At 62.6% G+C, this 55264-nt stretch carries 57 protein-coding genes (2 of these 57 cut by a window edge); 26 read left to right on the forward strand and 31 right to left on the reverse strand.

Features of this window, described 5'->3' with window-relative positions; translation table 11 throughout:
* The 3 genes in view from EOA16_RS12295 to EOA16_RS12305 are tightly spaced (at most 39 nt apart) and all read right to left on the reverse strand, a layout consistent with a single transcriptional unit that may run on beyond the window.
* A protein-coding gene (locus EOA16_RS12295; RefSeq protein WP_127258249.1) for a sugar ABC transporter substrate-binding protein crosses the window boundary here: on the reverse strand, positions 1-936 show its 5' portion. Its footprint begins 105 nt before the window's first position; the window shows 936 of its 1041 coding nt (coding positions 1-936); it begins with the start codon at positions 934-936; its stop codon lies off the left edge, out of view.
* 39 nt (positions 937-975) lie between these two features.
* On the reverse strand, positions 976-1740 hold the full coding sequence (locus EOA16_RS12300) for an ATP-binding cassette domain-containing protein (protein WP_013532175.1): 765 nt from the start codon (positions 1738-1740) through the stop codon (positions 976-978).
* Positions 1737-2903 carry an ROK family transcriptional regulator gene (locus tag EOA16_RS12305; protein ID WP_127258250.1) on the reverse strand — a complete coding sequence of 389 codons (1167 nt, stop codon included), beginning with the start codon at positions 2901-2903 and terminating at the stop codon, positions 1737-1739. Before EOA16_RS12305 ends, EOA16_RS12300 begins: the two co-directional genes overlap by 4 nt.
* Before the next feature lie 224 nt (positions 2904-3127).
* On the opposite strand from EOA16_RS12305, the gene EOA16_RS12310 reads away from it, so the two are divergent.
* Positions 3128-4306, forward strand: a complete 1179-nt coding sequence (locus tag EOA16_RS12310; RefSeq protein ID WP_127258252.1) for a M24 family metallopeptidase — start codon at positions 3128-3130, stop codon at positions 4304-4306.
* Positions 4293-5522, forward strand: coding sequence for an amidohydrolase (locus EOA16_RS12315; protein ID WP_127258254.1), 1230 nt, complete (start codon positions 4293-4295; stop codon positions 5520-5522). Before EOA16_RS12310 ends, EOA16_RS12315 begins: the two co-directional genes overlap by 14 nt.
* Positions 5523-5571: 49 nt before the next feature.
* Here EOA16_RS12315 and EOA16_RS12320 read toward each other — a convergent pair whose 3' ends face one another.
* Both EOA16_RS12320 and EOA16_RS12325 read right to left on the reverse strand, forming a co-directional pair.
* A complete protein-coding gene (locus tag EOA16_RS12320; protein WP_127258255.1) occupies positions 5572-6876 on the reverse strand; it encodes a M23 family metallopeptidase in 1305 nt (434 codons plus the stop codon).
* A 151-nt stretch (positions 6877-7027) separates the two neighbouring features.
* Positions 7028-7495, reverse strand: coding sequence for a peroxiredoxin (locus EOA16_RS12325; RefSeq protein ID WP_127258257.1), 468 nt, complete (start codon positions 7493-7495; stop codon positions 7028-7030).
* Positions 7496-7590: 95 nt separating this feature from the next.
* Here EOA16_RS12325 and EOA16_RS12330 point away from each other — a divergent pair, with 95 nt between their 5' ends.
* Entirely contained in the window at positions 7591-10971 is a 3381-nt protein-coding gene (locus EOA16_RS12330; RefSeq protein WP_127258259.1) for a DUF3971 domain-containing protein, read from the forward strand.
* A gap of 6 nt (positions 10972-10977) precedes the next feature.
* Here the strand turns inward: EOA16_RS12330 and tyrS are convergent, their stop codons facing one another.
* Positions 10978-12231, reverse strand: a complete 1254-nt coding sequence (gene tyrS / locus EOA16_RS12335) for a tyrosine--tRNA ligase (protein WP_127258260.1) — start codon at positions 12229-12231, stop codon at positions 10978-10980.
* Between the two features lie 285 nt (positions 12232-12516).
* Between tyrS and EOA16_RS12340 the strand changes: the two genes are divergently transcribed.
* Complete coding sequence (locus tag EOA16_RS12340; RefSeq protein WP_127258262.1) at positions 12517-14160, forward strand: glycosyltransferase family 39 protein; 1644 nt, start codon at positions 12517-12519, stop codon at positions 14158-14160.
* Between the two features lie 126 nt (positions 14161-14286).
* The gene (locus EOA16_RS12345; protein ID WP_245455913.1) at positions 14287-15036 is read left to right on the forward strand and encodes a phosphatase PAP2 family protein; all 750 of its coding nucleotides are present in this window, start codon (positions 14287-14289) and stop codon (positions 15034-15036) included.
* 11 nt (positions 15037-15047) lie between these two features.
* Here EOA16_RS12345 and EOA16_RS12350 read toward each other — a convergent pair whose 3' ends face one another.
* Entirely contained in the window at positions 15048-15698 is a 651-nt protein-coding gene (locus EOA16_RS12350; RefSeq protein WP_127258266.1) for an FMN-binding negative transcriptional regulator, read from the reverse strand.
* Positions 15699-15719: 21 nt separating this feature from the next.
* Positions 15720-16394, reverse strand: coding sequence for an alpha/beta hydrolase (locus tag EOA16_RS12355; RefSeq protein ID WP_013532163.1), 675 nt, complete (start codon positions 16392-16394; stop codon positions 15720-15722).
* Between the two features lie 236 nt (positions 16395-16630).
* On the opposite strand from EOA16_RS12355, the gene EOA16_RS12360 reads away from it, so the two are divergent.
* The 7 genes from EOA16_RS12360 to sufA all read left to right on the forward strand — a co-directional run bounded on the left by EOA16_RS12360 (position 16631) and on the right by sufA (position 23775).
* Positions 16631-17794: a cysteine desulfurase family protein gene (locus tag EOA16_RS12360; protein ID WP_127258268.1), complete on the forward strand. Its 1164-nt coding sequence runs from the start codon at positions 16631-16633 to the stop codon at positions 17792-17794.
* Positions 17795-18036: 242 nt separating this feature from the next.
* On the forward strand, positions 18037-19554 hold the full coding sequence (gene sufB, locus EOA16_RS12365; RefSeq protein ID WP_127258270.1) for a Fe-S cluster assembly protein SufB: 1518 nt from the start codon (positions 18037-18039) through the stop codon (positions 19552-19554).
* A gap of 27 nt (positions 19555-19581) precedes the next feature.
* Positions 19582-20337 (forward strand): Fe-S cluster assembly ATPase SufC, encoded by a 756-nt coding sequence (gene sufC / locus EOA16_RS12370; protein ID WP_127258271.1) that lies wholly within the window; start codon positions 19582-19584, stop codon positions 20335-20337.
* A gap of 25 nt (positions 20338-20362) precedes the next feature.
* Positions 20363-21631 (forward strand): Fe-S cluster assembly protein SufD, encoded by a 1269-nt coding sequence (gene sufD, locus EOA16_RS12375; RefSeq protein WP_127258273.1) that lies wholly within the window; start codon positions 20363-20365, stop codon positions 21629-21631.
* Between the two features lie 4 nt (positions 21632-21635).
* Positions 21636-22880, forward strand: coding sequence for a cysteine desulfurase (locus EOA16_RS12380; RefSeq protein ID WP_127258363.1), 1245 nt, complete (start codon positions 21636-21638; stop codon positions 22878-22880).
* 21 nt (positions 22881-22901) lie between these two features.
* Complete coding sequence (locus EOA16_RS12385; protein ID WP_013532157.1) at positions 22902-23294, forward strand: SUF system Fe-S cluster assembly protein; 393 nt, start codon at positions 22902-22904, stop codon at positions 23292-23294.
* 100 nt (positions 23295-23394) lie between these two features.
* Positions 23395-23775, forward strand: a complete 381-nt coding sequence (gene sufA, locus EOA16_RS12390) for a Fe-S cluster assembly scaffold SufA (RefSeq protein ID WP_013532156.1) — start codon at positions 23395-23397, stop codon at positions 23773-23775.
* A 95-nt stretch (positions 23776-23870) separates the two neighbouring features.
* Here sufA and EOA16_RS12395 read toward each other — a convergent pair whose 3' ends face one another.
* Positions 23871-24368: a GFA family protein gene (locus EOA16_RS12395; RefSeq protein ID WP_127258274.1), complete on the reverse strand. Its 498-nt coding sequence runs from the start codon at positions 24366-24368 to the stop codon at positions 23871-23873.
* Between the two features lie 90 nt (positions 24369-24458).
* Here EOA16_RS12395 and EOA16_RS12400 point away from each other — a divergent pair, with 90 nt between their 5' ends.
* Positions 24459-24782 carry a TfoX/Sxy family protein gene (locus EOA16_RS12400; protein ID WP_127258276.1) on the forward strand — a complete coding sequence of 108 codons (324 nt, stop codon included), beginning with the start codon at positions 24459-24461 and terminating at the stop codon, positions 24780-24782.
* 241 nt (positions 24783-25023) lie between these two features.
* Here the strand turns inward: EOA16_RS12400 and EOA16_RS12410 are convergent, their stop codons facing one another.
* Together EOA16_RS12410 and EOA16_RS12415 are read right to left on the reverse strand one after the other, a co-directional pair.
* Positions 25024-25941 (reverse strand): pseudouridine-5'-phosphate glycosidase, encoded by a 918-nt coding sequence (locus tag EOA16_RS12410; protein ID WP_127258278.1) that lies wholly within the window; start codon positions 25939-25941, stop codon positions 25024-25026.
* A 75-nt stretch (positions 25942-26016) separates the two neighbouring features.
* On the reverse strand, positions 26017-26961 hold the full coding sequence (locus EOA16_RS12415) for a carbohydrate kinase family protein (RefSeq protein ID WP_127258280.1): 945 nt from the start codon (positions 26959-26961) through the stop codon (positions 26017-26019).
* 279 nt (positions 26962-27240) lie between these two features.
* Between EOA16_RS12415 and recA the strand changes: the two genes are divergently transcribed.
* Together recA and alaS are read left to right on the forward strand one after the other, a co-directional pair.
* Positions 27241-28344, forward strand: a complete 1104-nt coding sequence (gene recA, locus EOA16_RS12420) for a recombinase RecA (protein WP_127258281.1) — start codon at positions 27241-27243, stop codon at positions 28342-28344.
* Between the two features lie 292 nt (positions 28345-28636).
* Positions 28637-31303 carry an alanine--tRNA ligase gene (gene alaS, locus EOA16_RS12425; protein ID WP_127258283.1) on the forward strand — a complete coding sequence of 889 codons (2667 nt, stop codon included), beginning with the start codon at positions 28637-28639 and terminating at the stop codon, positions 31301-31303.
* A 69-nt stretch (positions 31304-31372) separates the two neighbouring features.
* Here alaS and EOA16_RS12430 read toward each other — a convergent pair whose 3' ends face one another.
* Entirely contained in the window at positions 31373-31999 is a 627-nt protein-coding gene (locus EOA16_RS12430) for a glutathione S-transferase family protein (protein WP_127258284.1), read from the reverse strand.
* A gap of 12 nt (positions 32000-32011) precedes the next feature.
* Positions 32012-33223, reverse strand: coding sequence for an NADP-dependent isocitrate dehydrogenase (locus EOA16_RS12435; RefSeq protein WP_127258286.1), 1212 nt, complete (start codon positions 33221-33223; stop codon positions 32012-32014).
* A gap of 215 nt (positions 33224-33438) precedes the next feature.
* Here EOA16_RS12435 and EOA16_RS12440 point away from each other — a divergent pair, with 215 nt between their 5' ends.
* The 3 genes from EOA16_RS12440 (at position 33439) to EOA16_RS12450 (ending at position 35398) form a co-directional block, all read left to right on the forward strand.
* Positions 33439-34353, forward strand: a complete 915-nt coding sequence (locus tag EOA16_RS12440) for an RNA methyltransferase (RefSeq protein ID WP_127258287.1) — start codon at positions 33439-33441, stop codon at positions 34351-34353.
* Positions 34346-35146, forward strand: coding sequence for a glutamate racemase (gene murI / locus EOA16_RS12445; protein ID WP_127258289.1), 801 nt, complete (start codon positions 34346-34348; stop codon positions 35144-35146). Before EOA16_RS12440 ends, murI begins: the two co-directional genes overlap by 8 nt.
* A 63-nt stretch (positions 35147-35209) precedes the next feature.
* A complete protein-coding gene (locus EOA16_RS12450) occupies positions 35210-35398 on the forward strand; it encodes a DUF3008 family protein (RefSeq protein WP_127258291.1) in 189 nt (62 codons plus the stop codon).
* A 113-nt stretch (positions 35399-35511) separates the two neighbouring features.
* Here the strand turns inward: EOA16_RS12450 and EOA16_RS12455 are convergent, their stop codons facing one another.
* Positions 35512-35721: a hypothetical protein gene (locus EOA16_RS12455; protein ID WP_127258292.1), complete on the reverse strand. Its 210-nt coding sequence runs from the start codon at positions 35719-35721 to the stop codon at positions 35512-35514.
* Positions 35722-36095: 374 nt separating this feature from the next.
* Between EOA16_RS12455 and rpsD the strand changes: the two genes are divergently transcribed.
* The 4 genes from rpsD (at position 36096) to EOA16_RS12475 (ending at position 39001) form a co-directional block, all read left to right on the forward strand.
* Complete coding sequence (gene rpsD / locus EOA16_RS12460) at positions 36096-36713, forward strand: 30S ribosomal protein S4 (protein ID WP_023759539.1); 618 nt, start codon at positions 36096-36098, stop codon at positions 36711-36713.
* 125 nt (positions 36714-36838) lie between these two features.
* Positions 36839-37714, forward strand: coding sequence for a tRNA 2-thiocytidine(32) synthetase TtcA (gene ttcA, locus EOA16_RS12465; RefSeq protein WP_206517334.1), 876 nt, complete (start codon positions 36839-36841; stop codon positions 37712-37714).
* A complete protein-coding gene (locus EOA16_RS12470) occupies positions 37704-38531 on the forward strand; it encodes an inositol monophosphatase family protein (protein WP_127258295.1) in 828 nt (275 codons plus the stop codon). The genes ttcA and EOA16_RS12470 overlap by 11 nt, the downstream gene beginning before the upstream one ends.
* Before the next feature lie 62 nt (positions 38532-38593).
* Complete coding sequence (locus tag EOA16_RS12475) at positions 38594-39001, forward strand: hypothetical protein (RefSeq protein ID WP_127258297.1); 408 nt, start codon at positions 38594-38596, stop codon at positions 38999-39001.
* Here EOA16_RS12475 and EOA16_RS12480 read toward each other — a convergent pair.
* The 6 genes from EOA16_RS12480 to EOA16_RS12505 form a co-directional block, all read right to left on the reverse strand.
* Entirely contained in the window at positions 38998-40221 is a 1224-nt protein-coding gene (locus tag EOA16_RS12480) for a multidrug effflux MFS transporter (RefSeq protein WP_164754238.1), read from the reverse strand. The two genes, EOA16_RS12475 and EOA16_RS12480, sit on opposite strands and share 4 nt — an antisense overlap.
* A gap of 211 nt (positions 40222-40432) precedes the next feature.
* Complete coding sequence (gene grxD / locus EOA16_RS12485; protein ID WP_006332883.1) at positions 40433-40768, reverse strand: Grx4 family monothiol glutaredoxin; 336 nt, start codon at positions 40766-40768, stop codon at positions 40433-40435.
* A 141-nt stretch (positions 40769-40909) separates the two neighbouring features.
* Positions 40910-41143, reverse strand: coding sequence for a BolA family transcriptional regulator (locus EOA16_RS12490; protein WP_010909092.1), 234 nt, complete (start codon positions 41141-41143; stop codon positions 40910-40912).
* Between the two features lie 126 nt (positions 41144-41269).
* Positions 41270-41782 carry a hypothetical protein gene (locus EOA16_RS12495; protein WP_127258301.1) on the reverse strand — a complete coding sequence of 171 codons (513 nt, stop codon included), beginning with the start codon at positions 41780-41782 and terminating at the stop codon, positions 41270-41272.
* The gene (gene purL, locus EOA16_RS12500) at positions 41779-44010 is read right to left on the reverse strand and encodes a phosphoribosylformylglycinamidine synthase subunit PurL (protein ID WP_127258303.1); all 2232 of its coding nucleotides are present in this window, start codon (positions 44008-44010) and stop codon (positions 41779-41781) included. The genes EOA16_RS12495 and purL overlap by 4 nt, the downstream gene beginning before the upstream one ends.
* 119 nt (positions 44011-44129) lie before the next feature.
* The gene (locus EOA16_RS12505; protein WP_127258304.1) at positions 44130-45539 is read right to left on the reverse strand and encodes a PLP-dependent aminotransferase family protein; all 1410 of its coding nucleotides are present in this window, start codon (positions 45537-45539) and stop codon (positions 44130-44132) included.
* A 91-nt stretch (positions 45540-45630) separates the two neighbouring features.
* Between EOA16_RS12505 and EOA16_RS12510 the strand changes: the two genes are divergently transcribed.
* Positions 45631-45882 carry a DUF1127 domain-containing protein gene (locus tag EOA16_RS12510; RefSeq protein ID WP_127258365.1) on the forward strand — a complete coding sequence of 84 codons (252 nt, stop codon included), beginning with the start codon at positions 45631-45633 and terminating at the stop codon, positions 45880-45882.
* A gap of 3 nt (positions 45883-45885) precedes the next feature.
* On the opposite strand, the gene EOA16_RS12515 is transcribed toward EOA16_RS12510, so the two are convergent.
* The 7 genes from EOA16_RS12515 to purC form a co-directional block, all read right to left on the reverse strand.
* Positions 45886-46527 (reverse strand): Pr6Pr family membrane protein, encoded by a 642-nt coding sequence (locus EOA16_RS12515; protein ID WP_127258306.1) that lies wholly within the window; start codon positions 46525-46527, stop codon positions 45886-45888.
* 3 nt (positions 46528-46530) lie between these two features.
* The gene (locus EOA16_RS12520) at positions 46531-46938 is read right to left on the reverse strand and encodes a hypothetical protein (RefSeq protein WP_023810339.1); all 408 of its coding nucleotides are present in this window, start codon (positions 46936-46938) and stop codon (positions 46531-46533) included.
* Complete coding sequence (locus EOA16_RS12525) at positions 46935-47600, reverse strand: glutathione S-transferase family protein (protein WP_127258308.1); 666 nt, start codon at positions 47598-47600, stop codon at positions 46935-46937. Before EOA16_RS12525 ends, EOA16_RS12520 begins: the two co-directional genes overlap by 4 nt.
* Before the next feature lie 84 nt (positions 47601-47684).
* Entirely contained in the window at positions 47685-48353 is a 669-nt protein-coding gene (gene purQ / locus EOA16_RS12530) for a phosphoribosylformylglycinamidine synthase subunit PurQ (protein WP_127258310.1), read from the reverse strand.
* Positions 48350-48604 carry a hypothetical protein gene (locus tag EOA16_RS12535; protein WP_127258311.1) on the reverse strand — a complete coding sequence of 85 codons (255 nt, stop codon included), beginning with the start codon at positions 48602-48604 and terminating at the stop codon, positions 48350-48352. Before EOA16_RS12535 ends, purQ begins: the two co-directional genes overlap by 4 nt.
* Before the next feature lie 18 nt (positions 48605-48622).
* Positions 48623-48865, reverse strand: coding sequence for a phosphoribosylformylglycinamidine synthase subunit PurS (gene purS / locus EOA16_RS12540; RefSeq protein ID WP_127258367.1), 243 nt, complete (start codon positions 48863-48865; stop codon positions 48623-48625).
* 43 nt (positions 48866-48908) lie between these two features.
* Positions 48909-49703: a phosphoribosylaminoimidazolesuccinocarboxamide synthase gene (purC, locus tag EOA16_RS12545; RefSeq protein WP_013532127.1), complete on the reverse strand. Its 795-nt coding sequence runs from the start codon at positions 49701-49703 to the stop codon at positions 48909-48911.
* 274 nt (positions 49704-49977) lie between these two features.
* Here purC and EOA16_RS12550 point away from each other — a divergent pair, with 274 nt between their 5' ends.
* Both EOA16_RS12550 and EOA16_RS12555 read left to right on the forward strand, forming a co-directional pair.
* Positions 49978-50298 (forward strand): DUF1476 domain-containing protein, encoded by a 321-nt coding sequence (locus EOA16_RS12550; protein WP_127258312.1) that lies wholly within the window; start codon positions 49978-49980, stop codon positions 50296-50298.
* 128 nt (positions 50299-50426) lie between these two features.
* Complete coding sequence (locus EOA16_RS12555; protein WP_127258313.1) at positions 50427-51200, forward strand: HpcH/HpaI aldolase/citrate lyase family protein; 774 nt, start codon at positions 50427-50429, stop codon at positions 51198-51200.
* A 6-nt stretch (positions 51201-51206) separates the two neighbouring features.
* Here the strand turns inward: EOA16_RS12555 and EOA16_RS12560 are convergent, their stop codons facing one another.
* On the reverse strand, positions 51207-51761 hold the full coding sequence (locus EOA16_RS12560) for an alpha/beta hydrolase (protein ID WP_127258369.1): 555 nt from the start codon (positions 51759-51761) through the stop codon (positions 51207-51209).
* Positions 51762-52010: 249 nt separating this feature from the next.
* On the opposite strand from EOA16_RS12560, the gene EOA16_RS12565 reads away from it, so the two are divergent.
* Positions 52011-52826: a VOC family protein gene (locus tag EOA16_RS12565; protein WP_127258314.1), complete on the forward strand. Its 816-nt coding sequence runs from the start codon at positions 52011-52013 to the stop codon at positions 52824-52826.
* Between the two features lie 15 nt (positions 52827-52841).
* Here EOA16_RS12565 and EOA16_RS12570 read toward each other — a convergent pair whose 3' ends face one another.
* The 3 genes in view from EOA16_RS12570 to EOA16_RS12580 are tightly spaced (at most 59 nt apart) and all read right to left on the reverse strand, a layout consistent with a single transcriptional unit that may run on beyond the window.
* Positions 52842-53570 carry a metallophosphoesterase family protein gene (locus EOA16_RS12570; protein WP_127258316.1) on the reverse strand — a complete coding sequence of 243 codons (729 nt, stop codon included), beginning with the start codon at positions 53568-53570 and terminating at the stop codon, positions 52842-52844.
* Between the two features lie 7 nt (positions 53571-53577).
* The gene (purB, locus tag EOA16_RS12575) at positions 53578-54879 is read right to left on the reverse strand and encodes an adenylosuccinate lyase (protein ID WP_127258318.1); all 1302 of its coding nucleotides are present in this window, start codon (positions 54877-54879) and stop codon (positions 53578-53580) included.
* Positions 54880-54938: 59 nt separating this feature from the next.
* Positions 54939-55264, reverse strand: partial view of a hypothetical protein gene (locus tag EOA16_RS12580; RefSeq protein WP_127258371.1) — the 3' portion only. 88 nt of this gene lie beyond the right edge of the window; only the last 326 of its 414 coding nucleotides appear in the window; the start codon falls outside the window, past its right edge — the gene reads right to left on this strand; it ends in the stop codon at positions 54939-54941.

Genomic DNA, 55264 nt, shown 5'->3' on the forward strand with positions numbered 1-55264 from the left:
CGGACCCCAGGCTTCCTTGGTCACGGTCGATTTCAGGCCGAGCACGTCGTATTCGCCGGGCTTGATCTCTTGCTTCTTGACGATCTTGTCCATGAACATGGCGACAGCCGCGGCTTGCGCGTAGAGCGGCTGCTCGATTTCGGCGTTGAGCCAACCCTTGCGGATCAGGTCGAGGCCGACCGGAGCGCCGTTCGAGCTCATCAGCATGACGTCGCCCGGCTTCTTGCCGGCTGCCTCGAGCGAGGCGACGGCGGCGACCGAAAGGTGCGCGGCATGGCTGAAGATCAGGTCGATGTCGGGGTTTGCAAGTATCTGGTCGTTGACGATGGTCCCGGCTGCATCCGCCGCCCACTGCATGGCCGGAAGCGAGATGATCTTGACGTCCGGAAACGCCTTCATCTTCTCTTCAAAGCCCTTCTGAATGTCGAGCGTATAGGGATCGCCGGGATCGCCGAGCACCTGCAGAACCTTGCCCTTCACCGAGCCGTTCTTGGCTTTCAGCAGCTTCTCGGCCTGGTCCGCGGCGACGTAGCCGATCTCGACCGTTCCGGCGACAGAGGTGAAGTCGGATGGCGTCGAGGTGATCTGGCGGTCGAACTCGACCACCGGGATGCCTGCGGCGCGGGCTGCCTCGATCGACGGTTTCAGGGCATTGAAGTCAACTGCCGCCAGGATGATGGCCGCCGGCTTCAGCGCGATGACATCGTTCATCTGCGATTGCTGGGCGTCGGTCTTGTTGTCGGCGTTCAGCGTCTTCATCTCGTAGCCGGTCTGCTTCAGGAACAGTTCCAGCGCGCTCACCGAGCCGGTCTGGAACTCGTCCAGCAGGGTCGGCACCATATAGTAGACGATACCCTTGGACTGGGCGAATGCCGGCGTGAGCGTGGCAAAGGCCAGTGCAAGGATACCGAAGACAGCAAGAAGTATTCGCTTCATGTCGTTCGCTCCTCTTAAGCCGGACCCCTCTTTTGTCCCTCAGCCTGTCGGTCCGGCACCGGCAAGCGTCTCACCGGTGATCATGTTGATCACCGCATCGGGACTTGTTTTATTGCGTGCGACATCGCCGGCCACGACGCCTTGGCGGATCACCACGATCCGGTCGGCGACCTGAAAAGCCTGCTGCATGATATGGGTGATGATGACGACGCCGATGCCCTGGTTCGCCACCTGGCGGATCATGTCGAGACCGCGCCGCGTCTGTTCGACGCCAAGCGCTGCGAACGGTTCGTCGAGCAGCACCAGCTTGCCGCCCCAGTGCACGAAGCGGTTGAGCTCGATGGCTTGCCGCTGGCCGCCCGAGAGGTGCTCGACATTGGCCCGCAGCGAGGGAATGCGGGTGCCGGCATTGGCCAGCGCCTTTCCGACGACGGCTTCCATGGCGCGCTCGTCGAGCACGGGAATGCCGAGAAACTTGCGTGTGATCTCACGGCCCATGAAAAAATTGGCGACCACGTCGACATTGGTGCACAGCGAGAGATCCTGGTAGACGGTCTCGATGCCGGCCGCCTTGGCCTCGGCCGGTGATTTGGCAAGGAATTCCTTGCCCTCGAACAGCATGCGACCCGATGTCGGCTCCAGTCCGCCCGATATGATCTTCACCAGTGTCGATTTGCCGGCGCCGTTGTCACCCAGCAGCGCCACGACCTCGCCCTTGCCGATCGAGAAACTGATGCCCTTCAGCGCTTCGATCGCGCCATAGTTCTTGGTGACGTTGTCGAGCACCAGCAGGGGTTCACTCATGCCGCAATCTCCCTGCCTTTGAGAAGGTCGCGCTCGCGTTCGCGTTCGGCAGCAAACATCTGCCCGAAGCGGGGTGACAGCACCCCGGAAACCGCAAGGGCGGCGGCGCCGCGCAACACCGAATGCTGCCCGCCGCGCGCGACCACAACCCTGGGCGTCGTGCGGTCCTTGCGAGCCGAGACGGAGTTGTGCAGGCCCCCGGCCGAACTAGCCAGCATTTCGAGCAGGTCGGTGGACGCCAGCCCGCCGAGGATGACCGTCTCCGGGTCGAACAGATTCTCGATGACGGCGACGGCGTTGTGAAAGATCGGTGCGACTTCGGCGACCCAATCCGCCTCGCTGCCGTTCCAGCGCCGGAGCGCCTCGAGCGACAGGTATCTTTCGAGACAGCCGCTGTTGCCGCACGGGCAGGCCTCGCCGCCGGGAATGACGGGAATGTGTCCGATCTCGCCGGCATTTCCCCAGGCGCCGCGCAAGGCGCTGCCGTCATGAACCATGACGCCGCCAAGGCCGACGCCGAAATAGAGATAGTAATATTCGGAAAACTGGGCGCCGAGGCCGTAGAGGCGCTCGCCCATGGCGGCCGCGGCCATATCGGTTTCAAAGAAGGCCGGCAATCCGGTGGAAGCCGCCAGCCGTTCGCGCAGCGCCACATCCTTCCAGCCGGTCATGGTGGTCGGCCCCACGAAACTCATGGACTCCACGTCGAACGGTCCGGGCAGGGCCATGCCGACGCCCAGCACCCGTCCGCCAGCCCGCAGCCTGGTCAATTCCACCACCAACGCCCCGATCAGCTCGAAGGCGTGGTCCGGCGTCGCGTTCGGCGCCTCGCGGTAGATGCTCTCGATCACGTCGCCGCTCAGATTGATCAAGGCGGCGCTGATACCAAGCGGAGTGATGTGGATGCCGACGGCATAGCCGCCCTCGGGGTTGATCCGGAGCGTCGCTGGCGGCAGGCCGCGCCCCTTCGGCTCTTTGCGCAGCGACAGGATGTAGTCCTGATCTTCCAGTTCGCGAACGATGGTCGATACGGTCTGGACGGTGAGGCCGACGCGCCGGGCGATCTCGCCGCGCGCGATCGGGCCGTGAAGGCGGATGGACTCAAGCACGATGCGCCGGTTGTACGGCCGTCCGAACTCCTGATTGGTCCCCCGCAGTGCCATGCCTTGCGCCCCTTAGGAGACAGCAGCTTCGCATTGCTTATTTATTCAGTCAAATGGAATTCAAAAATAAATTCGCGGCGAGCTTTACCAAGGGGGAGGCCGTGGAGGGCGTATTCGGTTCAGGACCTGCCCACGCGTCGTCCTGGCCGATTGCCGCCATGGAGAAACCTCTTCAATGGTGAGCGAACCCCGCGACCGTTGATCCGACAAAGCATGGAGCAAAGATGATCGAATTGCCGTTTGCCCGCGACGAGTACCAACAGCGGCTTCGCAAGATCCGCACCGAGATGGCGAAGCGCGGTCTCGAGCTCCTTGTCGTTAACGACGTTGCCAACCAGCATTACATCACCGGCTATGACGGCTGGTCGTTCTACACGCCGCAGGTGGTGCTGGTTCCAATCGAGGAGGTCGAGCCGGTCTGGATCGGGCGCGCCATGGATGCGGCCGGCGGTCTTCTGACCGCCTGGATGAAACCGGAAAACGTGGTCGGTTTTCCGGAAGACCATGTCCAGCGCGTCGATCGCCATCCCATGGACTGGATCGCGAGCTGGATCGTCGCCAAGGGCTGGGGTGTCAGACATATCGGCATCGAACTCGAAGCCTATTATTTCTCCCCCAAGGCGCACGCCCGGCTTGTCGCCGGACTTCCCAACGCAAAATGGCATGACGCCGACCTGCTGGTGAACTGGATCCGGGCGGTCAAATCGGCGCCCGAGATCGCCTATTTGCGCAAGGCATCGACCCTGGCCGAAGCGGCCGTCACGCGGGCCTTCGAGGTGATCGCACCGGGTGTTCGCGAATGCGATGCCATTGCCGCCATCCAGGCGGCGCAGATAGCGGGCAGCCCGGATTTTGCCGGCGACATCACCGCGCTTCCGCCGACAATCCTCGGTGGCGAGAATGCCTCGGCGCCGCACATCATGTGGAGCGACAGGCGGTTCGGAGAAAACGAGACGATTGCGCTGGAACTTGCCGGGGTCTGCCGCCGCTATGCCGCAGGCCTCGCCAGGACCATGCAGCTTGGCAAGACGCCGACAAATGTTTCCGACACGGCAAAAGCGGTGATCGAGGGCATGGACGCGGTGCTCGACGCGGTCAGGCCGGGAACGTCAGCCGAAGCCGTCGAAGCTGCCTGGCGCAAGGTCATCCAGCGCTACGGACTGAAGAAGGAATCGCGCATCGGCTACTCCATCGGCGTCGCCTATCCGCCGGATTGGGGCGAGCATACGATCAGCCTCAGGCCGGGCGACAAGACGGTGCTTGTATCAGGCAACGTCGTGCATTCCATCCTCGGCATGTGGATGGACGGCTGGGGCATCGAGATCAGCGAGACCATCCTGGTCACCGAAACCGGCCACGAGACCCTGACGAAGTTCCCGCGAGAGATCCATGTCAAATCCTGAGGGTTCGGTCACGGCGGGTGGTGTTGCGAAAACCGTGACGACCGATATCGCCGCCGGAATTCTCGACCGGATGATCGAGGTCCGTCGCCATCTGCACCGCAATCCCGAGCTCTCGAACCAAGAGGCCGGCACGCAGCGTTATCTCAGGCAGATGCTGGAGGATCAGGGAATTGCCGACATTCGCGACGTCGCCGGCTTTGGCCTTGCCGTCGATATTGTCGGCACCGGCAAGCCGTCAAATCGAAAGGTCGCCATTCGCGCCGACATCGATGCCTTGCCGATCGAGGAGGAGTCCGGCGTCGATTATGCATCGACGAATCCAGGCGTGATGCATGCCTGCGGTCACGACGCCCATGCGTCGATGGCTTTCGCGGTGGCCGCGCATCTTCACCAGTCGCGGGAGAGTTTTTGCGGTACCGTTCGCCTGATCTTCCAGCCGGCGGAGGAGGACGAACCGTCGGGCGGCAAGCGGGTGGTGGAAGAGGGGCTTCTCGACGACATCGACGCCGCCATCTGCGTCCACGTCGATCCGTACACACCGACCGGCAAGATCGCCGTCGGCTCCGGGCCCTACACTCTGGCCTGTGACACGTTCGATGTGGTCGTCATTGGCTCGGCCGCGCATGCGGCAAAACCGCATGAAGGTGTCGATGCATTGGCCGCAGCCTGCTCCCTGGTGAGCGAATTGCAGAAGATCGTTTCGCGCGAGACCGACCCGTACGATCCGCTGGTGATTTCCGTGACGGCCATCAATGGCGGCAACGCCTATAATGTCACCGCCGGCAGGGTCGCGTTGAAAGGCACTATCCGCAGCGGCAGCGATGCAACCCGCGAGCGGGCCTGGCACCGCGTTCGTAAGATAGCCGAGGGGATAGCGACGAGCCACGGCGCGCGTGTCGAGGTCGACATCCACAAGGGCGAGCCGGGTGTCGTCAACGATGTCGAGATGACTGAGCTGATTGCCGCCAGCGCCAAGGCCTGCATCGGTGCCGACAACGTCCTCAACACGCCCGGATGGACGATCGCGGACGACTTTGGCTACTACAGCGAGAAACGTCCTTCGGTCTATTTTCGGCTGGGAATCCGAAACGAGGAGATCGGATCGGTCTTTCCGCTCCATCACGCCCGGTTTCGTGTCGACGAGGCCGCATTGAAGGTCGGCGCGGCCACCCTGGTTGCGGCAGCGACGGCGTTTCTGTCGATGGAAGCGCCTTAGTCAACCATCATGATGGTCATCGGCGCATGGGGCAGGAGCCCAGGATCGCTTACAGATACTGCGCGACCTTCCTGCCGACCGTAAGAAAGCGCAAGGGGTCGATCGCTTCGCCATTGTGGCGGACTTCGTAGTGCAGATGCGGGCCGGTCGAGCGGCCGCTGCTGCCCGTCTTGCCGATGACGGCGCCGGCGTCCAGTTTCTCGCCGACGGTCACGTCGATCTCGCTGAGATGCCCGTAACGTGTTGCAAAACCATTGCCGTGGTCGACTTCCACCATGCGGCCATAACCGCCGTTCCAGCCGGCCTTGGTGACGGTGCCGGGCGCGGTGACCTTGGCGGCCATGCCGACCGGTGCCCTAAAATCCATGCCGGAATGCAGTGCCGCGGTGCCGAGGATCGGGTCGGTGCGCACGCCGAACGGGCTGGTGACGGAGTGGCCCGGCGCGGGGTTGGTCAGCGGCAGCTGGCGCGCTTCCTTCTTGAGATGGTCGAGCGCATCAAGCGCTTCGTCCAACTCCTTGACCTTGCTGTCAAACATCATCGAACTGTCGACCGGGATGAGCGGTCCGCCGACATCGCTGTCGCCCTTGCCGAAGTCGCTGTCGACGGGCAGTCCGGCCGCCTCGAGCGCCTGGGTGATGGCGTCGGCGCTCTTGTAGGCGTTGTCGGCAAGCGTGCTGATGCGGGTCAGTTGATCGCTCTCGATGGATCTCAGCGACTGGTTGATCGAGACGAAGAGCTTGTCGGCACGATCGGCGGCTGAATCGTTGGGTAGCGGATCGGAGCGAGTCGACCACAGCGAGAACGGCCTTGTGTCGCCGGCGCCGAGATCGGCGCTCAGGCTGCCGACCGCATAGTTCCGCGCAGGCTCCTGGATGCTGCCGGTCACGTCGGCGCGTTTGTCCGGCTTCGCAACCGCTGCCGGATCTTCGGCCGGCGCCGCGCCGACCTCGCTCTCGGCGCGTTCGAGCAGCGGGCCAAGACGGCCGTGACGCTGGCTCAGCTGGCTCTGGCGTTCAAGCAGTTCGCTGACCTTGGTTTCCATCAATTGCTGGTCGAGCAACTGGCGGCTGGTGATACGGTCGACCTGGGCGCGAAGCGCCGAAATGCGATCTTCATAGGCTTGCTGCATGCGCGCCTGACGCGCCGTGGTGGCGCCGATCAGATCATCGCGCAGCACGAGATAGGAGGTGGCGATGAGATAGCCGATAGCAATGGCGGCCAGCGCCGAGCCGATAAAGGCCGCCAGCCACGGTCGTATCGTAAAATGCCTGATCTCGTTGCCCCGGGCGATGATGACCGTGTGGGGCTCCTTACGCCTGCCGAATACTGCGGACTGACCGGTTGCCTTCACGGGACCAAGCTTTCGTTTACGACACCACGACAGCTTGACTACACATTATTAAGGTTAACAAAGGCTTGCAGCGTCAACTTGCTTGCAGCGAACGCCCGCCACGCGTGCGTAAGGTTGTGAGGGAAACCGGACCAGCCTCGCCGGCAAAATCTCAAAGCGCTCGAACGGCCTCAAGCACCTCTTCCGCATGGCCCTTGACGCGGACCTTGCGCCAGATCCTGGCGATCCGTCCGTCGCGGCCGATCAGGAACGTCGCGCGCTCGACCCCCATATACTTGCGGCCATACATCGATTTCTCGACCCACAGATGGTAGGCCTCGATCACCTTGCGCTCTTCGTCGGCGGCGAGGTCGATGGTGAGATTGTACTTCGACTTGAACTTGTCGTGCTTCTTGACGGGGTCGGGCGACAGGCCGATCACCACGGCGCCGGCCTTCTCGAAGTCAGGCTTCAGCTGCGAGAAGCTGATCGCCTCCTGCGTGCAGCTTGTTGTGTCGTCCTGCGGATAGAAATAGAGCACGATGGGCTTGCCGGACGATGCGGCAAGACTGACTGATCCGCCGCCGTCCCGCGGCAGGTCGAATTGCGGCGCGAGATCGCCTACGTCGAGGTCAGCCATACCGATGCCCTTGTTTGAGGTTACGTGCGAAGCCACACCGATATAGTGTCGGACGGGGATTCGTCCACGATCGAGTTCGTACAACGGAAAATTGCGTGGATCAGGAGCGACCGCAGCACGAGAAGATCCGGTTCAGGCGTGATGAGATCACCGACCTGGGGACCTTTCCGTCTGCCTGCCGTGTGCCGCCGCTTGGCCAGGCGTCTATCGGACGCGGTTTTCGCATCCTGTCGCGACTGTTTGCCGGTCTGGTCGCTTTCGTGCTGCTGGCCGCCGTGCTCGTTTATCTGGTTGGCGCCTCCGGCATCGGAGCCGACCGGCTTCGCACCGAGGCGGAAACGACGCTTGAGAAACTGGCGGGCGTCGATGTCAATGTCGCGGTCGGGCCTGCCCGCATCACGCTCGACGGTTCGAGTTTCATCGCGCTTCAGGTCAGCGACGTCAGCTTGAAGACATCAGACGGCAAGCCGATGGCCGATGCCGGCCGCGTGCGCTTCGGCGTGCGTCTGTTCCCGCTGCTGTGGGGAGATGTGCGGCTGACCAGCGCCAGGATCTCGGATGCCCGCATCGTCGTGGCGGCGATGCCGTCAGGCGGCGACTGGACCGCCGGCCTGCGCAATGCGGACGGCCTCATCGATCCGGAGAAGCTGTCCGCCGCGGTGTTCGGAAACATCAACCACGCACTCGATGCCGTGCGGGAGGATTCGCTGCGCCGGATCGATCTTCGCAATGTCGAATTCGTGCTGCCCGAAACCGGAGCGGTCAAGCTCGTCAAGATCACCGACGCCACCGTCGTGCAGTCGGGACCGGGCGGCATGCAGTTTTCCTCGAAGGCGGACATCGACGGCAGAACGCTTACCGTTGCCGCTACCGCCACCCGTGATATTGCGGCGCACCGGGTCACGGCGCTGGATGCGAGCGTCGATCTGGCCGGTGCCGGCGACGCGGCCGCCGCTGCCGGCAAGTTGGGAACCGTCGCGCTGAAGCTGACGGGATCGGAAGGGTTCGGCGTCAACGCATCGCGGCTGGCGGCCGCTTTGTCATCGACGGGTTCTGTCCTCGATCTCGGCACGCGAGGACTGCTGCCAGCGGACGTCGATATCAATGCGACGCTGGTTGCGGGCAGCAACAAGGTCCAGGTCGACAGATTGCTGCTGAAGACCGGCCGCTCGACATTCGATTTCGCCGGTTCGATCGGGCCGAAGCCGGCAAGCGGAGCGGTGGGTGAAGAACCCTCCTATCGCTACGACCTGACCAGCGACGGGTCGTCGCTTGCGCCTTCGGAGTCGCCCGAGCCGGCGCTCACCTTCCTCGCCCGGATCGCCGGTGTCTACAACACGGTGAGCCACAAACTGGTCGCCGAGCAGATCGCGCTTCGATCCGCCGGCTCCGGCGAGATGCTTGGCACCGCCGCCGTGGCGTTCGTCGACGGCAAAGTGCCGGGGATCAATCTGGCGTTCAACATCCACGACATGCAGGTCACTCACGTCAAGCAGCTATGGCCGTGGTTTTCGGCGCGCAATGCCCGGCTGTGGGTGCTGGCCAATCTGTTCGGCGGCCGTGTCGTCGACGCCAACCTTCAGTTCCAGGTGGTGCCGGGCCGCCTTGGCAACGGCGTGCCGCTTTCGGCCGATGAGGTGTTCGGCCGCTTCCAGATCGAGGGATCGCGATTCGACACCGCCGGCCGCATCCCGCCAATACGCGACGCGGTCGGCGTCGTCGGCTTCCACGGCAACGATGTCGATATCTCCCTGTCCTCGGGCACAGTCTATATGCCCAGCGGACGCACCGTGGCAGCTAGCAACGGCACGCTGACGGTCAAGGCGGCCAACCGCCCGCCAGTCGTCGGCGCGCTCGACATCGATGTCGATGGCGACGCATCCGCCGTTGCCGAACTCGCATCCTACGAGCCGATCAACGCCATGCGCCATGTCGGCATTCTGCCGGAAGAGCTGTCGGGCAGCGTTACCGGCCACGTCAAGGCGGATATTCCGCTGCAGTCAGGCGTCGACTCCTCGAAGCTCGATTGGCTGGTGTCGCTCGACTACAGCGGCATGTCCTTGGCCAAGCCCTTCGAGGGCCAGATCGTGACGGATGCCGACGGTTCGATCACGGTCGATCCCGAGAAGGCGGTGATCTCAGCCAAGGCGTTGCTTAACGGCATTCCGGCCGAACTCGATCTGATCGAGCCGCTCAGGGATGACGGGCCGGCGCGCAGCCGCAAGGTGGCCCTGGTGCTCGACGACAAGATCCGCGCCGCCGCCATGCCCGGCCTGAAGCCGCTGCTTGCCGGAACGGTGAAGGTGGCGATCGACAAGAACGGCAGCGGCGACCAGAACGTCTCGGCCGATCTGACCAACGCCAGGCTGGATATTCCCTGGGCGGGCTGGAGCAAGGGGGCAGGGGTCCCCGCCAAGGTCACCTTCGTCATGACCAGGTCCGGCGACACCACGACGCTGTCCGACTTTGATCTCGACGGAAAGACGTTCTCCATCGACGGCAGCATCGTGCTGGTCAATAGCGCCTTGTCGTCGGCACGGTTCAGCAAGGTCACCTTGAACAGGGGCGACGACGTTGCCGTGTCGGTGAAGCGATCCGGCAAGGGCTATGCGGTCGATATCAGCGGCAACGCTCTGGATGCCCGCTCGCTCATCAAGCAGTTCACCTCGGACGTCGACACGGCTACCAAGACTACCGGTTCCGACGCCATTTCCGTCAGCGCCGATGTCGACCGGCTGACCGGTTTCCACGACGAGCAATTGTCCAACCTGAAGCTCGACTACAGCGCGGCCGGCTCGCGGGTGAACGGGCTAAAGGTCAGCGCCACGGCCAGTTCGGGCGCCGCGATCAGCATCAGCAACACCACCGGCGCCGGCCAGCGCGCGCTCAAAATGCAGTCCGCGGACGCCGGCGCCATCCTCAGGTTCCTCAACATCTACGAGCATATGGAAGGCGGAGCGATCACCCTGGCGCTGGCCGGGCCGAGCGACGGATCGCTCAAGGGCAAGGTCGACACCAGCAACTTTTTCGTCGTCAACGAACCGAAACTGGCCTCCATCGTCTCGACCACGCCGGCCGGCGACAACCGCAGCCTCAATCAGGCGGTCAAGGGCAAGCTGGATACGTCGCGGGTGAAGTTCGAACGCGGCTACGCCGAGATCGACAAGGGCAGTGGCTATCTGAAACTGGCCAATGGCGTGCTGCGGGGCCCGCGCATCGGCACGACGTTCCAGGGTACGCTCTACGACCAGAACAACAACATGGACATGACCGGCACATTCATGCCGGTCTACGGTCTCAACCGCATCTTCGGCGAACTGCCCATCGTTGGCGCGCTGCTCGGCAATGGCCGCGACCGTGGCTTGATCGGCGTCACCTACCGGCTCAAGGGCAATGCCAACAAGCCGCTGCTGGACGTCAATCCGCTGTCGGTGATCGCGCCTGGAATATTCAGGTCAATCTTCGAATACCGGTGACCGAGCTCAGGCAGGCCGGACCAGAATGTGTTTTTTCTTTCCCAGAGAAAGCTTTACGACGTTTTCCGGACTCAAATCCTCAGGAGTCACCAGCCGGCGCTCGTCGCTGACCGGCTCGTCGTTCAGGCGCACGGCGCCGCCCTGCACATGCCGCCGCGCTTCACCGTTTGACGCCGCCAGCCCGGCGGTGACGAGCAGCGACAGCACGCCGACGCCGGCTTCGAGCGCTGCCTTGTCAACCTCGACGGTCGGCAACGATTCCGCGAGCGCGCCTTCCTCGAACGTCTTGCGCGCCGTATCGCTGGCTTGCTCGGCGGCTGCGCGGCCGTGCAGCAAGGCGGTGATCTCGGTGGCGAGGATTTTCTTGGCCTCATTGATTTCGGATCCGCCGAGTCGCTCAAGCCGCGCGACCTCGTCCAGAGGCAGGGTCGTGTAGAGCTTCAGGAAGCGGGCAACGTCGGCATCCTCGGTGTTGCGCCAGTACTGCCAGAATTCGTAGGGGCTCAGCATCTCCGCATCGAGCCAGACCGCGCCCGACGCCGACTTGCCCATCTTGGCGCCCGACGAGGTGGTGAGCAGTGGCGTGGTCAGCGCATAGAGTTGCGCGTCCTCCATGCGGCGGCCGAGGTCGATGCCATTGATTATATTGCCCCACTGGTCGGAGCCGCCCATCTGCAGGCGGCAGCCGAGACGCTTGTAAAGCTCTACGAAATCATAGGCCTGCAGGATCATGTAGTTGAATTCGAGGAACGACAGCGACTGCTCGCGATCGAGCCGGAGTTTCACGGAATCGAACGCCAGCATGCGGTTGACGGAAAAGTGACGGCCGACATCGCGCAGGAAATTGACGTAGTTGATCTCCATCAGCCAGTCGGCGTTGTTGACCATGATGGCGTCGTTCGGACCGCTGCCGAATTTGAGGTAGGGCATGAAGTTGCGGCGGATGCCAGCCAGATTGTCTTCAATGTCCTGCGGGGTCAAAAGCTTGCGCGCCTCGTCCTTGAACGACGGGTCGCCGATCATCGAGGTGCCGCCGCCCATCAGCGCGATCGGCCGATGACCGGTCTGCTGCAGCCAGTGCAGCATCATGATCTGGATCAGCGAGCCGGCGTGCAGGCTCTTGGCGGTCGCGTCGAAGCCGATATAGGCGGTCACCGTCTCCTTGGCGAAGATAGCGTCGAGGCCGGCATCATCCGAAGTCTGGTGGATGAAACCGCGCTCGCTCATCGTGCGCAGGAAATCGGATTTGAAGGCGGACATTGTTTCTTTCCCGAAAGCGCCTGGCCAGCGTGGCTCGGACGTGTATGAACGCGGGCGTTTAGCATCCAAGCGCGATCAGCAAAAGTGGTTTCCGGTTTTGCGTCGCGCGCGCCAGGCAAAGGTCCAGCGATCAGCAAAAATGGTTTCCGGTTTTGCTGATCGCGCGGATGGCGTTGCGAATCCTTGCTTCGTCGTTTGGGCTGGCGTATTGAGGCGCCGCGCAAGGGCAGGGCCTGAGGCGCCGCGACGGGGCCATCCCGCAGATCAGATCCGGAAAGCTCCGCGATGAACAGGAACTATCTCTTTCTCTTTCTGTTCAGCGTGCTGATGACATTCAGCGGACTGGCGAGCCTTCCACTCATCGACCGCGACGAATCCCGTTTTGTCCAGGCCACCAAGCAGATGGTCGAAACCTCCGACTATGTCGACATCCGTTTTCAGGATGCCTCGCGCTACAAGAAGCCGATCGGCATCTACTGGCTGCAATCGGCGGCCGTGGCGCTGAGCGGCGAGGGAGCGGCGGCGCCGATCTGGGTTTATCGCCTCGTCTCCATGCTTGGCATCGCCCTGGCCGTAGTCGGCATCGCCTGGACGGGCACGAAGCTGTTCGGGGCCAATGCCGGTCTCGGCGCCGGCCTGATGATGGCGGCGATCTTCGCCACCGCCTTCGAGGGTCGTGACGCCAAGACCGACGCCATGCTGCTGGCCTGCTGCGTGGCGGCGCAAGGCGCGCTCGCCCAGATCTATCTGGCATCACGCCGCAACGAACCGGTAGCCGCCCATCTGCCTTGGATATTCTGGGCCGCTCAAGGCCTTGGAATCCTTATCAAGGGGCCGGTGGCTCCGCTCCTGTCGGTGCTGACGGTCGCCGCCCTGTTTGCCTTCGAGCGCGACTGGCGCTGGCTCCTGAAGCTGAAGCTCGTGCGCGGTGTCGCTCTGGTGGTGCTCATCGTGTTGCCCTGGGTCGCCCTCATCACCTGGAAGAGCGGCGGCGCCTTTCTCAGTGATGCCGTCGGCAAGGACATGATGGCCAAGGTGGCCTCGGGCGAGGAATCGCACGGCCTGCCGCCCGGTTTCTACATGCTGACCTATTCCTTGTTCATGTGGCCCTTCGGCCTGATCGCGGTCGGCGCCGGGTTGCAGGCCCTTAACCGTCTGCGTGACGATCCCCGGCTGCGTTTCTGCCTCGCCTGGTACATCCCGTTCTGGCTGGTGTTCGAGCTGATCCCGACCAAGCTGCCGCACTACGTCCTGCCGGCCTATCCCGGCATGGCGCTGCTGATTGGCTGGCTGCTGACATTGTCGCCGCAGGAGGCGAATGCGCCGCTCAGGCGCTGGCAGAACTGGCTGTGGTGGTCGACCGCATTCGGTCTTGCCGTGGTCAGCCTCGGCCTGGCGGCCGTCTGCATCGGAGCGCCGATCTACCTCACCGGCACCTTCTCCTGGTGGAGCATTCCGGCCGCCGCCGCGGCGCTCGGGGCCGGCTACTTGGCCCTTTCGCGGCAGTTGCAAGTGCCGCTTGCCCGTATCGGCGCCGTCGCCGCCTGTGCTGGCATCACCTATGGCTTGTTGTTCGGCGTCATCGCGCCATCCTTGAAGCCGATCTGGCTGAGCCCGGCGATCGAGGCGGCGGTCCGCGCCAACCGGCCTTGCGACACCACGGTGCTGGCCTCGGCGGAATATCACGAGCCGAGCCTGGTGTTCCTGGTCGGCACCAAGACCGTCCTGACCGATGTCGACGGCGTCGCCAAGCATCTGCTCGGCGACCCCGCCTGCGCTCTGGCGCTGGCACAAATCGGCGACGAGCAGAAACTGAATGGGTTGCTGGCGGCCCAAGGCAAGTCGGCGAACCGCGTTGCCGAGGTCGACGGCCTCAACTATTCATCGGGAGACAAGCTGTCGCTCGGCCTTTATCGTGTAACCCAGTGACGGCTCGCCGATGCCCATGACGGCAACAATGGGGTCGAATTTCCTATGCTGGTGAAATCACGCCCGCCCGTTTCGAGCCTGCTCCTTGGGGTAGGGCGTCGGTCGCTCGACAACTTTCGCGATACGATGCAGATCGCCAAAAGCCGCCTTGCCACACGTCCGGCCAGATACCCGAACATTTTGTGGTCGGTCTGGGTGCTGGTCTGGGTTTTGCTCACGGCGGCGGCGTTTGTTCGTCTCGACACCCCGGCCGGAATGCTTCATGGCAAGTGGTCGGCGGGATTTGCCCGGACTGCCGACTTTTTCACCCAGTTCGGCCTGGGAGGCTGGTATCTCATTCCGTCAGCGCTTCTGCTTGTCGCCGCCAACCTGACGGATTGGCGAAGCCTCTCCCGGCGCTCGCTGATGCTGCTCTACAACTGGACCTGCCTGGCTTTTCTGGTGCTGTGCGCCACAGGCCTGTCGGGGCTCGCCGTCAATGTGCTGAAATATGCCATCGGCCGGGCTCGCCCGCTCTATTTCGAGGACTTTGGCGTGCTGGCCCTGCATCCTTTCGCCTTCGATGCGCGCTTCGCCGGCTTTCCATCCGGCCATGGTACGACAATGGGCGCGGTGTTCGGTGTCGCTTTGCTGTTGTTTCCGCGGCGCTGGTACATCGCCCTGGCGATCACCGCCTGCATCGCCTCGACCCGTATCTTCGTTGGCGCGCACTATCCCAGCGACACCGTCGCCGGCTTCGGCCTCGGCTGCGGCTTTGCGCTTGCCTGCGGGCTGGTCTTTGCCCGGCTCGGCTTCATCTTCCGGCCGATGCCATCGGGGTTGCCGATCCGCAAGAGAACGTTTCGGCTGATTGGGCAGAGAAGGAAGGCTGCCTGAGCATCCGAAGTTCAGTTGCCGTCCAGCCCGCCATAGGATCTGACCAGGCCCGCCATGCCGGGCGATTGGTGGTCTTCGCTTTCGAGCCCTTGTGCAACGCCGACGCGATCGGCGACCGGCCGGTTCTGGCTGACCTTCCACTTGCCGTGGATTTCGCTGATCTCGATTTCCAGCCCAATAATGCCCTTGATCTGCGACTGGATGAAGGGCGCCGGCGCATCGGTCACCGCCCAGGGCGCGGCGCGAGCGCCTTCCTGGGACACGGTCAGATCGGCGATCTGCCGCGCCAGCCAGTCCTGGTCATCCATCACCTTGACCGTGCCGCGCACCTGCACGATGGCATAGTTCCACGTCGGCACCACCTTGCCGGTCTCGCGCTTGGTCTCGTACCAGGACGGCGTCACATAGGCATCGCTGCCCTGGAAGACGATCAGCACCGGTGACGCCGGGTTGTCGGCCAACAGGCGCCATTGCGGGTTGGCCCGCGCCAGATGCGCCCGCAGCCTGCCGTTCGGCCCGATTTCGGCGTCGAGCAGGAACGGGATGGCGTTGGCGACCGGCCCCTCGGGCCCGTTGGAAACCAGCAGGCCCAGCGGGTGCGCCCGGATCAGCCCGTGCAGGATCTCCGGCCGCGTTTCCCTGAAATGAGGAGGCTCGTACATCGCCGTCGCTTCGTCCTTTGCCTATCTCAGCCGCTTCGGGCGCGGATCCGACAATTCACCGGCCAGCCGGCGGTCGAGATAATCAGCGCATTCCTCGAGCAGCAGGTCGGCGTCGTTGGAGAAGAAATGGTTGGCGCCGGGCAAGGTCTTCTGCGTGATGGTGATGCCCTTCTGCGTGTGCAGCTTGTCGACCAGGCCCTGCACATCCTTCGGCGGCGCCACCTTGTCGGCATCGCCATGGATGATCAGGCCCGATGACGGGCAGGGCGCCAGGAACGAGAAATCATAGGTGTTGGGCTGCGGCGCGATCGAGATGAAGCCTTCGATCTCCGGCCGGCGCATCAAAAGCTGCATGCCGATCCACGAGCCGAAGGAGTAACCGGCGACCCAGCAGCTCTTGGAATCCGGATGCAGCGACTGCACCCAGTCCAGCGCTGCCGCGGCGTCCGACAACTCGCCGGTGCCGTGGTCGAATTCGCCCTGACTGCGGCCGATGCCGCGGAAATTGAAGCGCAGCGTGGTGAAATCCCGCTTCTGGAACATGTAGAAGAGGTCGTAGACGATCTTGTTGTTCATCGTGCCGCCGAATTGCGGGTGCGGGTGCAGGACGATGGCAATCGGCGCGCTCTTTTCCTTGGAAGGCTGATAGCGACCCTCCAGGCGGCCGGCAGGACCGGTGAAAATGACCTCAGGCATAAAATACTCCACTGGGTAATACGAATGCGCGGTGCCTGGAACGTTTCCTCTGGCCTTGACGCAGGGCGAGCGTCTTCTTAGAAGCTAGTTTAGAATTGTTCAAAACTGGGTGGCAAGACATCGAGCCCGGCCACCCGCGCCGCAAGCCGCGTAAATAGGACGGCTCGCCTTGGAATTTCAAGGAAATAACGCCATACGACAGCGGAATGGCTTCTGACGGGACTTGACGGACGAAAATGGCCGCAAAACGCGCCTATCTCGATTATAATGCCAGTGCGCCGCTGCTTGCCGCGGCCCGTGAGGCTATGGTCGCGGCGCTTGACGTCGCCGCCAATCCATCATCGGTTCACGCCGAAGGGCGTGCCGGACGGCGCCTGATCGAGACCGCCAGGCGTGACGTGGCGGCGCTCGTCAACGCCAAGGCGGAGCATGTCGTGTTCACCTCCGGTGCCACGGAAGCAGCCTCGACGCTGCTGACATCCGACTGGCAGATGGGGCGCGGCACTGTGCGCATGAGCCGGCTTTACGTGTCGGAAGCCGATCATCCCTGTCTGCTGAATGGCGGACGCTTCCCGGCAGCGCAGGTGAGCCGGATCGGCGTCGACGCCAACGGCATCGCCGATCTCGGCGCCTTGGCATCGGCGCTCGGCGGCCATGACAAGAGCGAAGGCCTGCCGCTGGTCGCTATCCATGCCGCCAACAACGAAACCGGCGTCATCCAGCCGATCGATCGCATCGCCGAAATCGTCAAGGCGGCGGGCGGTATCCTCATTGTCGACGCCGTGCAGGCCGCGGGGCGCGTTTCGATCGATCTATCAGAGGGTTACGCCGATTATCTGATTCTGTCCTCACACAAGATCGGTGGTCCCAAGGGCGTCGGCGCCATCGTCGCCGCTTCCGATCTGATGATGCCGAAGCCGTTGATCAATGGCGGCGGCCAGGAAAAGGGCCATCGCGGCGGCACTGAAAACCTCGCTGCCATTGCCGGTTTTGGCGCGGCTGCACGCGAGGCTCTTGCCGGACTGCAAGCTATGGATGCGGTGCGCCAGCGCCGCGACGAGGTCGAGGCCATCGTGAAATTGCTGGTGCCCGACGCGGAAATCTTTGGAACCGGTTCGCCAAGGCTTGCCAATACGGCATTCTTCGCTATTGCGGGCGTCAAAGCCGAAACCGCGCAGATCGCCTTCGACCTAGCCGGTGTAGCGCTGTCGGCCGGCTCCGCCTGCTCGTCGGGCAAGGTCGGGCCGAGCCATGTGCTGAAAGCCATGGGATACGGTGACAGTCTCGGCGCCTTGCGCGTGTCGATCGGACCGGCGACCGGCTCGGAGGACATCGAGTTGTTTCGCGTTGCGCTGACGGGAATCGCCGCGCGTCGGGCGAGTAGGGAAAAAGCCGCGTGAGCGGTTGGGAGCATCGGACCGAAAAGTGCGTAGCGGTTTTCGGGAAAATCCGATGCTTGACGAAAATGATTTGGGCCTTTCGGCCTGGTAGAGCCGTGCGTTTCATGTTGGCCGGGTGAATTTCCGGTCGGGGCGCACTATATGGAACTTACGCTGCCGCGAGCGCTCTTTGGCGTTCATTTCGGCGGTGCCATAGTTTGAAAACTGTCGGGCCTTGACCCCGGCGTGGATGGAGAACGCATATGCCTGCTGTGCAGGACACGATCGATCGGGTCCGAAAGATCGACGTCGACCAATACAAATACGGGTTCCAGACCGAAATCGCGATGGATAAGGCTCCCAAGGGCCTCAGCGAAGACATCATCCGTTTCATTTCGGCCAAGAAGGACGAGCCGTCCTGGATGCTGGAATGGCGTCTGGAGGCCTATCGCCGCTGGCTGACGCTGGACGAGCCGACCTGGGCACGCGTCCACTATCCGAAGATCGATTTCCAGGACATCTACTTCTACGCGGCGCCGAAGAGCACGCCCGGCCCGACCTCGCTGAGCGACGTCGATCCGGAACTCTTGAAGGTCTACGAGAAGCTCGGCATTCCACTGCGGGAGCAGGAAATCCTCGCAGGCGTACAGAAGACCGACGCCTCGGAACTCGAGGAAGTCAGCGACAATGTCTACAAATCGGGCCGCGTCGCTGTCGACGCGGTGTTCGATTCCGTCTCCGTCGTCACCACCTTCAAGAAGGAGCTGGCGCAGGCCGGCGTCATCTTCTGCTCGATCTCGGAAGCCATCCGCGAACATCCGGAACTGGTGAAGAAGTATCTCGGTTCGGTCGTGCCGACCTCCGACAATTACTACGCCACGCTGAACTCCGCCGTGTTCACCGACGGTTCCTTCGTCTTCGTGCCCAAGGGCGTGCGCTGCCCAATGGAGCTGTCGACCTATTTCCGCATGAACGAGAAGAACACCGGCCAGTTCGAGCGCACGCTGATCATCGCCGAGGAGGGGGCTTACGTCTCCTATCTCGAAGGCTGCACGGCGCCGCAACGCGACGAGAACCAGTTGCATGCCGCCGTCGTCGAACTGGTGGCGCTCGACGATGCCGAGATCAAATATTCGACGGTGCAGAACTGGTACCCCGGCGACGCCGAGGGCAAGGGCGGCATCTACAATTTCGTCACCAAGCGCGGCGACTGCCGCGGCGACCGCTCGAAGATTTCGTGGACGCAGGTCGAGACCGGTTCGGCGATCACCTGGAAATATCCGAGCTGCATTTTGCGCGGTGACGATTCCCAAGGTGAGTTCTATTCGATCGCCGTGTCGAACGGCTACCAGCAGGTCGACAGCGGCACCAAGATGATCCATCTCGGCAAGAACACGTCGAGCCGCATCATCTCCAAGGGCATTGCCGCCGGATACTCGCAGAACACCTATCGCGGTCAGGTCTCGGCGCACCGCAAGGCGACCAATGCCCGCAACTTCACCAACTGCGACAGTCTGCTGATCGGCGATCAGTGCGGCGCGCACACCGTGCCCTACATGGAAGCCAAGAATTCGACGGCGCAGTTCGAGCACGAAGCGACGACGTCGAAGATTTCCGAGGACCAGAAGTTCTACGTCATGCAGCGCGGCATCCCGGAAGAGGAAGCGATTGCGCTGATCGTGAACGGCTTCGTCAAGGACGTCATCCAGCAACTGCCGATGGAATTCGCGGTCGAGGCACAGAAGCTGATCGGTATCTCGCTTGAGGGCTCGGTCGGCTGACCGGATATATATTCAGGAAACAAAAGAATGCTTGAAATCAGAAACCTGCACGCCCGCATCGTCGATGACGGCACCGAAATCATCCGCGGCTTGAACCTGACGGTGAAAACCGGCGAGGTCGCCGCGATCATGGGGCCGAACGGCTCGGGCAAATCGACGCTGTCCTACATCCTCGCCGGCCGCGAGGACTATGAGGTGACCGAAGGCGACATCCTCTACAACGGCCAGTCGATCCTCGAAATGGATCCGGCCGAGCGCGCCACGTCAGGCATTTTCCTCGCCTTCCAGTATCCGATGGAGATACCGGGCGTCGCGACCATGGAATTCCTGAAAGTGGCGATGAACGAGCAGCGCAAGGCGCGTGGCGAAGAGCCGCTGAAGATCCCGGAATTCCTTAAGCGGGTGAAGGAAGCAGCCGCCTCGCTCAGCATGGACATGGCGATGCTGAAGCGGCCGCTCAATGTCGGCTTCTCCGGCGGCGAGAAGAAGCGCGCCGAGATCCTGCAGATGAAGCTGCTGGAGCCAAAACTGTGCGTGCTCGACGAGACCGATTCCGGCCTCGACATTGATGCGCTGAAGATCGTTTCGGACGGCGTCAACGCGCTGCGCGCGCCAGACCGGGCCTTCCTGGTCATCACCCATTACCAGCGCCTGCTTGAGCACATCGTGCCCGACACCGTGCACGTGCTCTACAAGGGCCAGGTCATCAAGTCGGGCGACAAGTCGTTGGCGCTCGACCTGGAAGCCAATGGCTACGCCGGCGTGATCGGCGAAGCCGCGTGAGATGCCAGAGGGCAAGGTCAGACTGATGAATATGCACACACAACCGCAGCGGACACCGGCCGAAACAGCGTTGATCGACGCGTTCGGCGACCGGCTGTCGCTGCTGCCGGGCGACGGCGCGGTGATGCTGAAGCGCGACGACGCCATCGAGACGATCAAGCACGGCCTGCCGACGCGACGTGTCGAATCCTGGCATTATACCGACCTGCGCCGGTTGTTGAATGCGGTGCCGGACTTCGACCCGGCCGCCATGGCCAAGGCCATTGCCCCGATCGTCGACGGCTCCGCTGTGGTGTCGATCCTGAACGGCAAGTCCGACGCCAAAGTGCCCGTTCTTGAAGGCGTCTCTTTCCAGCGCCTGTCGGAAAAGCTGATCGATGGCAGCATCGCTCCGGGGCTCGATCCCTATGGCAGCGACGACGCGATCGGCGCGCTGAACACGGCTTTCGTCGCCGACGGGTATTTTGTCGACATCGCCGATGGTGTGGAACTTGAAAAGCCGGTCGAACTGCAGAACCTGCAGGCCGGCGGCCAGACCCATGTGCGCCTGGCCGTTCGTGTCGGCGCCGGCGCCAAGTCCGTCATCGTCGAACGGCAGACGGGTGACGGCGCTGCCTTGGGCAGCTCGGTCAGCCATCTCGTGCTCGGCGAGGGCGCCGAGGTGACGTGGCTGATCGTCCAGGAGCAGCCGGAGACGGCGACGCATCTGGCGCAGTTCAAGGCCCATATCGGCAAGAATGCGAAGCTGACGGTGTTCTTCATGAATGCCGGCGGCAAGCTCGTGCGCCAGGAGATCGTGGTCAAGACAACAGGCGAAGGCGCCGACTTCAAGCTGCGCGGCATCAACCTCCTGGCCGGCGACACCCATACCGACGTGACCATGGTGCTCGACCACGCCGTGCCGCACACGACCTCGACGGAAGTCATCCGCAACGTGGTGACGGGCAAGGCGCGCGGCGTTTTCCAGGGCCGCATCAACGTCCATCAATATGCGCAGAAGACCAACGCCAAGATGGCGTGCAACACGCTGCTGCTGTCGGATGATGGTGAGTTCTCGACCAAGCCGGAACTGGAAATCTTCGCCGACGACGTCGTCTGCGGCCATGGCGCCACCGTCACCGAAATCGACCACGATCATCTGTTCTACCTGATGGCGCGCGGCGTCGACGAGAAGAGTGCGCGCGGCCTGCTCGTGAAAGCCTTCGTTGCCGAGGTGATCGAGGAACTGGATGACGAGACGATCGTCGAGGCGCTGGAAGCGCGGCTCGACGACTGGTTCATGGCACACGGGTGATCTGATGAACGCGCCGGGCAAGATCGGAGATTTTTACGACGTCGAAGCGATCCGCCGCGATTTCCCGATCCTGTCGCGGGAAGTCTATGGCAAGAAGCTGGTCTATCTCGACAACGGCGCATCGGCACAGAAGCCGCAGGTGGTGCTGGACACGATCCAGCACGCCTATTCCCAGGAATACGCCAACGTCCATCGCGGCCTGCATTTCCTGTCCAATGCCGCGACCGACGCGTATGAAAAGGCGCGGGAAACGGTGCGCCGCTTCCTCAATGCGCCCAGCACCGACAACATCATTTTCACTTCGAACACGACCTCGGCCATCAACACCGTCGCCTATGGCTATGGCATGCCCAACATCGGCGAGGGCGACGAGATCGTGCTGTCGATCATGGAGCACCACTCCAACATCGTTCCCTGGCATTTCATCCGCGAGCGGCAGGGCGCGAAACTGGTCTGGGTGCCGGTCGATGATCTCGGCGTCTTCCACATCGAGGAATTCGAGAAGCGGCTGACCGACCGCACCAAGCTGGTCGCCATCACCCAGATGTCGAACGCGCTGGGCACGGTGACGCCGATCAAGGAGATCGTGCGGATCGCGCATGCGCGTGGAATTCCCGTCCTCGTCGACGGCAGCCAGAGCGCCGTGCATATGCCGATCGATGTGCAGGATCTCGACTGCGACTTCTTCGTCTTCACTGGCCACAAGGTCTACGGCCCATCAGGCATCGGCGTGCTCTACGGCAAGAAGGACATTCTCCAGGGCATGCGCCCCTTCATGGGCGGTGGCGAGATGATCGAGGAGGTGACGGAGGACATCGTCACCTACAACGAGCCGCCGCACCGCTTCGAGGCCGGTACGCCGCCGATCGTCCAGGCGATCGGGCTTGGCGCGGCATTGGACTATATGGAATCGGTCGGCCGCGAGCGCATTGCAGCCCACGAGGAAGACCTCAAGAACTACGCGCATGAGCGGCTGCGCGCCATCAATTCGCTGCGCATCTTCGGCGACGCGCCCGGCAAGGGCGCCATCATCTCGTTCGAGCTGCAAGGCATTCATGCGCACGACGTGTCGATGGTCATCGATCGGCAGGGCGTTGCAGTCCGCGCGGGCACCCATTGTGCCCAGCCGCTGTTGAAACGTTTTGGTGTAACCTCCACATGCAGGGCATCGTTCGGCATGTATAATACCAGGGCCGAAGTCGACGCTTTGGCCGAGGCGCTTGAAAAAGCGCGCAAATTCTTCGGATGACGAGTTTTTTGGGTGACGACCATGGATGATGCAAGCATCGCTGCCGAGACCACTCCGGAAACCGCGCCCAATGCGCTGGTTTCGGGGTCGGCCATTCCAGCCGACGAGCTGGCGCGGCTGACCGACGACATCGTCTCGGCGCTGAAGACGGTCTACGATCCGGAAATTCCGGCCGATATCTACGAGCTCGGCCTGATCTACAAGATCGACATCGAGGACAATCGCTCGGTCAAGATCGACATGACGCTGACCGCCCCCGGCTGCCCGGTCGCCGGCGAAATGCCCGGCTGGGTGGAGAATGCCGTCGGCGCCGTCGAAGGCGTGTCCGGCGTCGAGGTCAACATGACTTTCGACCCGCCCTGGTCGGCCGACCGCATGTCGGAAGAGGCGCAGGTGGCGGTGGGCTGGTACTAGCGTCGAGCCTGGCACACTTGCGCCAGTCATAAAACTTCACCATTTTAGGTGAGGAATCATTCGGCAGGCCTTGAACCTGCATGGAATGGAAGGAAAAAGAATGGGACGCTTCGCCGTCATCACGATGACCGAAAAGGCCGCCGACCGGGTGCGCGAGATCGTCGCCACCCGCGACAACGCGCATGGCATCCGCCTCGGCATCAAGAAGGGCGGCTGCGCCGGGATGGAATACACGGTCGATCTGGTGACCGAGCCCAACACCAAGGACGACCATATCGAGCGCGACGGCGCGCATGTCTATGTTGCGCCAGAGGCTGCGCTATTCCTGTTCGGCACCGAGATGGATTTCGAGCAGACGACGCTGCGCACCGGTTTCACCTTCCACAATCCGAACCAGAGCTCGGCCTGCGGTTGCGGCGAATCCGTCGAACTGAAACCGGCCGACCTGAAGGCGCTGGCAGAGGCCCGCGCTTCCGCTTGATCCTCCCTTCGCCCCGTTTACGGGGAGAAGGTGTCACGAAGTGACGGATGAGGGGCCGCGCCAGCCTCTCCAGAGTTCGCGCTGGCCCCTCACAATTACTCCACCCACATGCCCGTCCGCTTGTGCCAGTCGGCGATCGATTCCTCGGGATAGACGTCGAAGGCCTTGTCATGCTTGCCAACCTCCGGCTCCACCCAGTTCGCCTTGTATTTCAGCATCAGGTGCACCTTGCTTGGTGGAATGGGTAAATCGCTGTCGATCGCCGAAGCGAACGGATGCACCAGCTCCGGCCATGTCGGATCGTAGAGCCAAAGGGCCGCCCCGCATTTCTTGCAGAAATTGCGCTCGCCGGTCGAGATTTCGCAATGCGGATGCTCGTCGTCCTCGATCTCCGCCCGAAAGACGCCGACGCTGCGCTTGCCCCTGATGTTCAGTGTTTCGTTGTCGGCACCCAGATTGATGGCAAACCCGCCGCCGCCCTGCTGCTTGCGGCAGATCGAGCAGTAGCACAGCATGAACGGCGCCGGCGTGTGGCTCTCCACCTCGAAACGCACGGCATTGCAGCGGCAGGACCCTTTGAGCAGAAGCGGCATGACAAAAACTCCGACGGATGGCTCTCAACCTGTCAGCATGATTTTGGTTGCGGCGATGACAAGCCCAAATGCCGGTGCCATGATCGCGGCATGGACAATGAACGCATCGCCGAACTGTTCGAAGGCCTTGGCCCTGTCAGCATCCGCAAGCTGTTCGGCGGCAAGGGCATCTATTACGACGGCGTCATCGTCGCCATCGTGCTGCGCGGCGAATTGCTGCTGAAGGCCGACGAGCAAAGCGCGCCCGAGTTTGAGGGCGCCGGCTGCACGCAATGGACCTATACCGGCTCGCGTCACGGCAAGCTGGTCGCCATGCCCTATTGGAGCGTTCCCGACAGCGCTTTCGATGATCCCGACGAGATGACGATTTGGGCACGGCGAGCTTATGAGGCGGGGCGGCGGGCGGGGAAGTGACGGGCAATAATTCGGAACGTTGGAGGGACAGGCCCCCCTCTGTCCTGCCGGACATCTCCCCCTCAAGGGGGGAGATCGGATGTCATCGCGGCCTTCGCCAACGTTCAGCGGTGAAGAAGCGAGCTGAACGCCGAAGCTGCCAATCTCCCCCCTTGAGGGGGAGATGTCCGGCAGGACAGAGGGGGGTGTGACGGAACGCGGCGGTTGTGCTTAGCGGTGCATTGCGGCCGCTTATCCTCACCTACAGCGCCTTCGCAATCCTCGCCGCCAGCCGCGCATTGTTTTCCACCAGCGCGATATTGGTCTTCAAGCTCCGGCCGCCGGTCAGTTCGAGGATTTTCGACAGCAGGAAGGGCGTCACCGCCTTGCCGGTCACGTTGAGCGCCTCGGCGGCCTTCTGCGCGGCGTCGATATAGCCCGCCATCTCCTCAGCCGGGATTTCATGGTTTTCCGGCACAGGATTGGCGATCAGCATGCCGCCGGCGAGCCCCAGCGCTGCCCTCGTCTGGTAGAAATGCGCGATCTCTTCCGGCTTGTGCAAGGTCAGCGGCGCGCGGAACGGTGAGTGCCTGGACCAGAAGGCCGGCATCGTCTCGCAGCCATGGCCGATCACCGGCACGCCGCGCGTCTCCAGAACCTCCAGCGTCTTTTCGATGTCGAGGATCGCCTTGGCGCCGGCCGAGACGACAATGACCGGGGTGCGCGCCATCTCGTCGAGATCGGCGGAAATGTCAAAGCTCTTTTCGGCGCCCTTGTGCACGCCGCCGATGCCGCCGGTGGCGAACACTTTTATGCCGACCATATGCGCCGCGATCATCGTGGCGGCGACCGTGGTGCCACCGGTGCGCCCTTGCGCCACGGCAAAACCGAGATCGGCGCGCGACAGTTTCATGGCGTCGCCCGTCATCGCCAGCGATTCGCGCTCGCCGTCCGAAAGCCCGATCTTGATGCGGCCGCCGACCACGGCGATCGTCGCCGGCACGGCGCCGCCATCGGTGATGATCTTTTCGACATCGGCGGCCATGGCGCCATTGTCGGGGTAGGGCATGCCATGGGTGATGATGGTGCTTTCCAGCGCCACCACCGGCCGGCCGGCAGCCAGAGCCTGCGCCACCGGCGCGTGGATGTCGATGAAGGGGCGGGCGGTTTCTGGGATCATCAGGGTCTCCAATCCGGAGTGCGGGGCGTCCGTCGGGACGCTCGGCAACATCGCGGCACTATGAATTTGCCGGTCTCATGCCATTTCCTGCGCATCCGGCACAAGAGCCAACGCTTCCGCGAAGCTCGCCGCGGTGAACTCCGGAACGGCGTTGGCGCTTTCGATGGCAAGCGTCGCCCCGGCAATGCCTTCGCGCAGAGCTGCCCGCAGCGGCAGTCCGTGCAGCAGGGCAGCGACCGTTGCGCCCGCCAGCGCATCGCCGGCGCCGGTGACGTCAGCGACCTTTCTTGGCGGCGGCGGCAGGATCGAGAAGGCGCCGGCGTCATCGAAGCCCAGCATGGCACTACCGCCCGCCGTCACCACGCCGCTGACGAGGCCGCTGCATCGCAACCCATCGACGACCTCGCGCTCCGTGGCATTCGCGGCGACGCCGGCCAGGACCATGGCCTCGCGCCGGTTCATGAAGACCAGCGAGAGCTCCTTCAGCACCGGTATCAACCGCGTTACCTTGGCCGGAGAAATGGCAATGGCGAAAACCGGCTTGCCCGCGGCGAGCGCGACCATCCGTTCCAGCGCCGAAGAGGGCAGGTTGGCGTCGCACAGGATCGCGTCGGCGGCAGCGATCACCTCCCGCACCTTGGAGCGCCTGATCTGCTTGGGAAACGCCAAATCATAGAGCGCCATGTCGGCAAAGCCGACGATCAGCTCGCCCTCGCTGTCGATCAGTGCCGTGTAGCTCGGCGTCGTGCGGTCGAGGAAGACCGCCGACAGGTCGGCAATGCCAGCCTCGGCAATGGCTCGCGAAACGGTGTCGGCAGCCGCATCGCCGCCGCGAACCGACATGAGCGACGCGGAGACGCCGCGGCGCACGGCACTGCGCAAAGCGTTGAAGACGCCGCCGCCGACATCCTCGCGCATTGTGCCCGGATTGGAGGCGGCGGGCACGTACGGGCCGGACACCTGGCCACGGCGATCGATATGGGCGCCGCCTACGGCCAGTACTTTCGCGGATTTCAGCATGCCGGCGATATGACCTTTGTTATTCCAGCCGCACAAGCGCTAGGCTGTGCGACGGAGCTTCGCATGCGGGGCGGCGATTCGGCAGGTCGAAACAACCGAGCCATCTGGCCCAACGTGGTGCAATCCTGATCGAATCCCTTGGACAAAAAAAGAACAGATCCGGATATTGTTTGTTTTTCAGATATTTGATCCCTCTTGCCAAATGAGAACAAAAAAGGTACAAATAGGCAGGGATTACGGATTGTCCGGCCTTCATTGACGACCAAGGGGTGATGTATCATGGCTCAGAATTCTTTGCGGCTGGTAGAGGACAAGGCAGTGGACAAATCAAAGGCTCTGGATGCGGCGCTGTCGCAGATCGAGCGGGCTTTCGGCAAGGGCTCGATCATGCGGCTCGGCGCGAACGAGCAGGTCGTCGAGATCGAAACGGTGCCGACCGGCTCGCTTGGCCTCGACATCGCGCTTGGCGTCGGTGGCCTGCCGCGCGGCCGCATTATCGAGATTTACGGGCCGGAAAGCTCGGGCAAGACGACGCTTGCCCTGCACACCGTGGCCGAAGCCCAGAAGAAGGGCGGCATCTGCGCTTTCGTCGATGCCGAGCACGCGCTTGATCCGGTCTATGCCCGCAAGCTTGGCGTCGATCTCGAAAACCTGCTGATCTCGCAGCCCGACACTGGTGAGCAGGCGCTGGAAATCTGCGATACGCTGGTGCGCTCCGGCGCCATCGACGTGCTGGTGGTCGATTCGGTCGCGGCGCTGACGCCCCGTGCCGAAATCGAAGGCGAGATGGGCGATTCCCTGCCGGGCCTGCAGGCCCGCCTGATGAGCCAGGCGCTGCGCAAGCTGACCGCCTCGATCTCGCGCTCCAACACCATGGTCATCTTCATCAACCAGATCCGCATGAAGATTGGCGTCATGTTCGGTTCGCCCGAGACGACGACCGGCGGCAACGCGCTGAAATTCTACGCATCGGTGCGCCTCGACATCCGCCGCATCGGCTCGGTCAAGGACCGCGACGAGGTCGTCGGCAACCAGACCCGCGTCAAGGTGGTCAAGAACAAGCTGGCGCCGCCCTTCAAGGTGGTCGAGTTCGACATCATGTACGGTGAAGGCGTGTCCAAGACCGGCGAACTGGTCGATCTCGGCGTCAAGGCCGGCGTGGTCGAGAAGTCGGGTGCCTGGTTCTCCTACAATTCGCAGCGTCTCGGCCAGGGCCGCGAGAATGCAAAACTGTTCCTGCGCGACAATCCCGACACCGCACGCGAGATCGAGCTGGCGCTCAGGCAGAATGCCGGGCTGATCGCCGAGAAATTCCTGGAGAATGGTGGTCCCGAGCGCGGTGAAAGCGACGACGGTTTCGAGGAAGAATCCGGCGCGATGTGACAGCTCGCGATGTCGGCCGGAGTTCGGCCATAATCGCGTTCTATTATCTCAGGCTTAAGTAATCGAGTTCCGCGTTATTGCGTTTTGAAACCGCCGGCCTAGTGCCGGCGGTTTTGCGTTTTGGCGGCGAAACCAGGCCGGTTCGAACGGCCGGCAAAGGCCGTGGATTGGACCAATTCCGTGTTTCTGGACAGGGTGAAGCGCGGCGGCTAAAAGGCCAAGTCTTATTCTTCTAAAACGCAGAGCCCATTTCCGCCGGTTCGCCGGCGGCTCTTCCGAAAAGGCAGCATTCATGAGTGGCGTGAACGAAATCCGGTCGACATTTCTCGACTACTTCCGCAAGGAGGGTCACGAGATCGTCGCGTCGAGCCCGCTGGTGCCGCGCAACGACCCGACGCTGATGTTCACCAACGCCGGCATGGTGCAGTTCAAGAACGTCTTCACCGGCCTGGAGAAGCGGCCCTATTCGCGCGCCTCGACCGCCCAGAAGAGCGTTCGCGCCGGCGGCAAGCACAACGATCTCGACAATGTCGGCTACACCGCGCGCCATCTGACCTTCTTCGAGATGCTCGGCAATTTCTCCTTTGGCGACTACTTCAAGGAGCGCGCCATCGAGCTTGCCTGGAACCTGATCACCAGGGAATTCGGGCTGAACAAGGACAAGCTGCTGGTCACCGTTTATCACACGGACGACGAGGCGGGCGGCTTCTGGAAGAAGATCGCCGGGGTTTCCGACGACCGCATCATTCGCATCGCGACATCGGACAATTTCTGGGCGATGGGCGATACCGGCCCGTGCGGGCCGTGCTCGGAAATCTTCATCGACCGCGGCGAGCACATCTGGGGCGGTCCTCCCGGCAGCCCGGAGGAAGATGGCGACCGTTTCCTGGAATTCTGGAACCTGGTGTTCATGCAGTATGAACAGGTGACGAAGGAGGAGCGCATCGACCTGCCACGCCCCTCGATCGACACCGGCATGGGCCTGGAGCGCATGGCGTCCATCCTGCAAGGGGTGGAAAGCGTCTTCGAGACCGATCTGTTCCGTCACCTGATCGACGCGACCTCGTCGGCGATCGGGCATGGCCCCGACAAGGAGACGGTCGCGTCCTACCGGGTCATTGCCGATCATCTGCGCTCGTCTTCCTTCCTGGTCGCCGATGGCGTGCTGCCTTCGAACGAAGGCCGTGGCTATGTCCTGCGCCGCATCATGCGCCGCGCCATGCGTCATGCGCAGTTGCTCGGTGCCAACGAACCGCTGATGTGGAAGCTGGTGCCGGCGCTGGTGCGCGAAATGGGCCAGGCCTATCCGGAGCTGCTGCGCGGCGAACAGTTGATCACCGAGACGCTGAAGCTCGAGGAAACGCGTTTCCGCAAGACGCTGGTGCGCGGCCTCGGTCTGCTCTCGGAGGCGACCGAAACGCTGCATGCCGGCGACATGCTGGACGGCGAGACGGCCTTCAAGCTCTACGACACCTATGGCTTCCCGCTCGACCTGACGCAGGACGCACTGCGCCAGCGCAGCATCTCGGTCGATCTTGCCGGCTTCACCAACGCCATGGAGCAGCAGAAGGCCGAGGCGCGCAAGCATTGGGCAGGTTCCGGCGACGCGGCCACCGAGACCATCTGGTTCTCCGTACGCGAGAAGGCCGGCGCCACCGAGTTCCTCGGCTATGAGACTGAAGCTGCCGAAGGCATCATCCAGGCGCTTGTCCGGGACGGCAAGACCGTCGACAGCGCCGGCAAGGGCGACGCGGTGGCGATCGTCGTCAACCAGACGCCGTTCTATGCCGAGTCCGGCGGCCAGATGGGCGACACCGGTATCATTTCAGGCGAAGGTTTCTCGATCGAGATTTCGGATACGCAGAAGAAGGCCGATGGGCTGTTCGTGCATGTCGGCAAGGTGGCCAGCGGCACGGTCAAGACCGGTGCCGCCGTCGAGCTGAAGGTCGACCATGCCAGGCGCTCCAGGCTGCGCGCCAACCATTCCGCAACGCATCTGATCCATGAGGCGTTGCGCGAGGTGCTGGGCAGCCATGTCGCGCAGAAGGGCTCGCTGGTTGCGCCCGAGCGTCTGCGCTTCGACATCTCGCACAACAAGCCGATTTCACCGGAGGATCTCGAAGAGGTCGAACGCATGGCCAACGAGATCGTCGTCCAGAACAGCCCGGTGTCCACACGCCTGATGTCGGTCGACGACGCCATCGCCGAAGGCGCCATGGCGCTGTTTGGCGAGAAGTATGGTGACGAAGTGCGCGTCGTGTCGATGGGCACCGGCGTGCACGGCGCCAAGGCCAACCGGCCCTATTCGGTCGAGCTCTGCGGCGGCACCCATGTCAGGGCGACCGGCGATATCGGCCTGGTGCGTGTCGTCTCCGACAGCGCGGTCGCCGCCGGCGTGCGCCGCATCGAGGCGCTGACCGGCGAAGCCGCGCGCAAACATCTCGACGAACAGGATAGGCGTTTGAAGGCGACGGCAGCCGTGTTGAAGATTTCGCCGGCCGACGTGCCGGCGCGCGTCGAGACGCTGCTCGAAGAGCGCAAGAAGCTCGAGAAGGAATTGACCGAGGCGCGCAAGAAGCTGGCGCTGGGCGGCGGTGCCGCGGCAGGTGCGCCTTCGGAAAACGAGACGGTCGCGGGCGTCGGCTTCCTCGGCAAGGCGGTCTCCGGTGTCGCGCCGAAGGATTTGAAGCCGCTGGCCGATGCCGGCAAGAGCTCGCTCGGTTCCGGCGTCGTCGTCTTCGTCGGCGCCGGTGAAGACAACAAGGCAAGCGTCGTGGTGGCCGTCACCGACGACCTCATCGGCCGCTTCAGCGCCGTCGACCTTGTCCGCGTAGCCTCCGCCGCATTGGGCGGGCAGGGCGGCGGCGGGCGGCCCGACATGGCCCAGGCCGGCGGCCCGGATGCTTCCAAGGCGGCCGATGCGATTGCAGCAGTGAGGGCCGCGCTCGAAGCGGCGTAGGCGAGTGGACTGAATTTAAAGCAACGGTTGGAGGGACAGCGGGGGGCGCTGCCCCGCGGACGTCTCTTATTAGCCGACTTTTTCAGTCCGCACGAAGCTCGGACGAGCCGCAATGCGCGCATACCAGTCCTGGATATCCGCGAACCGCGCCAACAGGTCTTGCCCTTCGGCGACCTTGAGGAAATAGGCGATGATGGATGCCGCATGCAAGTCGGCCAGCGTCAGCTGATCACCGAGCAGCCACGGCCCCGGAGCCTTGAGTGAGGTGAGCACCCGCAACACTGTTTCCGCCTGTCGCAGTCCGCTGGCGATCAGCGCCTCGTCGGGTGCCTCTTTCTCCAGCCGCTCGACGGCAACGTCCCAGACCATGGCTTGGTAGCCATAAGCGTCGAGCAGGCCGATGATCTGGTCCATCCGCGCACGGACGCGCGGATCCTTCGGCTGCAGCGCCGGCCCGTCGAACGCCTCGTCGACATATCTGGCGATCGCGCTTGTCTCGAAGAGGCGAAACCCGTCATGCTCGAAGGTCGGGATGCGGCCGAACGGATGATGCTCGAAATACCAGGCGGGAATGCCATCAGTGGCAAAGACATCGACCGGCACAAGCTCATGGTCGATGCCTTTTTCCGCGAGCACGAGGCGGACGATGCGTACATAGACGCTGTAATCCGCCCCGTAGACGATGGGCTTGCCCATCTTGCTTACTTGTCAGGCCATCGCCTTCTGCAGGTTCTCGTCGATCTTGTCGAGGAAACCGGTGGTCGAAAGCCAGGGCTGGTCGGGGCCGATCAGCAGCGACAGGTCCTTGGTCATGAAGCCGGACTCGACCGTCTGGATGCAGACCTTTTCCAGCGTTTCGGAAAACCGCTTCAGCTCGGCATTGTCGTCGAGCTTGGCGCGGTGCGCGAGGCCGCGCGTCCAGGCGAAGATCGAGGCGATCGAATTGGTCGAGGTTTCCTCGCCCTTCTGGTGCTGGCGATAGTGGCGGGTGACGGTGCCGTGCGCGGCTTCCGCTTCCACCGTCTTGCCGTCCGGCGTCATCAGCACCGAGGTCATCAGGCCGAGCGAGCCAAAGCCTTGCGCCACCGTGTCGGATTGCACGTCGCCATCATAGTTCTTGCACGCCCAGACATAGCCGCCCGACCATTTCAGGGCGGAGGCCACCATGTCGTCGATCAGGCGGTGCTCGTACCACAGCTTCTTCGACTTGAACTCGGCCTCGAACTCGGCCTCGTAGACCTCCTGGAAGATGTCCTTGAAGCGGCCGTCATAGGCCTTGAGGATGGTGTTCTTGGTCGACAGATAGACCGGATAGTTGCGCAGCAGGCCGTAGTTCAGCGAGGCGCGGGCAAACTCGCGGATCGACTCGTCGAGATTGTACATGGCCATGGCGACACCGGCGCCGGGCGCGTCGTACACATCGTGCTCGATCACCTGGCCGTCCTCGCCGACGAACTTGATGGTCAGCTTGCCCTTGCCGGGGAAGCGGAAATCGGTGGCGCGGTACTGGTCGCCGAAGGCATGGCGGCCGACGATGATCGGCTTGGTCCAGCCGGGCACCAGGCGCGGGACGTTCTTCATGATGATCGGCTCGCGGAAGATGGTACCGCCGAGGATGTTGCGGATGGTACCGTTCGGCGACTTCCACATCTTCTTCAGCTTGAACTCTTCGACGCGCTGTTCGTCGGGGGTGATCGTCGCGCATTTCACGCCGACGCCGTGTTTCTTGATGGCGTTGGCCGAATCGATGGTCACCTGGTCGTTGGTGGCGTCGCGATGCTCGATGCCGAGGTCGTAATATTCAAGCTTGAGGTCGAGATAAGGGTGGATCAGCTTGTCCTTGATGAACTGCCAGATGATGCGGGTCATCTCGTCGCCGTCGAGTTCGACGACCGGGTTCGCCACCTTGATCTTCGCCATGAAAGAATGCCTCGTTGCTGGGATATGGGACGGCCTTGCCCGCGTGGCGTTGGGCCGGGAGATGTCGCCCGTATATCAAAGCGCTTTTGGCCACGCAAACGGCGATCGGTCACGAATTGGAGGCCAGAGCCGTCGTCATTTGCGAATGCTTCATTTTCCCGGCCGAATATGGCAGGGGACGCTGAAATGCCGCAAACAGCAGTTCATTGACAATCATGCCCGTCATCAAAGATCCCGATAGCATTGCAGTCGCCGGCCCGGCGATCATCCTCGTCGAGCCTCAGCTTGGCGAGAACATCGGCATGGTCGCGCGCGCCATGGCCAATTTCGGCCTGTCGGAGCTGCGCCTGGTCAACCCGCGTGATGGTTGGCCGAGCGAGAAGGCACGCGCGGCGGCCAGCCGCGCCGACCATGTCATCGACGCTGTCACCGTCTTCGACGATCTGGCCTCGGCGCTCGCCGACCTGAACTTTGTCTTCGCCACCACGGCCAGGCAGCGCGACGGCTTCAAATCCGTGCGCGGGCCGGTGGAGGCGGGCAGGCTGCTGCGGGCGCGCCACGTGATGGGCCAGCGCACCGGCATCCTGTTCGGACGCGAACGCTTCGGCCTCTACAATGACGAGGTCGGCCTTGCCGACGAGATCGTGACTTTCCCGGTCGATCCCGATTTCTCCTCGCTCAACATCGCCCAGGCCGCGCTTCTGATGTCCTACGAATGGATGAAGTCCGGCCTGGAAGACGAGACCAAGACCAATTTTTCCGGCCCGGACATGAAGCCGGCAAGCAAGGAAGAATTGCACGGCCTGTTTGCGTATCTGGAAGGCGCACTGGAAGCGCGCGGCTATTTCCGGCCGGTACCGAAGAAGCCGAAAATGATCGACAATCTGCGTGCGGTGCTGACACGCGCCGGTTTTGCCGAGCCGGAGCTCAAGGTGCTGCGCGGCATCATCTCGTCGCTCGACAGGTTTTCGCCGGCGATGCCGCGCGGCGATGGTTCCCCTGGCGATGATCCGCGGCGCTTGCCCGCGGCCGCCGCGCGTGCCCGCAAGGCGGAAGCGGGGCGCCTTGCCGACACCGGCAAGGACGATGACATACCGCCGCTCGGCGGAAAAGGAACGGACAATGACTGAGCGGCCGATCCTGATGTTCGATTCGGGCATCGGCGGGCTTACCGTGCTGCGCGAGGCGCGCGTGCTGATGCCCGACCGCCGCTTCATCTATGTCGCCGACGACGCCGCGTTTCCCTACGGCGCTTGGGAAGAGCCGGCGCTGAGGGTGCATATCCTTGAAGTGTTCGGCAAACTGCTTGAGCAGTTTGCGCCGGCCATTTCCGTCATCGCCTGCAACACCGCCTCGACGCTGGTGATCGATGCGCTGCGCGAGAGATTTCCCGAGCATCCTTTCGTCGGCATGGTGCCTGCGATCAAGCCGGCGGCGGAACGCACGCGCTCAGGGCTAGTTTCGGTGCTGGCGACGCCTGGCACCGTCAAGCGCCAGTACACGCGCGACCTGATCAGCAAATGGGCGCAGAAATGCCATGTCCGCCTGGTCGGCAGCGACAGGCTGGCGGGACTGGCTGAGATCTACATGCGTGAGGGCTTCGTCGATGAGGAGGCCGTGCGCGCCGAGATCACGCCGTGCTTTGTCGAACATGATGCGCTGCGTACGGATATCGTCGTGCTCGCCTGCACACACTATCCCTTTCTCGCAAATCGCATGCGCAAGACGGCGCCTTGGCCGGTCGACTGGCTCGACCCCGCTGAAGCGATCGCGCGCCGGGCGTTGTCGCTTCTCGCCGACATCGATCCGGGCGGTCGTGGAGAGATGCTGCCTGAAGGGCCCGACCTTGCCGTCTTCACATCGAAAAGAGCCGATTTCCCGACTCGTCGCCTGATGCAGGGGTTCGGGCTGGCGATGTCGTGATTGCGAAGCGGAACATCATTACAGTCGTTGCGTTTTTCTCCTGACGCTAACGGGAGAAGAGCCATGCCAGCCACCTCGAAAGCCCAGCAGAAAGCCGCCGGCGCGGCTCTGTCGGCCAAGCGCGGCGAGACCAGGAAGAGCGAACTCCACGGCGCTTCCAAGGGAATGTACGAATCGATGAGCGAAAAGCAGCTCGAGGAATTCGCCGAGACGAAGCGCAAGGGCCTGCCGGAGAAGAAGTCTAAAGACTAGGGCAGTCCGCCGTCTAACGGAAACGCCGAAGAACACGAGCTGGAAGCAAAAAGCCCGCGGCAAAAAACGCGGGCTTTGAAATGAATGTCGGCCGCCTGAGACCGGATTGGAGCCTACCAGCGCCCGCCGCAGCGCTTGATCTTGTAGCGGACGACTTTCTTGTGGCCGTGCCGCCAGATAATTTTTTTCTTGATCACGATGCGGCAAGCCTGGTGATGCCGGTGTCCTTGCCAATGCCTGGCCTCCGCCGGCTCCGGCGTCATGACCGCCATGGATCCCGCCAACACAGCGGCTCCTGTCAGGGTAAGGAAGAATTTCTTCATACGAATGTAGCTCCTCTGCTCCGGTCCCTTCCTGATGCCGCTGGCGCAACCTCCCGCCACATCCGGCACTGTATTCAACCCAGAGACGCTATATCGTCGCCATGGCCTACGCCAGCCACAAGCTTGACACAGGTTAAATCTCCGTTTAATCAGCGCGCCAACACCGGGCCGCAATGCCCGGTGGTTTCTTTATGTGCGCAAGATGCGTGGAAATCCAATTCTACTATCTTGTTTGAACTGACGTGTCCCGTGGGTTTTCCGCCGCGTTGCGTGGGAAAACCCTGTCAGGTCTCGAAAACGGAGGCCAGAGGAGGGCGCGTTTCCTTCACCCGGACCATGAGGTTCCGGGTGTGTTGTTTTGAAAAGGGAATGCGATGAGCAAGCGCGAATCCGCGAAGTACAAGATCGACCGCCGTCTCGGCGAAAACATCTGGGGCCGCCCTAAGTCCCCGGTCAACAAGCGTGAATACGGTCCCGGCCAGCATGGCCAGCGCCGCAAGGGCAAGCTTTCCGATTTCGGCCTGCAGCTGCGCGCCAAGCAGAAGCTGAAGGGTCACTATGGCGACGTTTCGGAAAAGCAGTTCCGCAAGGTCTATGAAGAGGCTGACCGCCGCAAGGGCGACACCTCGGAGAACCTGATCGGCCTGCTCGAATCGCGTCTCGACGCGGTCGTCTACCGCGCCAAGTTCGTGCCGACCATTTTCGCCGCCCGTCAGTTCGTCAACCACGGCCACGTCAACGTCAACGGCAAGCGCGTCAACATCGGCTCGTACCGCTGCAAGCCGGGCGATGTCGTCGAAGTGCGCGAAAAGTCCAAGCAGCTGGTTATCGTTCTGGAAGCGGTCGGTCTCGCCGAGCGCGACGTGCCGGACTACATCGAAGCCGATCACAACAAGATGGTCGCGACCTTCTCGCGCATCCCCGGCCTGGCGGACGTTCCGTTCGCCGTGCAGATGGAACCGAACCTGGTCGTCGAATTCTATTCGCGCTAAACGAGCGCATTCTGCGACATCCTGCGAAGGCCGCCCGTCGAGGCGGCCTTTTCTTTGTCGGTCATGTCCGCTAATCCGGCGCTCTGGGCCACTGAAAGCGACATGCCATGAACATGCTTCCAGACATTGAAACGCTCGAACCGATCGCCGACAGCGAGGGCGGCTTCCATCCGCTGTTTTCCGACGTGCCGTCCTCGGTCGAGTTCAACAAATTGCGCAAGCGGCTGCTGCGGCTGACCCGGCAGGCGATCGAGGATTTCACGATGGTCAAGCCCGGCCAGCGCTGGCTCGTTGCCCTGTCTGGCGGCAAGGATTCCTACGGTCTGCTCGCCGTCCTGCTCGACCTCAAATGGCGCGGGCTCTTGCCGGTCGATCTGCTGGCCTGCAATCTCGACCAGGGCCAGCCGAATTTCCCCAAGCATATCCTGCCGGACTATCTCGACAGATACGCCATCGCGCATCGCATCGAATATCAGGACACCTATTCCGTCGTCACCGCCAAGCTGCCTGCGGGCAGCACCTATTGCTCGCTCTGCTCGCGCCTCAGGCGCGGCCATCTCTACCGCATTGCGCGCGAGGAGGGATGCTCGGCACTGGTGCTCGGCCACCATCGTGAGGACATTCTCGAAACCTTCTTCATGAACCTCTTCCATGGCGGCCGTCTCGCCGCCATGCCGCCAAAACTGCTCAACGACGAGGGCGACGTCATGGTGCTGCGGCCATTGAGCTACTGCGCCGAGGCCGATCTGGAAAAATTCGCTGCCGCCATGCAATTTCCGATCATTCCCTGCGATCTCTGCGGCAGCCAGGAAGGTCTTCAGCGCAACGCCATGAAGGCGATGCTCGAGGATCTGGAAAAACGCATGCCAGGCCGCAAGGATACGATGCTGCGTGCGCTGTCGAACAGCAGGCCATCGCATCTGCTCGACAGAAAGCTGTTCGATTTCGCTGCCCTCAACGAGACCCTCACCACAAGGCAAGACATTTCCGATGACGTTTGACGACACCGCGATCGACTGGCTGACCGGCATTCTGGCCGAGGCGGCATTGGCCGAGATCATGCCGCGTTTTCGCCGGCTGGGCGACGGCGATATCAGGCAGAAGACCTCGGCCGCCGACCTGGTGACCGAAGCCGACGTCAATGCCGAGCGGCTCATCACCGCCAGGCTGCGCGGGCGCTATCCCCAGGCGATGGTCGTCGGCGAGGAGGCCTGTTCCGACAATCCGGCGCTGTTGAACGGATTGGGCGATGCCGATCTGGCTTTCGTCATCGACCCGGTCGACGGTACTTTCAACTTCGCCTCCGGTGTGCCGCTGTTCGGCGTCATGCTGGCGGTCGTGGTCAAGGGCGAGACGGTTGCCGGCATCATCCACGATCCGGTCGGCAAGGACTGGCTGATCGGCGCCAGGGGCGCCGGCAGTCATATCCGGCATGCGCATGGCAGCCTGGAGAAGGTGCATGTCGCGGCACCCGCCTCGATCTCGGAAATGACCGGCTCGGTCTCCTGGCAATATATGGCAGAGCCGGAGCGGTCGCGGCTGGCGCGCAACCAGACCAAGATCCTGTCGCAGTTCGCCTATCGCTGCGCCGCGCACGAATACCGCCTGTTGGCGAGCGGCCATGCCCACTTCGTCGTCTACAACAAGCTGATGCCGTGGGACCATCTGGCCGGCGTGCTGATCCATGCCGAGGCCGGCGGCCACGCGGCGCGCTTCGACGGCAGCGCCTATCGGCCTTCGCATCTCGGCGGCGGCCTGCTTGTCGCGCCAGACCAGGAAAGCTGGCACGAATTGCGCAGCGAACTCTGGGCGCAATAGGATCAATTCCTGCGGCCAGCTGAAAGAGCGATACGATCGCGCGCAAATCCGGAGGCTCTCGAATGAAACCTCGATTCGCAATTGTCGCGCTGGTTCTCGTCACCGCCCTGTTTGCCGGCTCCTACGAAGCAAGCTCGCAAGAGCGCGCCTGTCGCAGTCCTGATCCCGTCGACACGATAAAGGAGATGTCGGACGCTATCTATGCGTGTTGGAAACCGCCGCCCGGATCCGCCGGCATGTCCTTGACGCTGCGGTTCTCGCTTCGCCGCGACGGCACACTGATTGGCAAACCTCGCGCCACATATTCCGATCTGGGGACCGATGCCCGGCGCAGCCGGGCCTTCGTGGCATCCATCCTCAGGGCACTCGATGAAGCTTTGCCATTGCCCTTTTCGGCCAGCATGGGTGAAGCAATCGCGGGGCGTATGCTTGCCCCTCGCTTCACCGCGGCCCGAGAAGGTGCGTCCTAATGCAAATCGGTGACGTGCCCTGAAACGGGCGGGTTGTGCGGTTGGAACATCTTGCCGCGTTCGGCGATCAGGATCATCAACAGCGCGGCAACCGAGACGCTGCAGAAGCCAGCGGCCAGCGGCGTTACCGTGCCGTTGAAGGCCTGGCCAATCTGCGCGCCGATGATGGCGCCGAGAAAGGTCTGCATGAAACCAATGATGGACGCGGCCGTACCGGCGAGTTCGCCGAGCGGTTCCATTGCGAGCGCATTGAAATTCGCGCCTAAGCCGCCGAAAGGCAGCATCGCGCCGGCAAAGAAGGTGATGAACAGCCAGAGCGGCATCTGCATTTCGAGCGAGACGACCAGCCAGGCGAGACTGATGCAGAGGAACACAAGCAGCGCGCCTTGCGACAGGCGGCGCATGCCGACCCTTCCGACCAACCGTGAGTTGAGGTAGTTCGAGAAGGCAAGCACGCCGGCAACGCCGGCGAAGATCACTGGGAACAACTCTCCGACATGGAAAATGTCGATGTAAATCTGCTGTGCCGAAATGATGAAGCCGAACATGGCGGCGAAGATGAAGGTGCTGGCAAAGGCATAGCAGAGCGTCAGGCGGTTGGTGAGCACGATGCGGAACCCACCGGCGACCGAGCTTATCGTAAGCGGCCGACGATGTTCTGGACGAAGCGTCTCCGGCAGGCGCAGCAGCGCCCAGGCCGATATGATCAACGCCCCGACGGCCATGGTCACGAAGATCCAGTGCCAGCTGGCAAACAGCATGACGAGTTGGCCGATGCCGGGTGCCACGACCGGGATCGCCATGAACACCATGAAGATTAGCGACATCACCTCGGCCATGCGCCGTCCTTCGAACGTGTCGCGCACGATCGAGACCGCGATGACGCGGGTGGCCGCCGCGCCGAACCCTTGGATGAGACGGCAGATGAGCAATATGGCGAAGCTCGGCGCTATGGCTGCTGCTGCCGCGGCCGCGACATAGACGATCAGTCCGAAGACCAGCGGCGCGCGGCGCCCGAACCGGTCCGAGATCGGTCCGAAAAACAGCTGCCCGCCGCCGAAGCCGAGCATGTACGCAGTGATCACATATTGCCGGTGGTTTTCATTTTCGACGCCGAGCGAGGCGCCGATCTGCTGCAGCGCCGGCAGCATGATATCGATGGCCAGCGAATTCAGCGCCATCAGCGCCGCGCACAGAGCGATGAACTCCCAACGCGGAATGGGCAGTTTGCTTGCCGATTGCGGCGCTGGTTTTGGCTGGTCCACGGCAAGTCCGATCTTTCAAACGAAAATGCGCCGGCGGGCCGGCGCATTGGCTCGTCTTGGTCCTAGGTTCAGGACATGAAAATTGCCGAGGTGCCCCCGACGCCTTGGTGCATGACTCCGAAAATCAAAATCAACCTTCGGATGGCAACATGCAAAAAAACAGAAATCAGGCTGCGCCTTTGACGCTGACGCCCTTCTCGACGAGGAATGTCTGCAACTCACCGGCCTGGAACATCTCGCGGATGATATCGCAGCCGCCGACGAATTCGCCCTTGACGTAGAGCTGAGGGATCGTCGGCCAGTTGGAGTATTCCTTGATGCCCTGGCGCAGTTCGGCTGAATCCAGAACGTTCACGCCTTTGTAGTCGGCGCCGATATAGTCGAGGATCTGGACAACCTGGCCGGAAAATCCGCATTGCGGGAAACCGGGCGTGCCCTTCATGAAAAGGACGACGTCGTTGCCCTTCACTTCGTTGTCGATGTAGTCGTTGATGCCGCTCATGGAATATCCTTTCCCGCCTGTGGGAGTCAGGCTCGAAACATCCCCTTCAAATAAACCCAACGATTGCTCGAAACAAGACGTTAGCCGTGCCGTGGCTGAAATGGCGCAAAGGATGAGCCGTGTTGGGCCAAGCGCTAAGGGTCAGTCTGGAACGCTGGTCTGTAGCGCCAGTGCGTGCAGCACGCCGCCCATATTGCCCTTCAGCGCGTCGTAGACCATCTGGTGCTGCTGGACGCGGCTCTTGCCGCGAAAGCTCTCGGCCACCACCTCGGCCGCATAGTGGTCGCCGTCGCCGGCGAGATCGCGGATCGTCACCTTGGCGTCCGGAATGCCGTCCTTGATCAGTTTTTCGATGTCGTGGGCATCCATTGCCATGGCAAAATCCTGTTTCGAGCGGCCGGTAGCCAGCCATAAGACGAGAGTCGCGCGAGCCTAAAGCCTTTCCGGTCCGGATTGAAGCCGTTCTGTCCCGCCAAGGACAAGACGGCTTCAGAGAAAAGACTAGGCCGGTGGGCTTGCTTCATCCTCGGCAACGTCCTCGCGTGTCGAGAAAGCGCGGCCAAGGCTGAAGGCAAGCACATAGAGCGGCGCGTTGAGCAGCAGGCTGACAATAGGGAGATAGCTCGTTATTTGCCAAGCTGGCGAGAAGAACCGCTGGCCGTAGCCGTCGCAGACGAGCGACGAGCCGTACTCCCACATCGCGCCGACGATCACCGCGCTGGCAAAAAGCTTGATGCAGGTGACAATGTGCCTTGCGCGTGCCGGATCCGGCGCCAGGCGGCCCCAAACCACCAGGCACACGATCGGAACCGCATAGATAAGGTTCTGCAGCGCCAGCATAGGGATGGCGCCGTTGGCCGCGGCAAGAAATTCCGCGCGTGTTTCCAGCTGGGCGCAAAGCTCGCTCGAGGTCGTCGACAGCAGGAAAAAGACGAACGGCCCGAGGAACCAGAAGAAGAATAACGACGGCCAGAAGACGACTGCAAGCAGCGCCCGGGCAGCCAGTGTGGTCAACTGGCCCGATCCATGAAGCGCGGGAACCAGCCTTCGTGGGCTCCGCTCAATTCGCTGACCGGGATTGCCCTGGCGTCGCCAAGCTTCAGCGCGCTGCCGCCTGTGGAGCCGATCCACGGCGCGAAGATGCCGAGTTCGCTCTGCTGCTTGCGAATGGCGTCCCATTCGTCACTATCTGGATCGATCGACAACGTCAGCAGATAGCGGCCCTGATCCTCGCCGAACCAGACCGGGATCGGGTCGGTGCCGACAAGCCCGGGAACGGTGGCGCCGATGCCGGATGCCATCGCCATTTCGGCAAGGGCTACGGCGACACCGCCATCGGAAACGTCATGCGCAGCCGTGACGACACCGGATGCGATGAGCGCGCGCACATGGTCGCCGACGCGCTTTTCATGCTCTAGATCGACCGGCGGCGGCGTGCCATCCGTGCGGCCATGTATGTCCCTGAGATAGACCGACTGGCCAAGATGCGTTCCCCAGGAGGCCGGCGCACCAACCAGCAGGATCATCTGGGCCTCGGCCGCAAAGCCGATCCGCACCATCTTCGACCAATCGGCGATCAGCCCGACGCCGCCGATGGTCGGCGTTGGCAGGATGCCCTGGCCGTTCGTCTCGTTGTAGAGCGAGACATTGCCGGAGACGATCGGGAAGCCAAGCGCGCGGCAGGCGTCGCCTATGCCTTTCACCGCGCCGACCAGCTGGCCCATGATCTCGGGCCGTTCCGGATTGCCGAAATTGAGATTGTCGGTTGCGGCCAGCGGCAGAGCGCCGGTGGCGGTCAAATTGCGCCAGCATTCGGCCACCGCCTGCTTGCCGCCCTCATAGGGGTCGGCCTCGCAATAGCGCGGCGTCACATCGGAGGAGAAGGCGAGCGCCTTGGTCGCATGGCCTTCGACCCGCACCACACCGGCATCGCCGCCGGGAAGCTGCAGCGAATTGCCCTGGATCAGCGTGTCGTACTGCTCCCAGACCCAACGGCGCGAGGACAGGTCGGGGCCGCCGAGCAGCTTCAGAAGCGCATCGGCAACATCGGCCTGCGGAACGTCATTGGCGGCCAGCGGCGCTGGCTTCTTCGGCTCAACCCACGGCCGGTCATATTCCGGTGCCTTGTCGCCGAGATCCTTGATCGGCAGGTTGGCGACCTCGTCGCCCTGGTGCAGCACACGGAAGCGCAGATCGTCGGTGGTCTTGCCGACAATGGCGAAGTCGAGCCCCCATTTGTGAAAGATCGCCTCGGCTTCCCTTTCCTTTTCCGGGCGCAGCACCATCAGCATGCGCTCCTGGCTTTCCGAGAGCATCATTTCATAAGCGCTCATGCGCTCTTCGCGGACCGGCACCTTGTCGAGATAGAGCTCGATGCCGAGGTCGCCCTTGGCGCCCATTTCGACAGCCGAGCAGGTGAGGCCGGCCGCACCCATGTCCTGGATGGCGATGACGGCGCCCGAGGCCATCAGTTCGAGGCTGGCTTCCAGCAGGCACTTTTCGGTGAAGGGATCGCCGACCTGTACGGTCGGGCGCTTCTCGTCGATCTTGTCGTCGAATTCGGCCGAGGCCATGGTGGCGCCGCCGACGCCGTCGCGGCCGGTCTTGGCACCGAGATAGACGACAGGCAGGCCGACGCCCTTGGCTTCCGACAGGAAGATCGCATCGGTCTTGGCAAGGCCCGCTGCGAAAGCGTTGACCAGGATATTGCCGTTGTAGCGGGCGTCGAAATTGACCTCGCCACCGACCGTCGGCACGCCGAAGGCGTTGCCATAGCCGCCGACGCCGGAAACCACGCCTGAAACGAGGTGCCGGGTCTTGGGGTGGTCGGGCGCGCCGAAGCGCAGCGCGTTCATCGCCGCGATCGGCCGCGCGCCCATGGTGAAGACGTCGCGCAATATGCCGCCGACGCCGGTCGCCGCACCCTGATAGGGCTCGATGTAGGAGGGGTGGTTGTGGCTCTCCATCTTGAAGACGACGCAGTCGCCGTCGCCGATGTCGACCACGCCGGCATTCTCGCCCGGTCCCTGGATGACCTGCGGCCCGGTGGTCGGCAGCGTGCGCAGCCACTTCTTCGAGGATTTGTAGGAGCAGTGCTCATTCCACATCGCCGAGAAGATGCCGAGTTCTGTGAAGCTCGGTTCGCGCCCGACAAGGTCGAGAATGCGCTGATACTCGTCGGGCTTCAGCCCGTGTGAGGCAATGAGCTCGGGGGTGATCGGCACGGAATTGGAAATGGTCATGGGCGGCGATTTTTATCCGGGACGTTGGGATTTTGAGTCCCGTCTTATCGCAAGCCTTGCGGCCGATACACCCATGGATTGACGAAAAACGACGGAAAACCGGACAAAGCCACGCAGTGTCAGGAGAAGCTGTCGTAGCCGGCGCGGCCTTCATCGAGAAGTCGCCGGATCACCGCAACGCCTTCGGCGATGTCCTTGCGCTGCCTCGGTTGCGAAACACCGAAGCGGACGCCGTGGAAAACCTGCTCGGAACGGCCGGCCTTGAATTCGTCCTCGTCGTCGATCAGCACGCCATGCTCAAGGCAGGCGTTCTTGAAGGTGCCGGAAAGCCAGGGGTCGGGGAGGGTCAGCCAGACAAAGGGCACCCTGTCATGCGATTTGAACGCGAAGCCGGCCAAAGTCTCGCGCACGATGGCGATGCGGGCGCCGATTTCGGCGATGCTGCGCTTGCGTATCTCATCCGCCTGACCGGACAGCACCAGCCTTGTATTCACCTCCGCCAGCAGGAAGGGCATGCCGCCGGTCATCATCTTATGGGCGACACGGATGCGGTGGCGGTAGGCGGGCGGACAGGAAAGCCAGCCGCCGCGCACGCCGGCTGCGACCGACTTCGACAGGCCGCCCGCGACAATGGTCCGTTCAGGCGCATATTGGGCCAGCAACGGTGTCGGATCATCAGTCAGATTGCCATAGAGGTCGTCCTCGATGATGACGACGTTGTATTCGCGTGCGACACGGGCGATCGCCTCGCGGCGCGCCGCCGACAAGGTGGCCAGCGTCGGGTTCTGCGCCGTCGGCATCAGGAAGATCATCTTGGGATGCTTTTGCGCACAGACGCGCTCGAAATCCTGCGGATCGATGCCTTCATCGTCCGATGCCACCAACGCGGTGCGCCGACCGATCAGGCCGGCGCTGCGGGAAATCTGCGAGTAGGTGAGATGCTCGAAGGCAACATAATCGCCAGGCGTGGTCAGCGCCGCGATCGCCGCCATCACCGCGGCATGGGTGCCGAGTGTGGGGACGATTGCATCGGCATTCGGGCGGAAGGAATTGCGCGACAGCCAGCGGGCGCCGGCTTCGTACCAGCGGTCGGGAAAATCCCGCGTATAGCTAGAAATCTCATGCGGATGATCCTGCGCCGTGCGTGATAGCACATCGGCGACATCAGCGCCCTGGCCGATGTCGGGTGCTGCGGTACTGTCGAAACGCAGCTTGCCTTTAGGCGCATCGATATAGCGTGAGCCTTCGCCGCCGACGTCCGGAGCCGAAAAATCCGGCTTCGCGCGTTGGCCGAGCACATAGGTTCCACGCCCGACTTCACCGCTCACCAGCCCACGTTCGCGCAGCAATTGGTAGGCCCGACCGACCGTGCCGACAGTGGTGCCGATGTCGTAGGCGAGGTCGCGTTGCGGCGGCAGCTTTGCGCCGGCATCTATCACGCCCCGATCGATGTCCGTCTCAATGGAATCCGCCAGCCGCTGATACAGCGGGCCGGAGCCGGCAGTGAGATCTGGAAGCCAATTTGTCATGGTGACAATTTTCTATATTGCGCAGGTACATGAGTCAATACATATCAATCGTGTGCCAAAAGGGTACAATTTAGAGCGTTGGCGAAAGAAAATGAATACAATCGTGACAATACGTGATTCGAGTGCTGCATTGTCAGGCCAATCGACACGCCCGTCGGTTCAGCGCGGCTTTGTCAGCCGCCTTGTGCGCGTGCTGAGGTCGCTGGCAAGATGGATCGACAACTTGCTGGAGCGCCGCCGCAGCCGGCTGGCGCTACTGGAAATGACAGACGATCAGCTTAAGGATATCGGCGTCTCGCGCTGCGATGCCCACCGCGAGGGCATTAGGCCGTTCTGGGACTGAAAGCTAACGGAGTTTTGGGGCCCTGGTGCGCGCAACGCCATGGTCCGCAAGGACAGCGACCACGCACAGCACGAGAAAAAGTCCGGTGATGGCCGCCGCCGAGATGGCGACGCTGGTTGCGCCATTCTTGGCGACATCGAGGAAGGGGTAGGGCACTTCACCGGCAAGCGGAGCCCGTACCAGCGCATAGCCCAGATAGGCCACGGGATAGAGCATCCACCAGGAGATATCGCTCCAGCGCGTCCGGCCGTCGGCGCCTGATGTCAGCCACCACAGCACGAACAGCACCGGCGTCACATAATGCAGCAGCACGTCGCAGAGCAGGAACAGGCCCTGCGGCTGCCAGAGCCGTGCCAGGATCGTGGCATAGACGATGAACACCAGGGCGATCGAAACGGCGACGCCGGCGCGCATCCGCGGTCCGGCGAAGGCGGGCAACCATGCATAGCCGGAGGGCGACAGCAGCGAGGTGTGAACCAGCACCGCGCCGATGTTGGTCAGGATGGTGAAGAAGCTGAAGACGAAAATGATGGAGCCAAGCAGGCTGCGGCCGGCTTCCATCGATGCCGGAATGCTGATGCAGAACTGCAGGATGAGCCCCGCCAGACCGATGACCAGCCCCACAATCTGCAGAAAGCGGCCCATGGGCTAGGCCGTCGCGGCGCAGGCCGGATTGCCGGCTTGCCAGCGGGCAATGTCGGAGCCGATGCGGGCGCCGAGCGGATCGTTCATCAGCGGTCCAAAGACGTCGACGCGGCTAGAATTGCCTTGCGCCTGCACGACCAGCAAAGGTTTGCCGCCATAGTGCTTGGCCGGCACCAGCAGGAAACGCGGCGTGCCGCTGAACGAATTCAGCTCATTGGCCATCTGGTACGGTTTGAAGGCCGGATCCTTGCTGGCGATCCAGCATTTGTGGGCAGCGATCGCCACTTGTTCCATGGCCAGCAGCGCCGCGCTTTTGCCCGAGGGAACAGGCGTGCTCTTTGGCGTCGACTGGCAGGATGCCAGCACAAAGCCCGCCGCGGCGACCAGCGCGATCGTCTTCGACTTGATCAAGCGGCACCCATCTCGAGCTCGGACAGAAAAATCTTCAAACCATCGGTCATCTCGCCCCACACACGCGACAACGCCGGGTGTTGCGAGGCGATCTGCTGGTAGGCGTCGAATTTGGGATAGGCATCGAGCAGGTCGTGGCGTCCTGTCATGGCGCGGAAATTGTTGAAGATGAACCGTGTCGGCGTCAGCCAGGCATCGGCGAAGCTGATGTCATCACCGAGTGCGAAGGGCCCTTGTGCCATGCGGGCCTCGATCGCCGCCAGTCCATGATGCAGGCGGGCGAACTGGGCGTCGATCTCGACATTGTTGCGCTTCGGCACGGAATGAAGCTCGAAAAGCTTCATCATCGGGGTCAGCACATCGAGATCGGTGATGCGGGCGAACATACGCACCAGCGCGCGGTCCTTGGAATCGGGCGGCAGCAGCGCCGGTTCCGGAAACCGTTCCTCCAGATATTCGGCGATGACCACCGATTCGACGATCGTCTCGCCCGAGCCGGTGATCAGCACCGGAATCCGGTTCATCGGCGAGATGGCGCGAAACTCTTCCGGGATGGGAAAGCCGGGCGGCGGCGCGATGATCTTTAGCGGCACGTCCTTGATGTAGGCCAGTGCCCGCACGATCGACGAGTAGGGCGACAACGGCCGCGAATAGAGTTTCATGACCGTCTCTCTCCCCAATGAACCAGACTTGCTCCAAAGAGACAGGAATGTCCGGCTGTTTTCAAGCTGTTCGCTTCGATATCGTCAGGCAGCGATGCCGAGGGCGCTCTCGAACAGTCCGCGGCCGTCGGTACCGCCATGGGCTGCTTCGATCAGGTTTTCCGGATGCGGCATCAGCCCGAGCACATTGCCGCGCTCGTTGACGATGCCGGCAATGTCGTTGATCGAGCCGTTGGGGTTGGTGCCCTCGGCATAGCGGAACACTACCTGGCCTTCGCCTTCGAGACGGGCAAGCGTGTCGGCGTCGGCGAAATAATTGCCGTCATGATGCGCGACAGGCGAGCGGATGATCTGGCCCGGCTGATAGCGGCGGGTGAACATGGTGTTGGCGTTGGTGATCTCGAGCTTCACCTGCCGGCAGACGAACTTCAGCGAGGTGTTGCGCATCAAGGCGCCTGGCAACAGGCCGGCTTCGACCAGGATCTGGAAACCGTTGCAGACGCCGATCACCGTCACGCCCGCGGCCGCTTTTTCGGCCACTGCCCGCATGACGGGCATGCGCGCGGCGATCGCGCCACAGCGCAGATAGTCGCCGAAGGAAAAGCCGCCCGGAATGGCGATCAGGTCGACATCGGGGATTTCGGTGTCGGTTTGCCAGACGGTGACCGGCGGCGTTCCCGAAATCTTGGTCAGCGCCGCAATCATGTCGCGGTCGCGGTTGAGGCCAGGCAGGAGGACGACGGCTGATTTCATTTCGATTCGTAGGGCCTCTGTGCTTCGGCGAGTTCTCGCAGGTCGAGACGACGTTCTATGCGTTCAAGGCGGTCGTCGTGGCGGGCAAGAATGCCATAGATGTTATGAATATCGCTTTGCATCGCGACCATATGGCCCCGAAGCACGTTCAACTCTCGCTTCACCTCGGAAACATCCTGACGAAGCTCACCGATTTCGTGATGCACGGGCTTCAGAAGCTCGAACATCAGCTCATTCGTGACTTCCGGCATAGTGCCTCCGACACAACCTCAGGTAAGTGTCACACTATAATTCTCAATCACCGTGTTCGCCAGCAGCTTGTCGCACATGGCCTTGAGGTCGGCTTCGGCCTTGGCCTTGTCGCTTTCCGCCAGCTCGACGTCGAATCCCTTGCCCTGCCGCACCGCGCCGACACCGCCGAAGCCCAGGCCGGACAATGCATGTTCGATCGCCTTGCCCTGCGGGTCGAGCACGCCGTTCTTGAGGGTGACGGTAATGCGGGCCTTGATCACGCTGGACATGCTCCTGTTCTAAAGTTCGGGGCGCAAGCCACTATCAGTGCGGCTTGCCTTTGAGGCCGTCGGTCGAGGCGACAAGCACCGGGCCGGTCGGGCGCGGCGGCTCGTTCTCGTTCATGATGCCGAGGCGGCGGGCAACTTCCTGGTAGGCCTCGACGAGGCCGCCCATGTCGCGGCGGAAACGATCCTTGTCGAGCTTGTCCTGCGTCGCCACGTCCCACAGGCGGCAGGAGTCCGGCGAGATCTCGTCGGCGACGACAATGCGCATCATGTCGCCCTCGAACAGGCGGCCGCACTCGATCTTGAAGTCGACGAGCTGGATGCCGACGCCCATGAACAGGCCGGAGAGGAAGTCGTTGACGCGGATGGCAAGCGCCATGACGTCGTCGATCTCCTGCGGGCTCGCCCAGCCGAACGCGGTGATGTGCTCTTCCGAAACCATCGGATCGTCGAGCGCGTCGGCCTTGTAATAGAATTCGATGATCGAGCGCGGCAGAACCGTGCCTTCCTCGATGCCGAGACGCTTGGACAGCGAACCGGCGGCGACATTGCGCACCACCACTTCGAGCGGAATGATCTCGACTTCCTTGATCAGCTGCTCGCGCATGTTGAGCCGGCGGATGAAGTGGGTCGGGATTCCCATGCGGTTGAGATGGTTGAATATGTACTCGGAAATGCGGTTGTTGAGGACGCCCTTGCCGTCGATGACTTCGTGCTTCTTCTTGTTGAACGCGGTTGCATCATCCTTGAAGAACTGGATAAGCGTGCCCGGTTCGGGTCCCTCATAGAGGATTTTGGCCTTGCCTTCATAAATGCGGCGGCGATTTTTCATCTGATTTTTCTCTGGGGTTCCGGACAGGCGGTATCAGACCATTTCCTGTCCGTCTGCCTGAAATAGTGCGGCTACGGTAGGGTTCAATGCCGGGTCTATCCCAATCACATCGTTTGCTCAATCGGCAAATCCTTCCAATCAACCGCTTTCGGGACTGAAATGCCGCAGCGCAGCATGCGATGAAGCGTATTGACCGGCCCGCGACCTTTTGGTTTGTGCTTTGGCAACGCACATATTCACTGCCAACGAATCGAATTTGACCCGGAGGGACGCCATGAGCAGCATGAAAGACCGCGAAGAGGGCTTTGAGCGTAAATTCGCATTCGACGAGGAGCTTCGGTTCAAGGCCTCGGCGCGCCGCAACAAGGCGCTCGGCTTGTGGGCCGCCGAAAAGCTCGGAAAGTCCGGCACTGACGCCGACGCCTATGCCAAGGAAGTGGTTATCTCCGACATCGAAGAGGCCGGCGACCACGACGTGTTCCGCAAGATTCGTGGGGATTTCGACGCGGCCGGCGTCGAGCAGTCGGACCACCAGATCCGCCGCACCATGGACGAGCTGATGGCGCAAGCGATCGAGCAGATCAAGAACACCTGATCCGGGCCATGCGCTGATCCTGTGGCCATACGCTGGACCAATCCACCGCCCGGCCTATCCGGGCGGTTTTTCTTTGCCTTTGCCGCGGTTTCGGGCTGAAACTGCGGTCGCTAACAAGGAAAGAGCCCATGTCCCTGAAGTCCCGCCTCGCGGCCGATGAAACGTTGTTCACCGCATGGTCCGGTGTGCCGGATGCCTTGACCGTCGAAATCATCGCCAAGCAGGGTTTCGATGCCGTCACGCTCGATATGCAGCATGGCGGCCATCACGAAGACAGCGTGCTGCGTGGTCTGGTGCCGGTGCTCGCAACCGGCAAGCCGGCGCTGGTGCGCATTCCCGTTGGCCGTTTCGACATGGCAAGCCGCGCGCTCGATTTCGGCGCCGAGGCGGTCATCGCGCCGATGGTTAACTCGGTTGCCGACGCAAAACTGTTCGCGGCGGCCATGAAATACCCGCCGCTCGGCGAGCGCTCCTGGGGCCCGACTTACGCTTTTCCGCGCCACGGCCAAGGCGACCAGGCCGACTGGCTGCGCGACACCAACCAGCGCACCATGGCCTTCGCCATGGTCGAGACGCGTGCGGCCCTCGATGCGCTCGATGGCATCCTCGACACGCCCGGCATTGACGGCATCTTCCTCGGCCCGTCGGATTTCTCGATCGCCTGGAGCAATGGCGCCACGGTCAATTCGACGCTGGAAAGCATGATGGAGACGGTGGCATCGGTGGCCGAGCGCACCCGCAAGGCCGGCAAACATGCGGCGATCTACGTTGTCGAGCCGGCAATTGCCGGCCGTGTCGTGTCGATGGGCTATCGCCTGCTGGCCATGGGCTCCGAGCATTCGCTGATCGGGCTTGGCGCAAAAACGCTGATCAAGAGCGTCCGCGATTCGATCGGGTCCTGAAGACGCTCAGGGTTTCAGATCCGTCAGGAATTTGGCGAAGGTCATTGAACCTTCGGGCCACGGTCCGAAGCCTGAATCCGGGTTCAGATGACCGGTCTCGCCGGCATCGATGAACAGCGAACCCCAGGCGCCGGCGATATCCTCTGCGACATCGAAGGCGCAGAACGGATCGTTGCGGCTGGCGATCACGATCGAGGGAAAGGGCAGCGGCTCACGCGGGTAGGGGCCGAAGGTCATCAGGTGCCTGGGCCTGATCTCGGGATTGGCGACGTCGGGAGGTGCCACGAAGAAGGCCCCGGCGACCGGCTTGCGGAATTGCGGAATAGCTTGCACTGCAGTGGCGACGCCGAGCGAGTGCGCGACCAAGACGACCGGCCGCTCGGCCTCGTTGACCGCCTTGGCGACGCTCGCCGTCCAGTCCTCGCGCACTGGCTTCGACCACTCCGCCTGTTCGACGCGGCGCGCCGTCGACAGCTTCGACTGCCAGCGGCTCTGCCAATGGTCGGGGCCGGAATTGGTGTAGCCCGGCACGATGAGAATATCTGCTTCCTTGACCTTCATGGCGCTGAGATAGCGAGCGGCATCGCTTCGCGCAACCGGCAGAAACGCCACTTTTGATCACAATAGTGAACACCATGTTCGCTTCTTCGCGTCTTGTGTGAACGATGCCGATGGACGATCTGTGGTTAGGAAAAGAAACAGCCGTGTGCGGGAACCCTGACTGTGGAACTGACACGACGTAGAATGATCGGCGGAGTGGGGCTTCTCGCTTTGGGAGCTTCATCGCAGGTCGGTCGAACGGAGCATTTGATGAGCGAGTTGCCTTTTGCCGCCACCACCCCGGTCAGCGTTGCCCGCGTCGGGCTGAAGGCACGCGACGCGGAAAGCCTTGCCGCATATTATCGCAGCGTCGTCGGCCTGCAGGAACTGAGCCGCGCCGATGGTGCGATCACGCTGGGCGCCGCCAACCGTCCGTTGCTGGTCATCGAGGCCGATCCTTCGGCCAAGCCGGATGATCCGCGCAGCGCAGGCCTGTTCCATACTGCCTTCCTGCTGCCCAGCCGCGCTGATCTCGGTCGCTGGATCAACCACGCCATATCAAACAAGATCGCCATCGATGGCGCTTCCGACCATCTGGTCAGCGAAGCATTGTACCTGACCGATCCCGAAGGCAACGGTATCGAGATATATGCCGACCGCCGTCCGCAGGACTGGAAGTGGAATGGCGACAAGATTGCCATGGCAACGGAGCGGCTGAACATTCCGTCCGTCGTTGCCGAAGTGCCTGCGGGTGACGCCGGCTGGCAGGGCGCGCCGGAAAACAGCATCGTCGGCCACGTCCACCTGCGTGTTGGCAGGCCGGAAGACGCCGAAGCCTGGTGGAACCAGGAATTCGGCTTCGACACGGTGGCGAGATATGGCGGCCAGGCGGTGTTCCTGTCGTCGGGCGGCTATCATCACCACATCGGCGCCAACGCCTGGCAGAGTTCGGGCGTCGGCCGCCGCGATCCGAGCCGGTCGGGCCTTGCCTGGGTCGAAATGCGTTCGGACAAGGCATCCACCGAAACCACGCGGGAAGACCCGTGGGGCACAGTGATCCGCACCGTGCCTGGCGTTGCCGGCTAAGCGCCCGCTGCGCTCTTAAACAGAACTGGCGGCGTAACCGGTCAGCAATCCGTGTGCCCAACTGTCGAAGCCGGCCGCCGTCGCGCGGCGGGACGCTTCGGCCCAGTCATAACCGACTGCGTGATGGCTGAATGACCATTCTCCGCGCTTGTGCGTGGCGAGGGCGTAGCGGGCATGCGGGCTGCCGGTCACGGTAAGGCCGGGAAACGCCTGAACACCGACGCTGCCGGGATTTAGGATCGTCTGGCGATCGGAAAGCCGCACGACGCGCGGCGTATGGGTGTGGCCGCACAAGGTCAGCCCGGCATCGATGCTGCCGAGCTTGTGTCTGATTTCTTTTTGATTGGATGGATAGAAGTGATTGCCGCCGTCTTCCTCGAGCAGGAACGTCTCGTCGTCGCTGGGGCTGCCGTGGCAGAGCAGAATTTCAGGGCCGAGCGTCAGGGCAAGCGGCAATGCCAAAAGCCAGGCCAATGACGTCTGGGAGAGGCAATGGTGGGTAAAGGCATCGACGTCTTCCAGCCCGGAAGCCGGCGGCTCGATCAGCACACGGTCGTGATTGCCGCGCACGGTCGGCCAGGTCTGTGCAATCAAATATTGCGCGGTTTCTTCCGGCCATAGCGGCCCGGAGAGACAATCACCCAGATTGACGATGATGTCGGGAGAATTGTCCTTGATCCGCGCATGAACCGCTTCAAGCGCGCGCAGATTCCCGTGAATGTCGGAAAGGACAGCCAGTCGCATCGAAATCCTATCCGAACACCCGCTTGAAGATCGTGTCGACATGCTTGGTGTGATAGCCCAGGTCGAATTTCTCGCGGATATCGGCTTCCGGCAGCGCTGCTGTCACTTCCTTGTCGGCCAACAATTCCTCAAGGAAATCAGCGCCTTGCTCCCACACTCTCATGGCATTGCGCTGCACCAGCCGGTAGGAGTCTTCGCGCGACAGGCCGGCCTGCGTCAGCGCCAGCATGACGCGCTGCGAATGCACGAGACCGCGGAACTTGTTCATGTTCTTCAGCATGTTGTCGGGATAGATGAGCAGCTTGTCGATGACGCCGGTCAGCCGTGACAGCGCGAAATCGAGCGTCACCGTGGCGTCCGGCCCGATCATGCGTTCGACCGAGGAGTGCGAGATGTCGCGCTCGTGCCAGAGCGCCACATTTTCCATCGCCGGCAGCGCCATCGACCGCACCATGCGGGCGAGGCCGGTGAGGTTTTCGGTCAGCACCGGGTTGCGCTTGTGCGGCATGGCCGACGAGCCCTTCTGGCCCGGCGAAAAATACTCCTCCGCCTCCAGCACTTCGGTGCGCTGCAAATGCCGGATCTCGATCGACAGCCGCTCGACCGACGAGGCGATGACGCCCAGCGTGGCAAAGAACATGGCGTGGCGGTCACGCGGGATCACCTGCGTCGACACCGGCTCGGGCTTCAGGCCGAGCTTCGCCGCCACGTGCTCCTCGACATAGGGTTCGATGTTGGCGAAGGTGCCGACCGCGCCCGAAATGGCGCAGGTGGCGATGTCTTCGCGCGCATGCACCAGCCGCTCACGGCACCGCGAAAATTCGGCATAGGCCTGCGCCAGCTTGACGCCGAAGGTGGTCGGCTCGGCATGGATGCCGTGGCTGCGGCCGATGGTGACGGTATCCTTGTGCTCGAATGCGCGGCGCTTCAATGCTGCAAGCAGACCGTCGATGTCGGCGAGCAGGATGTCGCTGGCGCGGGTGAGCTGCACCGCAAAGCAGGTGTCTAGAACGTCCGACGAGGTCATGCCCTGGTGGATGAAGCGGGCGTCCGGTCCGACGAATTCGGCAAGATGGGTCAGGAAGGCGATGACGTCATGCTTGGTGACGCGCTCGATCTCGTCGATCGCCTCGACGTCGAATTTTGCCGCACTGCCCTTTTCCCAGATGGTCTTTGCCGCTTCCCTGGGGATCACCCCGAGTTCTGCCAGCGCGTCGCACGCATAGGCTTCGATCTCGAACCAGATGCGGAACCGGGTTTCGGGCGACCAGATGGCGACCATTTCCGGCCGGGAATAGCGAGGGATCATCGGTCAGTCCTGACATATCGAGAAGTTTGCCCGCGTCCTAACAGAGGCGAGCAAAATGCTCAACGCTGCTGGCGCGCAAACCAGACGCCCGCGGCAAACAGAGCGATGAAACCAACTGGAAAATAGAGCCGGATGCCCAGCACCACGAACTGATAGAGCGCAATCAACGTCGTGAAGACGAACTGGAGGACCCAGGTGCGGGTGAAAGCAGGTGCATGCCACTCGGCGTAATAGGAGCGATACTGCAGGGCAAACAGCCCGCCGGTCAGGCCGATCGTCGCAGCAGCGAGGCACACGAACGCCGCGGCGAAGGCAACCTCCCAGCGCCTTCCCTGCGAGACCAGCCGCGCCGCGAACAGACCGATCGGAAAGGCCAGCGCAGCTC

This window comes from Mesorhizobium sp. M7A.F.Ca.US.008.03.1.1 (genome assembly GCF_003997495.1).
GTDB lineage: Bacteria > Pseudomonadota > Alphaproteobacteria > Rhizobiales > Rhizobiaceae > Mesorhizobium.

Excerpts from the sequence above, each read along its gene's own strand:
- EOA16_RS12300 (WP_013532175.1), bottom strand. The coding sequence starts at position 1,740 with ATGAGTGAACCCCTGCTGGTGCTCGACAACGTCACCAAGAACTATGGC.
- EOA16_RS12305 (WP_127258250.1), bottom strand. The coding sequence starts at position 2,903 with ATGGCACTGCGGGGGACCAATCAGGAGTTCGGACGGCCGTACAACCGG.
- EOA16_RS12310 (WP_127258252.1), top strand. The coding sequence starts at position 3,128 with ATGATCGAATTGCCGTTTGCCCGCGACGAGTACCAACAGCGGCTTCGC.
- EOA16_RS12315 (WP_127258254.1), top strand. The coding sequence starts at position 4,293 with ATGTCAAATCCTGAGGGTTCGGTCACGGCGGGTGGTGTTGCGAAAACC.
- EOA16_RS12325 (WP_127258257.1), bottom strand. The coding sequence starts at position 7,495 with ATGGCTGACCTCGACGTAGGCGATCTCGCGCCGCAATTCGACCTGCCG.
- tyrS (WP_127258260.1), bottom strand. The coding sequence starts at position 12,231 with ATGTCCGCCTTCAAATCCGATTTCCTGCGCACGATGAGCGAGCGCGGT.
- EOA16_RS12340 (WP_127258262.1), top strand. The coding sequence starts at position 12,517 with ATGAACAGGAACTATCTCTTTCTCTTTCTGTTCAGCGTGCTGATGACA.
- EOA16_RS12345 (WP_245455913.1), top strand. The coding sequence starts at position 14,287 with ATGCAGATCGCCAAAAGCCGCCTTGCCACACGTCCGGCCAGATACCCG.
- EOA16_RS12350 (WP_127258266.1), bottom strand. The coding sequence starts at position 15,698 with ATGTACGAGCCTCCTCATTTCAGGGAAACGCGGCCGGAGATCCTGCAC.
- EOA16_RS12355 (WP_013532163.1), bottom strand. The coding sequence starts at position 16,394 with ATGCCTGAGGTCATTTTCACCGGTCCTGCCGGCCGCCTGGAGGGTCGC.
- EOA16_RS12360 (WP_127258268.1), top strand. The coding sequence starts at position 16,631 with ATGGCCGCAAAACGCGCCTATCTCGATTATAATGCCAGTGCGCCGCTG.
- sufB (WP_127258270.1), top strand. The coding sequence starts at position 18,037 with ATGCCTGCTGTGCAGGACACGATCGATCGGGTCCGAAAGATCGACGTC.
- sufC (WP_127258271.1), top strand. The coding sequence starts at position 19,582 with ATGCTTGAAATCAGAAACCTGCACGCCCGCATCGTCGATGACGGCACC.
- sufD (WP_127258273.1), top strand. The coding sequence starts at position 20,363 with ATGAATATGCACACACAACCGCAGCGGACACCGGCCGAAACAGCGTTG.
- EOA16_RS12380 (WP_127258363.1), top strand. The coding sequence starts at position 21,636 with ATGAACGCGCCGGGCAAGATCGGAGATTTTTACGACGTCGAAGCGATC.
- EOA16_RS12385 (WP_013532157.1), top strand. The coding sequence starts at position 22,902 with ATGGATGATGCAAGCATCGCTGCCGAGACCACTCCGGAAACCGCGCCC.
- sufA (WP_013532156.1), top strand. The coding sequence starts at position 23,395 with ATGGGACGCTTCGCCGTCATCACGATGACCGAAAAGGCCGCCGACCGG.
- EOA16_RS12395 (WP_127258274.1), bottom strand. The coding sequence starts at position 24,368 with ATGCCGCTTCTGCTCAAAGGGTCCTGCCGCTGCAATGCCGTGCGTTTC.
- EOA16_RS12400 (WP_127258276.1), top strand. The coding sequence starts at position 24,459 with ATGGACAATGAACGCATCGCCGAACTGTTCGAAGGCCTTGGCCCTGTC.
- EOA16_RS12410 (WP_127258278.1), bottom strand. The coding sequence starts at position 25,941 with ATGATCCCAGAAACCGCCCGCCCCTTCATCGACATCCACGCGCCGGTG.
- EOA16_RS12415 (WP_127258280.1), bottom strand. The coding sequence starts at position 26,961 with ATGCTGAAATCCGCGAAAGTACTGGCCGTAGGCGGCGCCCATATCGAT.
- recA (WP_127258281.1), top strand. The coding sequence starts at position 27,241 with ATGGCTCAGAATTCTTTGCGGCTGGTAGAGGACAAGGCAGTGGACAAA.
- alaS (WP_127258283.1), top strand. The coding sequence starts at position 28,637 with ATGAGTGGCGTGAACGAAATCCGGTCGACATTTCTCGACTACTTCCGC.
- EOA16_RS12430 (WP_127258284.1), bottom strand. The coding sequence starts at position 31,999 with ATGGGCAAGCCCATCGTCTACGGGGCGGATTACAGCGTCTATGTACGC.
- EOA16_RS12435 (WP_127258286.1), bottom strand. The coding sequence starts at position 33,223 with ATGGCGAAGATCAAGGTGGCGAACCCGGTCGTCGAACTCGACGGCGAC.
- EOA16_RS12440 (WP_127258287.1), top strand. The coding sequence starts at position 33,439 with ATGCCCGTCATCAAAGATCCCGATAGCATTGCAGTCGCCGGCCCGGCG.
- murI (WP_127258289.1), top strand. The coding sequence starts at position 34,346 with ATGACTGAGCGGCCGATCCTGATGTTCGATTCGGGCATCGGCGGGCTT.
- EOA16_RS12450 (WP_127258291.1), top strand. The coding sequence starts at position 35,210 with ATGCCAGCCACCTCGAAAGCCCAGCAGAAAGCCGCCGGCGCGGCTCTG.
- EOA16_RS12455 (WP_127258292.1), bottom strand. The coding sequence starts at position 35,721 with ATGAAGAAATTCTTCCTTACCCTGACAGGAGCCGCTGTGTTGGCGGGA.
- rpsD (WP_023759539.1), top strand. The coding sequence starts at position 36,096 with ATGAGCAAGCGCGAATCCGCGAAGTACAAGATCGACCGCCGTCTCGGC.
- EOA16_RS12470 (WP_127258295.1), top strand. The coding sequence starts at position 37,704 with ATGACGTTTGACGACACCGCGATCGACTGGCTGACCGGCATTCTGGCC.
- EOA16_RS12475 (WP_127258297.1), top strand. The coding sequence starts at position 38,594 with ATGAAACCTCGATTCGCAATTGTCGCGCTGGTTCTCGTCACCGCCCTG.
- grxD (WP_006332883.1), bottom strand. The coding sequence starts at position 40,768 with ATGAGCGGCATCAACGACTACATCGACAACGAAGTGAAGGGCAACGAC.
- EOA16_RS12490 (WP_010909092.1), bottom strand. The coding sequence starts at position 41,143 with ATGGCAATGGATGCCCACGACATCGAAAAACTGATCAAGGACGGCATT.
- purL (WP_127258303.1), bottom strand. The coding sequence starts at position 44,010 with ATGACCATTTCCAATTCCGTGCCGATCACCCCCGAGCTCATTGCCTCA.
- EOA16_RS12505 (WP_127258304.1), bottom strand. The coding sequence starts at position 45,539 with ATGACAAATTGGCTTCCAGATCTCACTGCCGGCTCCGGCCCGCTGTAT.
- EOA16_RS12510 (WP_127258365.1), top strand. The coding sequence starts at position 45,631 with ATGAATACAATCGTGACAATACGTGATTCGAGTGCTGCATTGTCAGGC.
- EOA16_RS12515 (WP_127258306.1), bottom strand. The coding sequence starts at position 46,527 with ATGGGCCGCTTTCTGCAGATTGTGGGGCTGGTCATCGGTCTGGCGGGG.
- EOA16_RS12525 (WP_127258308.1), bottom strand. The coding sequence starts at position 47,600 with ATGAAACTCTATTCGCGGCCGTTGTCGCCCTACTCGTCGATCGTGCGG.
- purQ (WP_127258310.1), bottom strand. The coding sequence starts at position 48,353 with ATGAAATCAGCCGTCGTCCTCCTGCCTGGCCTCAACCGCGACCGCGAC.
- EOA16_RS12535 (WP_127258311.1), bottom strand. The coding sequence starts at position 48,604 with ATGCCGGAAGTCACGAATGAGCTGATGTTCGAGCTTCTGAAGCCCGTG.
- purC (WP_013532127.1), bottom strand. The coding sequence starts at position 49,703 with ATGAAAAATCGCCGCCGCATTTATGAAGGCAAGGCCAAAATCCTCTAT.
- EOA16_RS12550 (WP_127258312.1), top strand. The coding sequence starts at position 49,978 with ATGAGCAGCATGAAAGACCGCGAAGAGGGCTTTGAGCGTAAATTCGCA.
- EOA16_RS12555 (WP_127258313.1), top strand. The coding sequence starts at position 50,427 with ATGTCCCTGAAGTCCCGCCTCGCGGCCGATGAAACGTTGTTCACCGCA.
- EOA16_RS12560 (WP_127258369.1), bottom strand. The coding sequence starts at position 51,761 with ATGAAGGTCAAGGAAGCAGATATTCTCATCGTGCCGGGCTACACCAAT.
- EOA16_RS12565 (WP_127258314.1), top strand. The coding sequence starts at position 52,011 with ATGAGCGAGTTGCCTTTTGCCGCCACCACCCCGGTCAGCGTTGCCCGC.
- EOA16_RS12570 (WP_127258316.1), bottom strand. The coding sequence starts at position 53,570 with ATGCGACTGGCTGTCCTTTCCGACATTCACGGGAATCTGCGCGCGCTT.
- purB (WP_127258318.1), bottom strand. The coding sequence starts at position 54,879 with ATGATCCCTCGCTATTCCCGGCCGGAAATGGTCGCCATCTGGTCGCCC.